Annotated in this window: 44 protein-coding genes and 1 pseudogene; 26 read left to right on the top strand and 19 right to left on the bottom strand. The window is 63.5% G+C overall.

Annotation, left to right across the window (positions count from 1 at the left end):
- Positions 1–338 precede the first annotated feature (338 nt).
- Positions 339–725 carry a hypothetical protein gene (locus tag Q4G20_RS06850; protein ID WP_303342667.1) on the bottom strand — a complete coding sequence of 129 codons (387 nt, stop codon included), beginning with the start codon at positions 723–725 and terminating at the stop codon, positions 339–341.
- Between the two features lie 300 nt (positions 726–1,025).
- On the opposite strand from Q4G20_RS06850, the gene Q4G20_RS06845 reads away from it, so the two are divergent.
- The gene (locus tag Q4G20_RS06845; RefSeq protein ID WP_303342666.1) at positions 1,026–1,943 is read left to right on the top strand and encodes a hypothetical protein; all 918 of its coding nucleotides are present in this window, start codon (positions 1,026–1,028) and stop codon (positions 1,941–1,943) included.
- A 5-nt stretch (positions 1,944–1,948) separates the two neighbouring features.
- On the opposite strand, the gene Q4G20_RS06840 is transcribed toward Q4G20_RS06845, so the two are convergent.
- Positions 1,949–3,103: an ROK family transcriptional regulator gene (locus Q4G20_RS06840; protein ID WP_303342665.1), complete on the bottom strand. Its 1,155-nt coding sequence runs from the start codon at positions 3,101–3,103 to the stop codon at positions 1,949–1,951.
- A 158-nt stretch (positions 3,104–3,261) separates the two neighbouring features.
- On the opposite strand from Q4G20_RS06840, the pseudogene Q4G20_RS06830 reads away from it, so the two are divergent.
- The 10 genes and pseudogenes from Q4G20_RS06830 to Q4G20_RS06785 all read left to right on the top strand — a co-directional run bounded on the left by Q4G20_RS06830 (position 3,262) and on the right by Q4G20_RS06785 (position 13,789).
- Positions 3,262–4,481: pseudogene (locus tag Q4G20_RS06830) on the top strand (extracellular solute-binding protein).
- Positions 4,482–4,816: 335 nt separating this feature from the next.
- Entirely contained in the window at positions 4,817–5,425 is a 609-nt protein-coding gene (locus tag Q4G20_RS06825; protein ID WP_303342662.1) for a carbohydrate ABC transporter permease, read from the top strand.
- Entirely contained in the window at positions 5,415–6,344 is a 930-nt protein-coding gene (locus tag Q4G20_RS06820) for a carbohydrate ABC transporter permease (protein WP_303342661.1), read from the top strand. The genes Q4G20_RS06825 and Q4G20_RS06820 overlap by 11 nt, the downstream gene beginning before the upstream one ends.
- A gap of 76 nt (positions 6,345–6,420) precedes the next feature.
- A complete protein-coding gene (locus tag Q4G20_RS06815) occupies positions 6,421–7,446 on the top strand; it encodes an ABC transporter ATP-binding protein (protein ID WP_303342678.1) in 1,026 nt (341 codons plus the stop codon).
- A gap of 54 nt (positions 7,447–7,500) precedes the next feature.
- Positions 7,501–8,253 carry a DUF1868 domain-containing protein gene (locus tag Q4G20_RS06810; RefSeq protein WP_303342660.1) on the top strand — a complete coding sequence of 251 codons (753 nt, stop codon included), beginning with the start codon at positions 7,501–7,503 and terminating at the stop codon, positions 8,251–8,253.
- Positions 8,250–9,095, top strand: coding sequence for an inositol monophosphatase family protein (locus Q4G20_RS06805; protein WP_303342659.1), 846 nt, complete (start codon positions 8,250–8,252; stop codon positions 9,093–9,095). Before Q4G20_RS06810 ends, Q4G20_RS06805 begins: the two co-directional genes overlap by 4 nt.
- A 137-nt stretch (positions 9,096–9,232) precedes the next feature.
- Positions 9,233–10,744 (top strand): 2,3-bisphosphoglycerate-independent phosphoglycerate mutase, encoded by a 1,512-nt coding sequence (gene gpmI, locus Q4G20_RS06800; protein ID WP_303342658.1) that lies wholly within the window; start codon positions 9,233–9,235, stop codon positions 10,742–10,744.
- On the top strand, positions 10,741–11,904 hold the full coding sequence (locus Q4G20_RS06795; RefSeq protein ID WP_303342657.1) for a murein hydrolase activator EnvC: 1,164 nt from the start codon (positions 10,741–10,743) through the stop codon (positions 11,902–11,904). The genes gpmI and Q4G20_RS06795 overlap by 4 nt, the downstream gene beginning before the upstream one ends.
- A gap of 15 nt (positions 11,905–11,919) precedes the next feature.
- Positions 11,920–13,326 carry a S41 family peptidase gene (locus Q4G20_RS06790; RefSeq protein ID WP_303342656.1) on the top strand — a complete coding sequence of 469 codons (1,407 nt, stop codon included), beginning with the start codon at positions 11,920–11,922 and terminating at the stop codon, positions 13,324–13,326.
- On the top strand, positions 13,319–13,789 hold the full coding sequence (locus Q4G20_RS06785; RefSeq protein ID WP_303342655.1) for an RNA pyrophosphohydrolase: 471 nt from the start codon (positions 13,319–13,321) through the stop codon (positions 13,787–13,789). The genes Q4G20_RS06790 and Q4G20_RS06785 overlap by 8 nt, the downstream gene beginning before the upstream one ends.
- 34 nt (positions 13,790–13,823) lie before the next feature.
- Here the strand turns inward: Q4G20_RS06785 and Q4G20_RS06780 are convergent, their stop codons facing one another.
- Positions 13,824–14,282, bottom strand: a complete 459-nt coding sequence (locus tag Q4G20_RS06780; protein ID WP_303342654.1) for a PACE efflux transporter — start codon at positions 14,280–14,282, stop codon at positions 13,824–13,826.
- A gap of 250 nt (positions 14,283–14,532) precedes the next feature.
- On the opposite strand from Q4G20_RS06780, the gene Q4G20_RS06775 reads away from it, so the two are divergent.
- Positions 14,533–14,925 carry a hypothetical protein gene (locus Q4G20_RS06775; protein ID WP_303342653.1) on the top strand — a complete coding sequence of 131 codons (393 nt, stop codon included), beginning with the start codon at positions 14,533–14,535 and terminating at the stop codon, positions 14,923–14,925.
- A 32-nt stretch (positions 14,926–14,957) separates the two neighbouring features.
- On the opposite strand, the gene Q4G20_RS06770 is transcribed toward Q4G20_RS06775, so the two are convergent.
- Positions 14,958–16,226 carry a lytic murein transglycosylase gene (locus Q4G20_RS06770; protein WP_303342652.1) on the bottom strand — a complete coding sequence of 423 codons (1,269 nt, stop codon included), beginning with the start codon at positions 16,224–16,226 and terminating at the stop codon, positions 14,958–14,960.
- A 147-nt stretch (positions 16,227–16,373) separates the two neighbouring features.
- On the opposite strand from Q4G20_RS06770, the gene Q4G20_RS06765 reads away from it, so the two are divergent.
- Both Q4G20_RS06765 and serB read left to right on the top strand, forming a co-directional pair.
- On the top strand, positions 16,374–17,099 hold the full coding sequence (locus Q4G20_RS06765) for a proteasome-type protease (RefSeq protein ID WP_303342651.1): 726 nt from the start codon (positions 16,374–16,376) through the stop codon (positions 17,097–17,099).
- A gap of 12 nt (positions 17,100–17,111) precedes the next feature.
- Positions 17,112–17,990, top strand: a complete 879-nt coding sequence (gene serB / locus Q4G20_RS06760) for a phosphoserine phosphatase SerB (protein WP_303342650.1) — start codon at positions 17,112–17,114, stop codon at positions 17,988–17,990.
- Here serB and Q4G20_RS06755 read toward each other — a convergent pair.
- Positions 17,980–18,975 carry a nitronate monooxygenase family protein gene (locus tag Q4G20_RS06755; protein ID WP_303342649.1) on the bottom strand — a complete coding sequence of 332 codons (996 nt, stop codon included), beginning with the start codon at positions 18,973–18,975 and terminating at the stop codon, positions 17,980–17,982. The genes serB and Q4G20_RS06755 overlap by 11 nt on opposite strands.
- A 391-nt stretch (positions 18,976–19,366) precedes the next feature.
- Between Q4G20_RS06755 and Q4G20_RS06750 the strand changes: the two genes are divergently transcribed.
- The 3 genes from Q4G20_RS06750 (at position 19,367) to Q4G20_RS06740 (ending at position 21,275) form a co-directional block, all read left to right on the top strand.
- Positions 19,367–20,125, top strand: coding sequence for a TSUP family transporter (locus tag Q4G20_RS06750; RefSeq protein WP_303342677.1), 759 nt, complete (start codon positions 19,367–19,369; stop codon positions 20,123–20,125).
- Positions 20,126–20,187: 62 nt separating this feature from the next.
- Complete coding sequence (locus Q4G20_RS06745; protein ID WP_303342648.1) at positions 20,188–20,340, top strand: hypothetical protein; 153 nt, start codon at positions 20,188–20,190, stop codon at positions 20,338–20,340.
- Between the two features lie 233 nt (positions 20,341–20,573).
- Positions 20,574–21,275 carry a sugar-transfer associated ATP-grasp domain-containing protein gene (locus Q4G20_RS06740; protein ID WP_303342647.1) on the top strand — a complete coding sequence of 234 codons (702 nt, stop codon included), beginning with the start codon at positions 20,574–20,576 and terminating at the stop codon, positions 21,273–21,275.
- A 128-nt stretch (positions 21,276–21,403) separates the two neighbouring features.
- Here Q4G20_RS06740 and rnr read toward each other — a convergent pair whose 3' ends face one another.
- The 3 genes from rnr to dapE are packed head-to-tail and all read right to left on the bottom strand — an operon-like array spanning position 21,404 to position 25,204.
- The gene (gene rnr, locus Q4G20_RS06735) at positions 21,404–23,647 is read right to left on the bottom strand and encodes a ribonuclease R (RefSeq protein ID WP_303342676.1); all 2,244 of its coding nucleotides are present in this window, start codon (positions 23,645–23,647) and stop codon (positions 21,404–21,406) included.
- 10 nt (positions 23,648–23,657) lie between these two features.
- Positions 23,658–24,071: a GNAT family N-acetyltransferase gene (locus Q4G20_RS06730; RefSeq protein WP_303342646.1), complete on the bottom strand. Its 414-nt coding sequence runs from the start codon at positions 24,069–24,071 to the stop codon at positions 23,658–23,660.
- Positions 24,068–25,204: a succinyl-diaminopimelate desuccinylase gene (dapE, locus tag Q4G20_RS06725; protein ID WP_303342645.1), complete on the bottom strand. Its 1,137-nt coding sequence runs from the start codon at positions 25,202–25,204 to the stop codon at positions 24,068–24,070. Before dapE ends, Q4G20_RS06730 begins: the two co-directional genes overlap by 4 nt.
- 202 nt (positions 25,205–25,406) lie before the next feature.
- On the opposite strand from dapE, the gene Q4G20_RS06720 reads away from it, so the two are divergent.
- The 4 genes from Q4G20_RS06720 (at position 25,407) to Q4G20_RS06705 (ending at position 27,982) form a co-directional block, all read left to right on the top strand.
- The gene (locus Q4G20_RS06720; RefSeq protein ID WP_303342644.1) at positions 25,407–27,014 is read left to right on the top strand and encodes an acyl-CoA dehydrogenase family protein; all 1,608 of its coding nucleotides are present in this window, start codon (positions 25,407–25,409) and stop codon (positions 27,012–27,014) included.
- Positions 27,015–27,091: 77 nt separating this feature from the next.
- Complete coding sequence (locus tag Q4G20_RS06715; RefSeq protein WP_303342643.1) at positions 27,092–27,550, top strand: META domain-containing protein; 459 nt, start codon at positions 27,092–27,094, stop codon at positions 27,548–27,550.
- Between the two features lie 16 nt (positions 27,551–27,566).
- The gene (locus tag Q4G20_RS06710) at positions 27,567–27,815 is read left to right on the top strand and encodes a sulfurtransferase TusA family protein (RefSeq protein WP_303342642.1); all 249 of its coding nucleotides are present in this window, start codon (positions 27,567–27,569) and stop codon (positions 27,813–27,815) included.
- Complete coding sequence (locus tag Q4G20_RS06705; protein ID WP_303342641.1) at positions 27,809–27,982, top strand: hypothetical protein; 174 nt, start codon at positions 27,809–27,811, stop codon at positions 27,980–27,982. The genes Q4G20_RS06710 and Q4G20_RS06705 overlap by 7 nt, the downstream gene beginning before the upstream one ends.
- Here Q4G20_RS06705 and Q4G20_RS06700 read toward each other — a convergent pair.
- Positions 27,955–28,851: a rhodanese-related sulfurtransferase gene (locus Q4G20_RS06700; protein WP_303342640.1), complete on the bottom strand. Its 897-nt coding sequence runs from the start codon at positions 28,849–28,851 to the stop codon at positions 27,955–27,957. The two genes, Q4G20_RS06705 and Q4G20_RS06700, sit on opposite strands and share 28 nt — an antisense overlap.
- A gap of 104 nt (positions 28,852–28,955) precedes the next feature.
- Here Q4G20_RS06700 and pncA point away from each other — a divergent pair, with 104 nt between their 5' ends.
- Both pncA and pncB read left to right on the top strand, forming a co-directional pair.
- On the top strand, positions 28,956–29,552 hold the full coding sequence (gene pncA, locus Q4G20_RS06695; protein WP_303342639.1) for a bifunctional nicotinamidase/pyrazinamidase: 597 nt from the start codon (positions 28,956–28,958) through the stop codon (positions 29,550–29,552).
- 59 nt (positions 29,553–29,611) lie between these two features.
- Complete coding sequence (pncB, locus tag Q4G20_RS06690; protein WP_303342638.1) at positions 29,612–30,904, top strand: nicotinate phosphoribosyltransferase; 1,293 nt, start codon at positions 29,612–29,614, stop codon at positions 30,902–30,904.
- Here the strand turns inward: pncB and Q4G20_RS06685 are convergent.
- From Q4G20_RS06685 to arfB, 3 genes are read right to left on the bottom strand one after another with little or no spacing between them, the layout of a single operon-like run.
- Positions 30,901–32,298 carry an inorganic phosphate transporter gene (locus Q4G20_RS06685; protein ID WP_303342637.1) on the bottom strand — a complete coding sequence of 466 codons (1,398 nt, stop codon included), beginning with the start codon at positions 32,296–32,298 and terminating at the stop codon, positions 30,901–30,903. The two genes, pncB and Q4G20_RS06685, sit on opposite strands and share 4 nt — an antisense overlap.
- Positions 32,299–32,344: 46 nt before the next feature.
- The gene (locus tag Q4G20_RS06680; RefSeq protein ID WP_303342636.1) at positions 32,345–32,803 is read right to left on the bottom strand and encodes an NUDIX hydrolase; all 459 of its coding nucleotides are present in this window, start codon (positions 32,801–32,803) and stop codon (positions 32,345–32,347) included.
- Complete coding sequence (gene arfB, locus Q4G20_RS06675) at positions 32,800–33,222, bottom strand: alternative ribosome rescue aminoacyl-tRNA hydrolase ArfB (RefSeq protein ID WP_303342635.1); 423 nt, start codon at positions 33,220–33,222, stop codon at positions 32,800–32,802. The genes Q4G20_RS06680 and arfB overlap by 4 nt, the downstream gene beginning before the upstream one ends.
- Positions 33,223–33,613: 391 nt before the next feature.
- Between arfB and Q4G20_RS06670 the strand changes: the two genes are divergently transcribed.
- On the top strand, positions 33,614–35,002 hold the full coding sequence (locus Q4G20_RS06670) for a phosphomannomutase (protein ID WP_303342634.1): 1,389 nt from the start codon (positions 33,614–33,616) through the stop codon (positions 35,000–35,002).
- A gap of 19 nt (positions 35,003–35,021) precedes the next feature.
- Here the strand turns inward: Q4G20_RS06670 and aroC are convergent, their stop codons facing one another.
- The 7 genes from aroC to Q4G20_RS06635 all read right to left on the bottom strand — a co-directional run bounded on the left by aroC (position 35,022) and on the right by Q4G20_RS06635 (position 43,605).
- Positions 35,022–36,122 carry a chorismate synthase gene (aroC, locus tag Q4G20_RS06665; RefSeq protein ID WP_303342633.1) on the bottom strand — a complete coding sequence of 367 codons (1,101 nt, stop codon included), beginning with the start codon at positions 36,120–36,122 and terminating at the stop codon, positions 35,022–35,024.
- Positions 36,112–38,736 (bottom strand): DNA mismatch repair protein MutS, encoded by a 2,625-nt coding sequence (gene mutS / locus Q4G20_RS06660; protein WP_303342632.1) that lies wholly within the window; start codon positions 38,734–38,736, stop codon positions 36,112–36,114. The genes aroC and mutS overlap by 11 nt, the downstream gene beginning before the upstream one ends.
- Positions 38,737–38,798: 62 nt before the next feature.
- The gene (locus Q4G20_RS06655; protein ID WP_303342631.1) at positions 38,799–39,578 is read right to left on the bottom strand and encodes a calcium-binding protein; all 780 of its coding nucleotides are present in this window, start codon (positions 39,576–39,578) and stop codon (positions 38,799–38,801) included.
- 13 nt (positions 39,579–39,591) lie between these two features.
- Positions 39,592–40,017 (bottom strand): hypothetical protein, encoded by a 426-nt coding sequence (locus Q4G20_RS06650; RefSeq protein WP_303342630.1) that lies wholly within the window; start codon positions 40,015–40,017, stop codon positions 39,592–39,594.
- Between the two features lie 129 nt (positions 40,018–40,146).
- Positions 40,147–41,064, bottom strand: coding sequence for an N-acetyl-gamma-glutamyl-phosphate reductase (gene argC / locus Q4G20_RS06645; RefSeq protein ID WP_303342629.1), 918 nt, complete (start codon positions 41,062–41,064; stop codon positions 40,147–40,149).
- A gap of 82 nt (positions 41,065–41,146) precedes the next feature.
- Positions 41,147–42,175, bottom strand: coding sequence for a LacI family DNA-binding transcriptional regulator (locus Q4G20_RS06640; RefSeq protein WP_303342628.1), 1,029 nt, complete (start codon positions 42,173–42,175; stop codon positions 41,147–41,149).
- Between the two features lie 77 nt (positions 42,176–42,252).
- On the bottom strand, positions 42,253–43,605 hold the full coding sequence (locus Q4G20_RS06635; RefSeq protein WP_303342627.1) for a deoxyribodipyrimidine photo-lyase: 1,353 nt from the start codon (positions 43,603–43,605) through the stop codon (positions 42,253–42,255).
- A 75-nt stretch (positions 43,606–43,680) separates the two neighbouring features.
- Between Q4G20_RS06635 and cobA the strand changes: the two genes are divergently transcribed.
- Positions 43,681–44,424 (top strand): uroporphyrinogen-III C-methyltransferase, encoded by a 744-nt coding sequence (gene cobA, locus Q4G20_RS06630; RefSeq protein WP_303342626.1) that lies wholly within the window; start codon positions 43,681–43,683, stop codon positions 44,422–44,424.
- A 112-nt stretch (positions 44,425–44,536) separates the two neighbouring features.
- Positions 44,537–45,238 (top strand): hypothetical protein (locus tag Q4G20_RS06625; protein WP_303342625.1); only part of this gene is annotated, 702 nt, incomplete at its 3' end.

The raw sequence follows: 45,238 nt of genomic DNA, 5'->3' as shown, positions 1-45,238 counted from the left end.
GAGTGATCTGAATAAGATCGCTTAACGGAAAACCCGCCCATCTGGGCGGGTTTTTCGTTGTGTATGGGGGCCGAGGTGAGGGGGCGAGAGCGCCGGGGGCCAGCCCCCAGCCCGCCCCACGGGGGCGGGCGTTCGACGGGAAAAAGGTCCACCGAACCTTTTCCTGACCCGTCTCACCCCCCGGGATATTTGGGCCAAGATGAAAGAGTGGGGGGCGATTCTTGAGTGGACCAGCCCACCCCACGGGGGTGAGATTTGACGGGAGAAAGGTCCGCTGAAGCTTTTCCTGATCCGTCCCACTCCGGGATATTTGGGCCAAGATGAATGGGGGCGACGGCCTATAAATCGGGCCTTTTCCCGGCGACGGCCCGTTTTTCCTCAAGCAGAGTTGCGAACGGCATCAGGACCGATTCGTTAAACAGCCCCGCCCAGAGCGACAGACCTTGCGGCACGGGCCGCGTCTCTGCCCCGGTCTCATCGCCAGTCACGGGACGTTTGGCAAATCCGGTGCGCAGTTGCAGGCAGGGATGGCCCGTGAAATTCGAGGCAACCAGCATCGGACCGGTCAGCGCAGGGCCGATCAGAATATCCACCTCGCGGAACAGATCATCCATGGCGGTCATCACGCGATAGCGCAGGCGATCCAAATTGACGTGATCCACGGCAGACAGGAACCACGACCGGCGCAGCAGGTTGGGCCACGCCGCGTCATCCTGACGCCGCAACAGGTCGTCGCCGCCATCCAGACTGAGCGCCGCGAAGGTTGCACGTCAGACCTGCAAGCAACTGTGGTTTTCGCGGGGCAGCGGATGGGCCGGTATGGACCGACGGGCCGATTAGCCTGTCGGCAAAGTCGAGCTGTTCAGCGCCGTCGCGTCATCTGTTCCCGACCACGCCCCGCCTGCGTGATGCGGGGGCGGGGCGGGTATTTTATCGAACGCGCGGTTATCTTTCGGCCCCGATGCGGCAAACAGTGTCAGGGGAGCCACCCGCGTTCCGCATACCGCTTGGGGACTATGCCACCGATGGATCACGCCAAAATCGCCGATCTGCTGCGTCATCTGCCTGCGGGCGCAGGGACGCGGCGTGGGTATGTGACGCATTATGTTTATGGACCCGATGCGCGGCTGCGGCGAATGCGCACTAAGATCAAGCGGCGCCATCCCGTCGCGATGTTTGCGTTTGCAAACAAGGGCGCGACGATCACCCTGCCGATACGGTTGGAACCGGACAACCTGATGCAATGCGCCGCTTTCATTGACAACAGCGCGGTTGAGGCCGGGCTGGATTATGACGGGTTCACTATTTCGCTGGGTGAAGCCCCGGATCAGACAGCGCAGGAACCGCTGGAAAACCACGCCCCGCCCGGAACCTATCTGCGGTTTGCGCTTGGCGCGGGGCGGTTTGGTTATGTTCTTTTTCTGGCGGGAAATCAAAAAGATGGGTATATCTTTGATTGTCTGGCACAGATGGATGACGGAACGTCATTCCCGGAACGGCTGGCCGAAGCGCCGCGTTTATACCGCCAGCCGGTGCAGGGGATGATGGACCCGGCAGAGGTTCAGGTCGTGGGTCCGGCTCCGGGGCTGCGCTATCCCATCACGGTTCATTTTCGAATGGCCACCGACCATCCCGCACCCGACGAACTGGCCGCACTGGCCGCGCAATATGGCGTGGCCCCGGACCGCATCGAAGAAGATTGGTTGACGCTGCTGGAACGGCTGGCCGCGGCGGGGCGCAGGATCAGCCGCAGCGATCCGGTCGCCTCGACCCCGCAACTGAAACGCAGCGGGCGTATCGCATGGGCCGACGGGCACGCCCTGCCCCGCAAAAACGCCGCCGAATGGCCCATGCCGTTTGGCAACCTGATCACGCTGGATCGGTTGCGCGCGGCGCTGACCGGGGGCGCCGACATCATCGCGCTGACCGACGCGACCCATTAGCCCCCCTATAACACCATTTCGAACAGCGGCAGCAGGGCCGCGCCGGTCGCGGCGGGGGATTGGGTGACCTGAGCTGTGGCGATGCGGAGCATGGGGCGGGGGCGACCATAGCGCGTGCCTCCGTGCAGGTCGGTGCGTTCGATCAGCATATCGCCCATAAAGCCCGGCAATTCGCCGCCCAGAATGATCAGTTCGGGGTCGCAAATCGCGGAAATCGAATTGATCGCGCGGTTATGGGCGGGGGTCACATCGTCGATCCACTCTATCAGGCCCGGCGTGTCGGGGGTCAGGTCGTGCAGCATCTGGTTCAGCGTCAGATCGGGCCGCGTGCGCCGCATCCGGTCCAGCAGCAGATGCAGCGCCGGGCGGCGGGGCATTTCATCGCGCGAAAACATCCCCGACAATTCGCCGCTGTTGCCAAAGGCCCCACGCATCAGCCGCCCGTCCACGATCAACCCGCCGCCATAACCGTGATTATGCGCGATATAGACAAAGCTGCGGGTGCCGCGACCGTGACCAAAAAACGCCTCGGCCAGGGCGGCGGTGTTGGCGCCGTTATCGACCCAGACCGGCAGGTTCAGCGCATCGCCCAGACTTGGGGCCAGCGGGGTCAGCGACCAATGTTTCAGCGGTTGCGGGGCGTTCAGGGTGCCGTCCTGCACGAAATATCCCGATACGGCCAATCCGACGCCCAGCGTGCGGGCGCGTCCGTCGGGCTGATCGGCCAGCATGTCGTTCACAACAGAGATGATGCGGGTCATGTCATCCGACAGATCATCCGATTGCGGCCCCAGATGGCGCATGGCGATCAATTCGCCAAAGCCCATCAGCGCCACAACGATGGACCCGACATTGACCGCAACGCCCACGGTCAGGCACCAATCGCGGTCGGGCGACAGGTTGGGGCTGCGCGGCCCACGACCCGCCGGTGATTCGGGTTGGTCCAGCCGGATCATCCCGCGCTGTTGCAGGCGTTCGATAATGCGGTGCAGCGATTGTTGGGTCAACTCCATCGGCGCGGTCAAGGCGGCGCGGGAAATGCCGGGGCTGTTCCAGACAAAACGCAGCAATTCCCGTTCGTTACGCGACACAACGACATCAGCGTGGCCTTCGCGCCAGAACGCCGGGGGAATATGATCCTGCGGATTGTAGACTGCCATAATTAATTTACCCTTAATGCGTAAATACGCCTTGCGGGAAGACACCTGCCTGACCCCTTGCTTACACAGACAGGACAAAAAGATGAAAGCCCTTCTTGTTTCGGCGTCGCTGGTCGCACTGGCCGCCCCGGCCTTCGCTGCGGATATTGAATTTTGGTATGGCCTTTGGCGGCACCGGCGAAAAAGCCGTGCAAGCCCATTGCGAAGCGCTCAACGCGTCGCAGGCCGACCACAAAGTGACCTGCATCAACCAAGGTTCCTATGAGGAATCCATGCAAAAGGCGATTGCCGCCGTCCGGTCGAACCAGCACCCGGTTCTGATCCAGTTCTTTGACGCGGGCACGCTGGATCTGATGCTGTCGGGCGTGATGGAACCCGTGCAACAGGCGATGCCGGATGTGGATTGGTCATCCTATATCGCGGGCGCGCGGTCTTATTACGAAACATCCAAGGGCGAACTGTATTCGCAGCCCTACAACGCCTCGACCCTGATTTTTTACGGCAACAAAGAATTGCTGGCCAAAGCGGCGTGGACGCCCTGCCCGAAACCTATGAACAGGCGATCGAGATTGCGCAGAAACTGAAAGACGCGGGCGTGGATTGTCCGCTGGCCACCGACGGCCATCCGTGGCGCGTGCTGGAACAATTCGCCGCCCGTCACAACGCGCCGGTCGCGTCGAATGGCAACGGCTTTGGCGGGCTGAACGCGGAATATGTGTTCAATGACGGCCTGACTGCGCAGCACATGGCCAATCTGGCCCAGTGGCGCACCGATGGTCTGCTGAAACTGGACGCCGACACCCGCGCGGGCAAATACACCGACGCGTTCAACGCCGGTGAATGTGCGATGATGGAAAACTCGACCGGCGGTTACGGCGCGACCTTTGCCGCATTGGGCGACAAGATGATCACCGGTTTGGCCCCGATGTATGCCGGCGTTGACCGTCACAACACGCTGGTCGGCGGTGCGTCCATCTGGCTGATGAAGGGTCACGACGACGCCGACGTCACCGCCGCCAAGGCGTTTCTGGATTTCGTCCGTCAGGCCAATCAGCAGATCGAGATGACCCGCATCACCGGCTATGTCCCCGTCACCACCGACGTTCTGGCGGCGATGCAGGAACAGGGCCTGACCAACGACCCGGCCTTTGGGTCGGCCGAATTGGGAATTTCGTCGATGGAACAGCCCGCCGGTGACAACAGCCGCGGCATCCGTCTGGGCTTTTACGTCCAGTTCCGCGACATCTTCCGCGAAGAAACGCAAAAAGCGTTCACCGGCCAGCAGGACATGCAAACCGCGCTGAACACCGCGAAAAAACGCGGCGATGAATTGCTGCGTCGTTTTGAACAAACCTATCGCGGTGTTGACCTGCCGTAAGTGATGTTGGGCCGTCCCGCACAGGGGCGGCCGCCTTTTTTCCCCGCGCACGAAGGTTCCCATACCCCCGTCCTATCCCAACCGCTGGGCGACATTGCTGTTGTCGCTGCCCATGATCCTGATCGTGGTGATGTTTTTCTACATCCCGATCTATCTGTCGTTCTGGTGGTCACTCACGCTGGAACGTCCCTTTGGCGGCGGGTCCGAATTTGTCGGCCTGCAAAACTATGCCCGCGTGTTGTCCGACCCGATTTTCTGGGACGCGACCTGGCGGACCTTTGTGTTCACGATCTTTGGATCATCGCTGGCGATCATCGTGCCGCTGGTTCTGGCGATTGCGGCGGATCGCGCATGTGCGCCTGTCCACGCCGTCGCGCAACATTCTGATCTGGCCCAAAGGCATTGCGGGCGCGTCCATCAGCGTGGTTTTTGCGTTTCTGTTCAACCCCTTTGTCGGCATCATGGCGCCGCTGAACGATCTGTTCCCCGGCATCTGGAGCCCCGGTCTGGACGGCACCGACGCCTTTGTCATGCTGCTGGTCGCACATATGTGGAACGGGGTTCCGTTCAATTTCGTGATCCTGCTGGCGGGGTTGCAGGCGGTGCCGCAATCCATGCACCAAGCGGCGGCGATTGACGGCGCAAGTCCATGGCGGCGCGTCTGGGATGTGCAAATCCCGATGCTGGCACCGCAATTGTTCCTGACCTTTGTGTTAGAGTTCACCGAATCCGTCGTGTCGGCCTTTGCGCTGATTGACACGATGACGCAGGGCGGACCGGGGGGCGCGACGCGGCTGCTGGTCTATAAAATCTATCAGGACGGGTTCAAAGGTTACGACCTGTCGGGTGCCGCCACACAATCGGCCATCCTGATGGTGTTCGTGCTGATTCTGGCCGCGTTCCAGTTCTTTTATCTTGAAAAAAAGGTGCGCTATGAACGGTGACATTATCGAAGACACCCGCAGCATCGACCGCACCGCCAATATCATTCTGGCCATCGGTCTGATCTTTATTCTGGGGCCGCTGGTGTTCACCTTTATCACCGCCAGCCAGAGTTACGAACAATTCCTGCGCGACGGGCTGACGCTGATCCCCGGCACGGCGCTGTTCGACAATATAGCCAAGCTGCTTGAAACAACCCGCATCCCGGCGCAGGTCGTCAACAGCTTTATCGTGGCGCTGATGGTGGCGGTGCTGAAATGCACGTTTGCGTTCCTGACCGCCTTTGGTCTGGTGTTTTTCCGCGTCCGCTATGCCGGCGTGATTTTCGGGGTCATCATGGCCACGATCATGCTGCCGATGGATTTGCGGATTGTGACCACCTATCAGGTGGTGTCGAACATCTTTATGCCGCTGAACGGGCTTCTGGACATCACCGGGCTGAACGCGGCGATTGCGCATATCTTTGGCAACCCGCTGCAATTGCGGCTGAATCTGCTGGACAGCTATTCGGGGATGGTGCTGCCCGCATTGGCGACCGGAACCGGCGTGTTCATGATGCGTCAGTTTTTCCGCACCTTGCCCGGTGATCTGGTCAAGGCCGCGCAGATGGACGGCGCGAACTGGTTCCGGTTCATGATCGACATTGTTCTGCCGCTGTCGCGCACCAACCTGATTGCGCTGTTCATCCTGATGTTTCTGGGCGGCTGGACGATGTATTTGTGGCCGTTGCTGGCCTCGTCCACGCCCGCGATGCAAACCGCCGTTGTCGGTCTGGCGCGCCTGTCGCCCAGCAACGAAGGCGAAGTCCCCGATTTCCCCCTGATTATGGCCGGCGCGATTATGGTGTCGATCCTGCCGCTGCTGATGATTGCGTTTTTGCAACGCTATATCGTTCGCGGCCTGAACCTGACGGAGAAGTAACCATGTCCCAGATCACCTTGAACGCCGCCGATATTCAGCTGGACCGGCTGACAAAATCCTATGGCGATAATCTGTCATCCCCGGCATTGACGCGACGCTGGCCGCGGGTCAGTTCACCGTTATTCTGGGGCCGTCGGGCTGCGGGAAATCCACGCTCTTGAATATGCTGGCGGGGTTAGAACGCATCAGTTCGGGCCGCATCCTGATGGGCGGGCGCGAAGTTCACGATCTGGCCCCCAAGGATCGCGGCGTGGCCATGGTGTTTCAGAACTATGCGCTTTATCCGCATATGACGGTGGCCGATAATATCGGTTACGCGTTGAAAATCGCAGGCGTGGCGCGCGATGAACGCGCCCGCCGCGTGATGGATGCCGCGCGCACCGTCGCCTTGGGTGATTTTCTGGAACGCCGCCCCGGTCAGTTGTCGGGCGGTCAGCGGCAGCGGGTGGCGATTGCCCGCGCCATTGTGCGCGAACCGCAGGTGCTGCTGTTTGACGAGCCGCTGTCCAACCTTGACGCGCAATTGCGCCACGGCACCCGGATGGAGCTGGCGCAGCTTCACCGCCGCATCGGCGCGACATCGGTGTTCGTGACCCATGATCAGGTCGAGGCGATGACACTGGCCGACCGCATCATGATCCTGAACAAAGGTCGGATCGAACAATATGACACGCCGCACGCGATCTATCACAGCCCGGCCAGCACTTTTGTTGCGGGCTTTATCGGCGCGCCGCCGATGAACCTGATTGACGTGGACGGCGCGGATGGGTCGCTGATGCTGGCGGGAGTGGGTGCGGTCGCGCGCGCCGGTGTTCGCGGGATGCACAGCATGGGCATCCGCCCCGAACAGATCCGCATCACCGGTCGCGGCATCCCCGTGACGGTGCAATATGCCGAAGATCTGGGCAGCCATGCCGTGCTGGTCACGACGCTGCCGGATGGGCAAAGCCTGCACATCTCGGCCCCGCTGTCGCGGCGTGTGCAGGGGGGTGAGGTGTTGCATATTGACCGGCCCAGCACCGCGCTGCATCTGTTCGACACCGCCACCACGAAACGCATCGACACGCCGATCAGCGCCGCCACTGGCGCGGTGATGGCCTGACCCCTTGGCCCTGCTGCGCGTGCAGCGGGGCAACCCTCTGATAAGAAGACTAAAATGGCCCCGAAACGCACCGATTCCCTTGACTACCTGACCGGCCGCCTGTCCGGCCTGCCCCGCCCGCATTGGATCAGCGAACCCGGCGGCGGCGGGAAATTCACCCCCGCAGGCCGCGTGCTGCCCTTTCCCGGCAATACGACCGTGTTTCACATCGACCCCGCCAGCGATGCCCATGCCGCGTTAACGGACATGCAAAACGCGCTGAAGGCGGGGCCGGATGCGGGGCATTTCACCTTTTTGCCGCCCGACAGCTTTCATATGACGCTGTTTCAGGGCGTGTCGGGCAATCCGCTGTCGCGCGATCACTGGCCGGGTGACGTGACCCCGGATGCCAGCCGCGATGCGTTAAGCCGGGTGTTTCAGGACCGCCTGGCCGGTCTGGACGTGCCGCAAGGGCTTCGCGTCCGCGCCACCGATCTGTTCGCGGGTCACAGCGTGACGGTGCAGGGCGCAACCGATGCCGACGAACAGGCGTTGCGCCAAGCGCGCCGTCAGATGCGCGACCAGATGCGCCTGTTCCCGCCGCATTTTGACGATTATGTGTTTCATATCTCATTGTCTTATGTCACGCATTGGCTGGATGATGCGGCCGCGCGCCGGGTCATCGCGCTGTCGGACGATCTGCACGCCCATTTTGGCGCGCGCCTGTCGGATATCCGGCTGCGCACGGCCGAGTTCTGCACATTCGACGATATGTATCACTTTGCGCCGCTGATGCCGCTGCGCCAGACCGAAAAGGCCGCCCGATGACCCTGTCTGATACCGAACGCAGCGCCCTGATTGCCGCCGTGCGCGATGCCGCCCGCACGCATATCCTGCCGCGCTTTCGGTCGCTGTCGCCATCTGACATTGCGTCGAAATCCGCGCCCGATGATCTGGTGACCGCCGCCGATCTGGCATCGGAAGCGGCACTGACCGACGCCGCCCGCACCATCCTGCCCGGCTGCGTCGTGGTGGGCGAAGAAGCCGCCGCCGCCGACCCTGCTTTGCCGTCGCGTCTGATGTATGCGGACACGGCGGTCATCATCGATCCGGTGGATGGAACATGGAATTTCGCGCAGGGTCTGTCCACGTTTGGCGTGATTTTGTCGGTGATGCGCGGCGGTCAGACGGTGTTCGGCCTGCATTACGACCCGCTGAATGATGACTGGATTTGGGCCGGCCTTGGTCAGGGGGCATGGCTGGACCGCAGCACCCAAGGCGGCGGCACCCACCGCCTGACCCTGCCCCAAGCCGCGCCACGTCCGGCCTCGGCCCTGTTCGGGATGCTGTCGCCATGGCTGTTTGATGCGAGCAAACGCAGCGCCGCCATTGCGGCGCAAACCCAGTTCGCCCGCACCGCCGCGCTGCGCTGTTCCTGCCACGAATACCGCCTGTTGGTTCAGGGCAGCGTGGATTTTCTGCTGTCGGCCACGGCAAAGCCCTGGGACCATGTGGCGGGCGTGCTGCTGACCGCCGAGGCCGGGGGCGTATCGGCCATGCTGGACGGGTCGGATTATATCCCCGGCATCAGCGAAGGCACCCTGATCAACGCGCGCAATGCGGGCGAGCTGGAAACCATCCGCAAGACGTGGTGGCAGGCTATGGGGTGAGCGCCGGGGGCCAGCCCCCGGACCCCCGGGATATTTAGGCCAAGATGAAAGAGTGGGGGCGGTTCTGATTCTGCGAGGGGCTGGTTGCCCCTGCGCCGTCGCGAGCTTAGATAGATGCAAAACCGATGAGGCCCGCGATGACCAAACCTGTTGTGCTGTGTATCCTTGACGGCTGGGGCCTGTCCGAGACACCCGAACACAGCGCGCCGGCCTGTGCCGATACCCCCAACTTTGACCGGCTGATGGCGGAATGTCCGAATGGGCGGCTGATCACCTATGGTCCCGATGTGGGGTTGCCGACCGGCCAGATGGGCAATTCCGAGGTGGGCCACACCAATATCGGCGCGGGGCGCGTGGTCGCCATGGATTTGGGGCAGATTGATCTGGCGGTTGAGGATGGCAGCTTTGCCAATCATCCGGCGCTGTTGGATTTTGCCGCGCGGTTGCGCGACACGGGCGGGGCGGCGCATCTGATGGGCGTGGTGTCGGATGGCGGCGTTCACGGGCATCTGTCGCATGTCTTGGCGGCGGCGCGGGCTGTGGCGGATCAGGGCGTTCCCGTCATCATTCACGCCATCACCGACGGGCGCGATGTGGCCCCCGACAGCGCCGTTGGGTTCATGGCCGCGTTGCAGGATGGCCTGCCGGTCGGGGCGCGGATTGGCACGGTGATCGGGCGGTATTACGCCATGGATCGCGACAATCGCTGGGAACGGGTCGAACGCGCCTATCGCGCGATTGTGGACGGGATCGGCGAGGATGTGACAGAGCCGCGTCTGGCGATTTCGACCGCCTATGGCCGCGATCAGCTGGACGAATTCATCCCGCCCTTTATCATCGACGGCTATAACGGCGCGCAGGATGGCGACGGGTTTTTCTGTCTCAATTTCCGCGCCGACCGTGCGCGGGAAATTCTGTCGGCGGTCGCGGATCCTGATTTCGCCGCTTTTGATGTCAGCGACCGGCCCGAATGGGCGGGCGTTTTGGGCATGGTCGATTACAGCGCGCGGCACACCGAATTCATGCAGACGGTTTACCCCAAACAGCAGGTCGCCAACACGCTGGGCGCATGGGTCGCGGCCAAGGGCCTGCGTCAATTCCGGCTGGCGGAAACCGAAAAATACCCGCATGTCACGTTTTTCCTGAACGGCGGCAAGGAAACGCCCGAACCCGGCGAGGATCGGTTTATGCCCGCCAGCCCCAAGGTGGCGACCTATGATCTGGCCCCCGAAATGGCCGCGGATGAGGTCAGCGATCAGTTGGTTGCGGCGATCCATGGCGGCTATGACCTGATTGTGGTGAATTACGCCAATCCCGATATGGTCGGCCATACCGGCAGTCTGACGGCGGCCATGGCGGCCTGTCAGGCCGTGGACCGGGGTCTGGGCCGCATGATCGACGCCTTGGATCAGGTCGGCGGCGCGGCGGTGATTTGCGCCGATCACGGCAATTGCGAACAGATGGTTGATCCCGACACCGGCGGGCCGCACACCGCGCACACGCTGAACCCGGTGCCGGTCATCGTTTATCGCGGGCCTGCGGGTGCGTCGGTTCGTGACGGGCGGCTGGCCGATCTGGCGCCCACGGTTCTGGCGCTGATGGGGCTGGATCAACCCGTTGAAATGACGGGGAAATCGCTGCTGTCATGATCCGCCGCCTGTCTCTGACCCTGCTCTTGGCGCTGTCCGCGCCCGTCCACGCCCAGACCGCCAACCAAGCCGTGGCCGAGGCGCAGGACGCCGCCGCCCAATTGCGCGCGGCCTTGGATCAACTGGCCGTGGCGGTCAGCGCCGATGATCAGGTCGTGGCCCTGACCGGCGTTATTCAGGGATACGAAGCGGGGCTGTCCGCTCTGCGCGACGGGCTGCGTCAGGCCACGGCGCGCGAAGACGAATTGCGCGCCCGGTTTCAGGCGCAGCGCGATCAGTTGGCGCGGGTCTTGGGCGCGATGACCGCGCTGCGGCAAAGCCCGGAAACCACGATGCTGCTGCATCCGTCGGGCGCTTTGGCGAATGCGCGGTCGGGGATGATCCTGTCCGCCATCACCCCCGGCCTGCGCGCCGAGGCCGAGGCGTTGCAGGCCGATCTGGACGAAATCGCCACCGTCCGCGCGTTGCAGGCCGATGCGTCGGGGATGCTGGGCAGCGGGCTGGCTTCGGTCCAAGAGGCGCGGCGGTTGTTAACCAGTGCCGTGGCCGATCGCAGCAGCCTGCCCGTGCGTTACGGCGACGAACCGGCCGAGATTCAGACCCTGCGCAATGCCGCCACCAGCATGGATGAATTCGCCCGTGGCATCGCCCGCATGGAAAAAGACGTCGGCCCCCCGATGGAGGATTTCGAAGGCGCGCAGGGCGGCCTGCCTTTGCCGGTGATTGGCACCGTGCTGCGCCCCTATAACGAACCCGATGCGGCGGGGATCCGGCGGCCCGGCTGGGTGATTGGCACCGCGCCCGCGGCCTTGGTGTCAACGCCGTGGCCCGCGACGATCCGGTATCGGGGGCCGCTGTTGGATTACGGCAATGTGATGATTTTGGAACCCGCACGCGGTTATTTGATCATCCTGTCGGGGCTCAATCAGGTATTCGGAGAGGTGGGCGATGTCATCGGGCGCGGCGATCCGGTCGGCCTGATGGGCGGGGCCGAGGTGACGGCCCAGGAATTTGGCGCGCAGTTCGTGATGGACGCGGCGCGCGGCGGTGCGGCAGGTCGGGGCGAAAGCCTGTATCTGGAATTGCGGCGCGGCAATGATACACTGGACCCGGCGGATTGGTTCATGCTGAACCCGATCATCGGGGCCACAGGGAATTAGGCGGAAGGGGCCTTTATGAAACATTATCTGATTGCAGGTATCGGGGGCGTTCTGGCCGGGCTGTTGGCCACAACCCAGATTGCCGGGCCGCTGATTGCGCAGGAAACCGGCCGCAACGCCGCGATTTACGAACAACTGGACCTGTTCGGGAATATCTTTGAACGCATCCGTTCCGATTATGTCGAAGCCCCCGACGACAAAAAACTGATCGAGGCGGCGATCAACGGCATGTTGACCTCGCTTGATCCCCATAGCGGTTTTCTGTCGGCGGATGCCTATTCCGATATGCAGACGCAGACGCGCGGCAGCTTTGGCGGGCTGGGGATCGAGGTCAGTCAGGAAGACGGCTTGGTTAAGGTCGTGTCCCCCATCGACGACACTCCGGCGGCGAATGCCGGGGTCGAGGCGGGCGACATCATCAGCCATGTGAACGGCGAATCGCTGCTGGGGCTGCAACTGGATCAGGCGGTTGACATGATGCGCGGGCCGGTCGGGTCCGAAATCACCATCACCATTCTGCGTCAGGGCGAACCCGAACCCTTTGATCTGACCATGACGCGCGACACCATCAAAATCACCGTGGTGCGCAGCCGCGTGGTGGGCGACGCCATCGTTCTGCGCGTGTCCACGTTCAACGATGAAACCTATGACGCGCTGAAAAAAGAACTGGAAAAAGCCGTGGCCGAGATCGGCGGCATCGACAAAGTCACCGGCTTTGTTCTGGACCTGCGCAACAATCCGGGCGGGTTGCTGAATCAGGCGATCAGCGTGTCGGATGCGTTCCTTGATGCGGGCGAAATCGTCAGCACGCGCGGGCGCAACCCCGAAGAAAGCGAACGCTGGAACGCGGAACCCGGCGATTTGGCCAATGGGTTGCCGATGGTGGTTCTGATCAATGGCGGGTCGGCCAGTGCGTCGGAAATTGTCACCGGCGCGTTGCAGGATCACCGCCGCGCGATTGTGGTGGGTGAGAAATCCTTTGGCAAAGGCTCGGTCCAGACGGTGATGCGGGTCACATCCGACAGCGCCATTCGTCTGACCACAGCGCGGTATTACACGCCGTCGGGGCGGTCGATTCAGGCCATGGGGATTCAGCCCGATATTCTGGTCGCCCAACCCCGCCGCAGCGCCACGACGGACGACGAAACCAGCCCCCGCAGCCAGTCCAGCTTTAGCCGGTCCGAGGCTGACCTGCGCGGCGCATTGGGCAGCGAATTGTCCGACGAAGAACGCAAACTGATCGAAGACGAAGCCGCCGAGGTTCAGGCGACCGCCAAACTGCGCGAAGAAGATTATCAACTGGCCTATGCCGTTGATATTCTGAAAGGTTTGTCGGCGGTCAATTACCGCGCCGATCAGGTGCCTGCGGATGCGACCCCGGCTGTGACCGGCGAAACCGCAGCGGGGGGCAGCAATGGCTAAGCCCCTGCCCTATCGCGATTGCGCGGGCGTGGTGTTGATTAACGCGCAGGGGCTGATCTGGGCCGGGCAGCGGCTGGACCGCCCCGGCGCGTGGCAGATGCCACAGGGCGGCATTGATGCGGGCGAAACCCCGCATCAGGCCGCGTTACGCGAACTGACCGAGGAAACCGGCATCGACCCCGCCCATGTGCAGGTGTTGGACGACACCGGGGCGTGGGTCTTCTACGACCTGCCGCCCAGCCTGTTGGGCAAGGTGTGGAACGGGAAATATCGCGGCCAGCGGCAGAAATGGCTGTTGCTGCGGTTTCTGGGCGATGACGGGATGGTGCGCATTGACACCGACCACCCCGAATTTGACCGCTGGCAGTGGATGACGGCGGATGCGCTGCTGGACAGCATCGTGCCGTTCAAACGCGATGTGTATGAACAGGTCTTTGCCGAATTTCGCGCGCATCTGGCCTGATGCGCGCCTGCGCTGATGGAACGGGCGGGCCGGATCAACCGGCCTGCTGCATCCCCTGACGCTGCGCCTGACCGGGCCGGACCAGCGGGAAAATCTGGTCGAACGCCCATGTGAACACATAGGTATAGCCCAGGAAAAAGGTCAGAATCGCGGCTTCGACCCGCAGGGCCTCGATCAGGGTCAGATTGTGCCAGATCATGATTAACGGGATGGTGAACAGAACCAGCCCGCCTTCAAACCCGATGCTGTGCAGGATCCGCGTCCAAACCGTGCGTTTGGTGCGGCCCAGCCGAACCTCGGCCGCCTCGAACATCGTGTTGAAAACCCAGTTCCACGTCACCGCCGCAATCGACACCACAACGGCGATTGCAAAGGACGTCGCGGCTTCGCCCTGCGCCAGCACGGACAGCAGGATCGTGGACAGGATAATGGCAAGCGTTTCATAGCTGGCGACATAGACCAGCCGGCGCGGACGCGCGTTCAGAAAATACATTCGTGGCCCCTTTGAGATTGCCCGAAAACGATGCACCGGTCCGTCCCGCTGCGGTTTCACACATTCTGCGATGGGCCACGTTTTCCGCCCATGGCGCGGCTTAAACCCGATTCGCGCGCGGGGTTCAACCCCTGTGGGTTGGGGTGTGACGGTTGGGTGACGGGGGATTGTTGCTTTACGGCGGGAAAATAATTAACCTAAGGATCCCTAACCCCGATTTCGTCATTCATGTCCTACAAGAGGTAGCACGATGAAACTTCGATGCTTTTTTGCTGTGATTGCGGTTGTTGCCTCGGCCGGGGCTGCGTCGGCTTATTGCCCGATGGCCGTTGGCTACATGATGTTCAAGGCCGCATGGCCGACAGAGATTTACAATTCCTGTGAATATGAACGGATTGAGCCGAAAGCGGACGGGTCAACGTCCTATCTGATTAAGGTCTACGGCATGTCCCGGCCGAGCGACCTTGACGACATCGACCTCAACGACGGATACATCTGGTTCCGCACCGATATTAACGTCCGTGATGGCCACCCCATCACATACGAACACCTTGATCACCACTTTGAAACTCCGCCGGGAACCTTGGTTGATATTCTAACCGACCCCGATTTTCAGCGCGGCTTCCAAACCGCCGCCAAATAAAAAAGCCCGCCTTTCGGCGGGCTTTCAAATCCTTACCGCGACCCGCGCCGCAATTGGTCCAGCAGGGTGGATGTGGGGTAACCGTCCGGGGTCACGCCAATGGATCGCTGGAATGCCGACACGGCTTCCATCGTGGCGCTGCCGAACAGACCGTCGATTTCCCCCTGATAGAACCCGCGTTGCGCCATAAGACGTTGAATTTCGTGGCGTTCATTGGTGGACAGGGGGCGGTCGCTGCGCGGCCACGCGCCCTGAATCCCCGGACGCCCCGCGATGCGTTCACCCAAGAACGCCACACCCAAAGCATAGTTATCGCTGTTGTTATAGCGCAGGATCGACCGGAAATTGTCCATGATCAGGAAGGCCGGGCCGCGCGCGCCTGCGGGCATGATGATCGACCCGGACCCGGCGGGCAACGCGCCGCCACCGATGCGGCGCACGCCTTGGGCGGACCAATCGGACCGGCGGGTGCCTTTGCCGACCAGGCTCATGTTAAAGCCTGCGGGCAGTTGCACCTCGGCCCCCCAGGTCTGGCCGCGATTCCAACCGTTACGGGCCAGATAGGCCGCGGTTGATGCCAGTGAATCGGTCGGGTCGTCCGACCAGATGTCGCGCCGCCCGTCGCCAGTGAAATCAACGGCATATTCCAGATAGGATGTCGGCATGAACTGCGTGTGACCCATGGCCCCGGCCCATGATCCCAGCATCGCGGACGGGTCCACATCGCCCGCCTGAATGATCTTCAGCGCGGCGATCAGCTGGTTCTGGAACATCTGACCGCGCCGCCCGTCATAGGCCAGCGTCGCCAGAGACGGGATAATCTGCATCCGGCCCCGGTTCGCGCCGTAATTCGATTCCATCCCCCAGACGGCCAGCACGATTTCGCGCGGCACGCCCCAGCGGGCTTCGATCTGGGCCAGCGTGTTGCCGTGGCGCGCCAGCATCTGACGGCCGGTGGTGATGCGCACATCCGACACGGCGCTGTCCAGATACAGCCAGACCGGGCGCGAAAATTCGGCCTGACGGCGGTCAAGGCGGATCACCTCGGGGTTGTAACGCGCGATCGCCATGGCCCGGTCATAGGTGGCGGGCGTGATCCCGGCGGCCAAGGCGCGCGGGCGGAAATCGCGGACGAACCGTTGCAGGCCAGCCTCATCCCCCGGTTGGGCGGCGGGGATGGCGGCGGGGGTCACGGATGACTGCGCCGGATGCGCCGCAATGGGCGTGCGCGCAACGGGCATGGCACAGGATGCCATCGCGCCAATCAGCGCAGTGGACATAAAGAAACGGGTGATGGTCATGGTCTCGCCTGTTTGAACTGCTGTTATTGCCGCTCAGGTTAATGCGGTTCGGCTCGTTTGAACAGGCCGCAAAATCAGGCGATGTGATTGCGGCCCGCGCGCCCGCGCATTAGGATGCGCGACAAACAAAAGTGAAAGACGGCGAACGTGACCTATTGCGTGGGACTGAAACTGAATGCGGGGCTGGTGCTGTTGTCGGACACACGCACCAATGCGGGGCTGGACAACATTTCCTGCTATCGCAAGATGTTTTTCTTTGAAAACCCCGGCGAACGGGTGATCGCGGTGATGACCGCCGGGTCGCTGTCGGTGACGCAAACCACCCTTGCCCGACTGGACGAGGCGATCAACGACCCGCAGGCCGATGAACGCACATCCATCCTGCTGGCGCCCACGCTGTTGCAGGTGGCCACGATCATCGGGGATACGCTGTGCCGCACGCGCCGCCAGATCGCCGATCAATGCCGCGATCTGCAACAACAGGCATCCGCCAGTATGATCGTGGCGGGCCAGCGTCAGGGCGGCGAGATGCGCATGTTCCTGATCTATCCCGAAGGCAATTTCATCGAAGCGACCGAGGACACGCCCTTTCTGCAAATCGGTGAACATAAATACGGCAAGCCCATTCTGGACCGCGTTGTGACCCCCGCAACCGGGCTGGCCGATGCGCAAAAAGCGGTGCTGCTGTCGATGGATTCCACGCTGCGGTCGAACCTGTCCGTGGGGATGCCGCTGGATCTGGCGGTGATTGAACGCGACGCTTGCGCTGTGACCTTGCGCCGCCGTATTCAGGACGGCGACCCCGATTTCATGCACATGAGCACGGAATGGTCAAACGCCCTGCGCGACAGCTTTGTCAAAGTGTCGATCTGAAAAGGACCGCCGATGTTCACCGTGACTCTGATCGCTGCGACGGATGCCGCCAATCTGACGCCCGACCTGTTCGATGGGGTGCGCGACGCTTGGGCGGGGCAGCCGGGCCGTTGGCTGAACCCCGGCATTGCCGCCGAATTTGACATGCCCGCGCGGCCCGGTGACGCCGAACAGGTCTGGTCGGATTTGCAACAGATCGGCATTGATCTGGTGATTCAACCGGCCACGGGGCGGCGCAAACGCATCCTGCTGGCTGATATGGATTCGACCATGATCGAACAGGAATGTATCGACGAATTGGCCGATATGGCGGGCGTCGGCGCGCGCGTGGCCGACATCACCGCCCGCGCCATGAACGGAGAGCTGGATTTTCACCAAGCCCTGACCGAACGCGTCAGCCTGTTGGCCGGTCTGGACGAAGGCGTCATCGCGCAGGTGCTGGCCGAACGGATCACTCTGGCCGCTGGCGGGCGGGAATTGCTGGCGACGATGCGCGCGCATGGCGGCTATGCGGCGCTTGTGTCGGGGGGCTTTACCGCGTTCACGCAGGCGGTCGCAGCGGAATTGGGGTTTGATGAACATCGCGCGAATACGCTGCTGGCCGATGGCGGGGTGCTGACCGGGCAGGTCGCGCGGCCCATTCTGGGGCAGCAGGCCAAGGTGGACGCCCTGCACGACATTGCCGCCGCGCGCGGGCTGACGCCGGCGGATGTGATTGCGGTCGGCGACGGGGCGAATGATCTGGGCATGATCCGGCTGGCGGGAACGGGCGTCGCGCTGCACGCCAAACCCGTGGTGGCGGCGCAGGCCCCGGTGCGGATCAATCACGGCGATCTGACGGCGCTGTTGTATATTCAGGGTTACAGCGCCGATCAGTTCGTCACGGCGTAATCGCGGCCACCGTGTCGGCGGCGGGCCGCGCCACGGCCTGCGCGCCTCCGGTGCCGGACCAGAACGCGCCGTAATCCGTATTCCCCGCCGCAATCGCCGCCGCGTTCAGCGCCTTGCCCGCGTCATAGGCGCGGGGATAGGCCGCCGCCCGCCCGTCGCCAAGCCGGGTCAGCGCATTGGCCACGCCCCGCGCGGGACGCCCCGAAATCGCCCGAGTCATCACCGTGTCCTGACCCAAAGCCGCGCGATGCGCCGGTGATGTGGCCGATTCCGGCGCGCGCAAAAACGCCGTGCCGCATTGCACCGCCACAGCGCCCGCATCCAAGGCACCCCGCGCATCGGCCCGCGTCATAATCCCCCCCGCCGCAATCAGCGGCAGCCCGACCGGGGCCAGTTCCGCCAGCAAATCCAATGTGTTCAGCCTCGGGTCAGGGGCTGATGGATCAAACATCCCGCGATGTCCGCCCGCCTGCCACCCCTGCGCCACAATCGCGTGGAAACCGGCGGCGCGGATGGCCTCGGCCTCGGCCCGGTGCGTCGCGGTCGCCCATAACAGGCACCCGGCACCCCGCAGCGCGGTGATCTGATCGGGACGAGGCAGGCCGAAATGGCAACTGACGACCGCAGGCGGCGCGGCCAAGATCACACGCAGCACATCATCGCCCGCGCAAAAACTGGGATAGATATTGCGCAACGCAGCGGGCGGCGCGGCATCAAAGCGCGCGAACTCTGGCGCAAGCTGGGTGATCCACGCCGCGTCGCCCTCGGCGTCGGGTGCGGCGGTGCCGTGACAAAACAGGTTCACCCCAAACGCGCCGCCCCACATGCCGCGCAGATCCGCCATAGCCCGCGCCGCCCCGTCCGCGTCTAATGCGCCGAACGCCAGAAACCCAAACCCCCCGGCCCCGGCCACAGCCGCCGTCAGCGCGGGCGTCGAAGTCCCCGCCATCGGCGCCTGCACCACCTTGCCCCTGAACTGATCCATAACGCCCCCGATATTTGGTTCAGCTTAACGCGGCCAGCCGTTGCGTCCACTCTGGATCGGGGGATGCACAACAGTTCGCCCCAACCGCGGCTGCCAGGCCCGCAACCACTGCCTTGCACTATCCACAACGCCCCGTTCAGACGGGTGCGGATCGACGCATCCATATCGCGCGGTTCGCCGCCGCCCCTGTGGGAGGGAACGACGGCCCACCGCAAACCCATCCGCCCGCATGACGAGCAAGGTTCCCACCGTCCAAGCCGAACCATCCGTCCAACCACAGCCTTCGCGCCCAAGGCAAGCCGCCGTATCCACACCAGCCACCCGCAATATCCATTGCGCGCCCGCTGCAGTTCGGATTTAGATGAACGCCACCCAGCACGGTTGCCCATCCATGATTGACCTGTCCTTTGACCTGATCCTGCTGTTGATCGCAGCCGCCTTTGCGGCGGGGTTTGTCGATTCCATTGCCGGAGGCGGAGGGCTGATTACCCTGCCCGCACTGATGCTGGCGGGGGTGCCTCCGGCGCAGGCTTTGGCCACGAACAAAGTTCAGGGCGCGTTCGGGTCGGCCACAGCCGCGATCAGCTATGCCCGCGCGGGGCTGGTCGATCTGCGCACGCAATGGAAATCGGCGGTCATCGCCGGAGTGGCCTCGGCCGTGGGGGCGGCGCTGATTACGCGCATCCCGACCGACGGGCTGCGCCTGATCCTGCCGGTGATCCTGATCGGCATCGCGGTGTTTTTCGCCGTCAAACCGGGGCTGAGCGACATTGACCGCACCCAGCGAATGACGCCCGCGCTGTTTGCCGCGACCGCCGTTCCGGCATTGGGCTTCTATGACGGGCTGATCGGGCCGGGGGCGGGGTCGTTTTACATGATCGCGTTCGTGTCGCTGGCCGGATACGGCGTTCTGCGCGCAACTGCGCATACCAAGCTGTTGAATTTCGGATCCAATATCGGCGGGTTGATCGCGTTTGCCATATTCGGATCGCCCCTGTGGATGATCGGCATTGTGATGGGGCTGGCGCAGATGGGCGGCGCGAGCTTAGGCGCGCGTCTGGCATCCCGCATCGGCGCGCGCCTGATCAAACCGCTGCTGGTCATCACATCGACCGCGCTTGCGCTGCGGCTGATCTGGCAGATGCTGTGATAAGGCTTGACTCAACCCGGCGCGATGACGGATCACCTACCCGTGTTCCCAAGGGGGTTCATATGTTCAGTAAAGTTAAAGATGCCATCACCGGCCGCGCCGTCCGCCATCTTGGCCCCGCTCTGAAACAAGGCCGCAAACGGCTGAGCGATCAGGCCCATTATCGCAAAATCGCCGCATCCCTGCCGGGGGTCGAGGCCCGAACCACGCCCTGACCCCGGCCATTCGCAACACATGCCGCGATTATGCCGTGACCGTCTTGGGGGACGAAAAATATCAGCACGAATTGCAGGTCTATGCCGCAATTCAGGGTCAGTGGTAGGATGGGTGGATCCCCGAAAGCTATTTCCATTATCAGATCGTTCAGCCGCGCTATGACGCGCTGGGGCGGCTGACCTTTGCCAAGACGCTGACAAACCTTATTTTCCGGTCCGAGCTGATCCCGGATGTGGCCTATTTCGCGTCAGGACAGTTTTTTGATCAGGACTGGCAGCCGGTCGCGCCCGACGCGCTGCGCGATCACCTGTTCGCCGATACCGACCAGGTGGTGTTCAAATCCGATGGCGGGATGCGCGGGGTCGGGGTTCATGTGCTGACGCCGCACAATCTGGATGTGGCGCGGATTCTGGGGATGGGCGACGGGTGTTTTCAACGCTTTATCCGGCAGCATGATGATCTGGCCGCTTTTGGCAGCGATGCCGTGGCCACGCTACGGCTGATCACCTGCGCTGCGGGCGGCGAGGTGCGGGCTCTGTGCGGCAATCTGCGGCTGGGCTTTGCGGGTCAGGATCACATCGTATCCGATCACGGTTTGCGTATTCCGGTCGATATGGCCAGCGGCGCGCTGCATGACACCGGCTGGCTGACGGATTGGAGCCGCGTTCACGCCCATCCCGACAGCGGCGTGGTGTTCGCCGGTCAGCACATGCCCCAGATGCAGGACTGCGTCAATGCCTGCGTGACGCTGCACCGCAAGGTGCCGATGGTCCAAACGATCGGCTGGGATGTAACCATCGACCAGAGCAACCGCGCCCAGATCATGGAATGGAACGTCTGGCACGGTGTCAAAGTGTTAGAGGCGACAACCGGCCCCCATTTCGCGGGCTTGGGCTGGGAAACCGCGTGGCGCGACCGCCCCGCGCGGAGGTAAGGGGCGGCGGGGCCGGGCGCTGTGGGTTTTGGTGGGATGCGGCCTGTCTGACAGTCGCATCCGCCGCCGGGCCGCGCGCATCACCACCTCGACCCCAAAGGCGGCGGGGCATGCGACGCACGCCCCCCTCACCGTTTGCGGCGGCGTTTGGTGGCGCGTTTCACCTCGGCCAGACGGGCTTTGGTGGACATGCGGCCGGGGGTGCGGCCGCGGCGGCCCTTGGACGGACCGCGCGGCAGGGCCTGGCCGTCCAGTTCCAAGAGTTCCAGCGTCAGGCCACCGGTCATCGGCACCGCTTCGGCCAGACGGACGGTGACGCGCTGACCGATGCCGATTTCCAGCCCGGTTTCGCTGCCCACCAGCAATTGCGCGTCGGGGTCGAACACGAAATATTCCTGACCAATCGCGCGGATCGGCAGTAATCCATCCGCGCCGCTGTCATCCAGCCGCACAAAGGCGCCGAATTTCTGCACGCCATTGATGCGCCCGGTCATTTCGCTGCCCACCCGTTCCGACAGATAAGCCGCCAGATAGCGGTCGGTCGTGTCGCGTTCGGCGGCCATGCTGCGACGTTCGGTTTCGCTGATATGGGTCGCGGTTTCGGGCAGGCGTTCGGCTTCGTCCGGTCCCAGCCCGTCTTTGCCCCAGCCATGCGCCGCAATCAGCGCCCGATGCACGATCAGATCGGAATACCGCCGGATGGGCGACGTAAAATGCGCATAGCTTTTCAGCGCCAGCCCAAAATGGCCAAAGTTTTCAGGATGGTAATAGGCCTGAGTCATCGACCGCAGCGTGGTGACATTGATCAGTTCGTCAAAATCGGTCCCCTGCGCCTGCGCCAGAAGACGGTTCAGATGGCTGGTATGCAGCACCTGCCCCTTGGCCAGATTGAACCCCGATGCCTGCGCCACCTCGCGCAGGGCGTCGATTTTGTCCAGACTGGGTTCTTCGTGGACGCGGAACAACAAAGGCCGCTGGCGGCGCTGCAATTCCTCGGCGGCGGCGACATTGGCCAGCACCATGAATTCCTCGATCAACCGATGCGCGTCGAAACGGTCGCGGAAATTGACCGATTTCACACGCCCGTCCGGGGTCAGTTCAATGCGCCGTTCCGGCAGGTCCAGATCCAGCGGCTGCCGCCGCGCCCGCGCCTGTTTCAACAGGTCATAGGCGTGCCACAACGGCCGGATCACGCTGTCCATCAGCGGTTCGGCCTGCGCATCCGGCGCGCCATCCGCCGCCTGTTGTGCCTGTTCATAGGACAGGCTGGCATGGCTGTTCATCATCGCGCGACAAAAATCATGCGCGATCTTATTTCCCTGCGAATCCAGACGCATACGCACCGCAATCACAGGCCGGTCCACGCCCTGATGCAGGGAACACAAATCCGCCGACAGGGCTTCGGGCAACATCGGCACCACGCGGTCGGGGAAATAGGTCGAATTGCCGCGGGTCCATGCCTCGCGATCAAGGGCAGACCCCGGACGGACGTAATGCGCCACATCGGCAATCGCGACCCAGATCGTCGCGCCGCCATCATCGTTGATTTCCGCCGCGACGGCATCATCGTGATCGCGCGCATCCACCGGGTCGATGGTGACCAAGGGCAAGGCGCGCAAATCGTCGCGCGCGGCCATGGGGGCGGGTTTTGCGCCTTCGGCCTCGGCCAGAACGGCGTCGGGGAAATCATCGGGGATGCCGTGTTGATGAATCGCAATCAGGCTGACCGCGCGCGGGGCCGACGGATCGCCCAGCCGTTCGATAATCCGCGCCTGCGGCATCCCCAGCCGGTTTTTCGGCCCGATCTGTTCGGCCTGCACCAGTTCGCCATTCTGCGCGCCCTGCGTCGCATCGGCGCGCACCCGCCATTCGCGGTCCTGCCCCTTATCAATCGGCAGGATGCGCCCGCCTTCGGATTCCTTGCGGAAAATGCCGGTAATGCGATGCGGCGCGTGTGTGATGCGGCGGATCAGGCGGGCCTGATAATGGTGATCTTCGCCCATGACGGGCAGCAGACGGCCCAGAAACCGATCGCCGCGCCCCAGTGCCGGGTCCGATTCGCGCGGCAGATACAGGATGCGCGGCGCGGGACCGTCGCCCTGCCATTCCAAGGGACGCGCGAACAGATCGCCCGACCCGTCGGGGGCCAGCAGCTCCAGCACGGTGACCGGCGGCAACGTATCCGTGTCGCGGTAATGGCGGCGGCGGCGTTCCAGATGGCCGTCGGCCTCAAGCTCTTTCAGCAGGCGTTTCAGTTCGATCCGGGCCGCGCCCTTGATGCCGAACGCCTTGGCGATGTCGCGTTTGGAATTGGCGTCGGGGTTGTCCGACACCCAGTCGATAATCTGTTGTTTGCTGGGGATTTGGTCCATCATCGCCCCCTTACAGATCGCGGATCATGTCACGATGGGGGATGCCCGCATCGTCGTAAACCGGGCCATAGGCGGCAAAGCCCAGACCCTGATAAAACCCAATCGCATGAGTCTGCGCGCCCAGCTTGGCCCGCGTCATGCCGCGCGCGCGCAGCACCTCCATCGACGCGCGGATCAGCGCCGCACCCAAGCCCGTGCCGCGCGCCGATGCCAGCACGCAGACGCGCCCGATCTTGCCCAGATCGCCGTCAAACAGCAGCCGCGCGGTGCCGACCGCCTGCCCGTCCTGCCACGCCAGCAGGTGAATGGCCTGATCGTCCAGATCGTCCATTTCCTCGGCCTCGGGGACGTTTTGTTCGTTGATAAAGACCGCACGGCGCAGCGCATGGCACGTCGCCAGATCATTCGTTTCGGTGATGTTCATTCAAACCAGCTTTCCAGAATCCGTTGGTAAATCGTCTGCAACTGACGGACCTGTTCGGCTGGCACGCGTTCATCGACCTGATGCATGAAGTGACCAACCAGCCCAAATTCAACCACCGGACAGTGATTTTTCACGAAACGCGCATCGGATGTCCCGCCGGATGTGGACAAAACCGGCACCCGCCCGGTTTCGCGCGCCACCACATCGCGCACCAGATCGACAAACGGCCCCGGCGCGGTGACAAAGGATTCACCGCTGACCTGCGCGGTCAGGTCCAGCGACACGCCGGTATCGGCGCTGATCCGGGCGGCGCGCGCGGTCAGATCTTCGGTCAGGGATGCCGACGTATGCCGGTCGTTGAACCGGATATTCACCACGGCCCGCGCCTGTTCGGGAATGACATTGGATGCGGGATTGCCGCAATCAATCGTGGTGATCTGCAACCCGGACGGGTCGAAATGGTCGGTCCCGTCATCCAGCGGCTGCGCCGTCAGATCGGCCAGAAACCGCACCAAAGCATGCAGCGGGTTGTTCGCACGATGCGGATAGGCGGCGTGGCCCTGAACCCCCTTGGCCACGACGTCAAAGGTGATCGACCCGCGGCGGCCAATCTTCATCATCTCGCCCATATGGTCGGGGTTTGACGGCTCGCCCACGATGCAGACATCCATGCGTTCGCCATTGGCCTCCATCCAGTCCAGCAGAGCAGCGGTGCCGTCGCGGCCCGGACCTTCTTCGTCGCCGGTAATGGTCAGGATGACCGCGCCATCGGGGGGCGTGTCGCGGACAAAATCAATCGCCGCCGCGACAAATGCGGCGACCCCCGACTTCATATCCGTGGCGCCGCGCCCCCAGATCACGCCGTCCTCAACATGCCCGGAAAAGGGCGGATGCGTCCACGACCCCAGATCACCGGGCGGCACAACATCGGTATGGCCGTTAAACCCGAATGTCCGCACGCCCTTATCGCCCCAGCGGGCAAACAGGTTCGACACGCCGCCGCGATCGACGCGAACGACCGTAAACCCCGCATCGCGCAGCAGATCGGCCAGCAAAATCAACGCGCCGCCTTCTTCGGGCGTCACAGATGGGCATTGGATCAGTCGGGCGGTCAGATCGGCGGCGTCGGTCATGGCGGTTCCTTTTCGTCTTTGGCTGAACCTGCACGGATCGGAGGGGCGCTGCAATGCCGCTTCTTCTGTGTCCAAATACTCACGGCGTGACCGCGCCACCGGGCGCGACATATTAAATCACACACAGCGCTCCTTGCGCATTATTGTTGCGCTGCGGCTGCAAAGGTTTTACGATGCTGCAATGCCGCGAAAGGACGAATCGATGAAAGACCTGCCCGACCACACCGCCGCCGTTCTGTCCGAACTGTCTGACCTGCAAACGCGCGCGACCGATGCGCTGCGCGCCATGGTTGCGCCCGATGGCCGCGTCGATGCCCAAGCCTTGGAACAGCACCAGCACGCGGCCCATGCGCTGTCATGGCTGGCGACCTATGTCGAATCGCTGCAACAGGTGGCGGCGTGGTCAGGGCGCGTGTCGGGCCGGATGGAATCGCTGATCGCGCAGATCGCCTTTGGTGAATATCTGACCCAGATCGCCGGCGGCATCCCGATGAGCCAGACCGAATTCGCCCGCCTGTCCGATCTGGGCGTGGATTGGCAGCCCTCCGACGCCGCACGCGCGCTGATGGGCGGCAACACGGCGGCGGCGCGCGCCGAACTGGCCGCGCTGATTGCTGACAACACCAGCGCGGCGACCTTCGGCGCCACGGGGCTGGACGAGGATCTGGAGATGATCCGCGACCAATTCCGCCGCTGGACCACTGAAAAGGTCGTGCCGCACGCCCATGACTGGCACATGAAAGACGACCTGATCCCGATGACCATCATTCAGGAACTGGCCGAACTGGGCGTGTTCGGCCTGACCATCCCCGAAGAATTTGGCGGTCTGGGCATGTCCAAAGCCGCCATGGTCGTCGTGTCCGAAGAACTGTCGCGCGGCTATATCGGGGTGGGCAGTCTGGGGACACGCAGCGAAATCGCCGCCGAACTGATCATCTGCGGCGGCACCGATGCGCAAAAGGCGCATTGGCTGCCGAAACTGGCCAGCGGGGAAACGCTGCCAACGGCGGTCTTTACCGAACCAAATACCGGGTCGGATCTGGGCAGCTTGCGCACCCGCGCGGTGCAAGATGGCGATGACTGGGTGGTGACCGGCAACAAAACCTGGATCACCCATGCCGCGCGCACCCATATCATGACGCTGCTGGCGCGCACCGATCCCGCGACCGATGATTATCGCGGGCTGTCGATGTTCATCGCGGAAAAGACCCCCGGCACGGATGCCGACCCCTTCCCGACGCCCGGCATGACGGGGGGCGAAATTCACGTTCTGGGCTATCGCGGGATGAAGGAATACGAGCTGGGCTTTGACGGGTTCCGGGTGGCAGGTGATAATCTGTTGGGCGGCGTCACGGGTCAGGGGTTCAAACAGTTGATGCAGACCTTTGAATCGGCGCGCATCCAGACGGCGGCGCGCGCGATTGGCGTGGCGCAAAACGCATTGGAACTGGGCCTGCACTACGCCCTGGACCGCACACAATTCGGCAAGGCGCTGATCCATTTCCCCCGCGTGGCTGACAAAATCGCGATGATGGCTGTCGAGATTATGATCGCGCGGCAGCTCACCTATTTCAGTGCGTGGGAAAAAGATCACGGTCATCGCTGCGATCTTCAGGCGGGGATGGCGAAGCTGCTGGGCGCGCGGGTGGCGTGGTCGGCGGCGGATAATGCCCTGCAAATCCATGGCGGTAACGGTTTTGCACTGGAATATCAGATCAGCCGGGTGCTGTGCGATGCGCGGATTCTGAACATCTTTGAAGGTGCCGCCGAAATTCAGGCGCAGGTCATCGCCCGGCGGTTGTTGGGATAATTGACGCCGGGGCTGGAACGAAGGCGGGGTTTTGGGTATTTCCTGATCAAATGGCCCCGCGCTTTAGGAGATTTGCGATGTTCACCGCCCTTTTGTCCCGCCCTGCCCTGACCGCGACCTGTGCCGCGCTGACGCTGGCCGCCTGTGCCTCGACCCCTGCGGGCGATCCGATGGGCGGCGTCCCCGCGACCAGCTATGTTCTGGTGGGGATCGCCAACGACACCGTGCCGCTGCGCAACATCACCCTGACCGCCACGCCCGAAGGGGTGCAGGGTCGCGGCCCCTGCAACGGCTATGCCGCGCGCAACACCGCGCAATGGCCCGCCGTCGCCTTAGAGCCGATCCGCACCACCGGCGTGACCGGATGCAAAGATCTGGCGATTGAACAGCGGTTCCTGAACGCGCTGCAACAGGCCAATGTCGCGGAATATTACGGCGGCGTGCTGCGGTTCAAGGGCCCGACCTGGCTGATCATGGAAACCGGCGTTCCGGCAGATCAGGCGCAGGACGCGCTGACCGTCGCGCGCGGCAACTGATCGCGGCGCGGGCGTCATGGCGACCGATATTGACGCCCGCGGGCTGTTATGCCCCCTGCCCGTGCTGCGGCTGCGCAAAACGCTGCTGTCGGTCGCGCCGGGCGATGTCGTGCGCATGATCGCGACCGACGCCATGGCCCAGATCGATGTGCCGCATTTTTGCGCCGAACAGGGGCATGAGGTGCAGGCAATCACGGATTTAGGCAACGGCGTGACGGAATTTCGCGTCGCGCGCGGTTTCAACCCCACAGGTGACCCATGCTGAACCCCGATTCCCCTATTCTGCGCCCTCTGGCCGTGCGGCTGATTCTGGTGGCGCTGCCGTTCTGCGCGGCGGCTTATGGGTTTCGTTCAGGATCGATGCTGTGGGGCATCATCGCGGGCGCCGTTGCCGCGTTTCTGTTTCACCGGCTGTTCTTGTCGCGCATCTGATCGCGTTCGAACTGCTGCTGGCGGTCGCGGAACCGGGCGCGGTCGGCGTCCGTGTATTCACCCGCGCAGCGATGACAGCACACGCCCGGTTCATATTCCGGGCGCGTTTTGTCAGCCGGGGCCAAGGGCCTGCGGCAGGCATGGCACAATTCGTAATCGCCCTGCACCAGCCCATGTCCCAGACTGACGCGGCGGTCGAACACGAAACATTCGCCCTGCCACAGACTGTCCTGTTCGGGGACGTCCTCAAGATATTTCAGGATGCCGCCTTTCAGGTGGAACACCTGATCCACCCCTTGCGAGATCAGATAATTCGTTGATTTTTCACACCGAATCCCGCCGGTGCAGAACATCGCGATGCGTTTGTTGTGGAACCTGTGTGCGTTGTCTTGCCACCATGCGGGAAAATCGCGGAATGTGCGCGTGCGGGGATCAACCGCGCCCTGAAACGTGCCGATGTCCACTTCGTAATCGTTGCGGGTGTCGATCACGACCACATCGGGGGCCGAAATCAGTTCGTTCCAATCCGCCGCATCGACGTAATGCCCGACCGAGGCCGTCGGGTCCACATCCGGTTGCCCCATGGTCACGATTTCGCGCTTCAGCCGCACCTTCATCCGGCCAAAGGGCTGATCGGTTGCGGTGCTTTCCTTCCATTCCAGCCCCGCGAATCCCGGCAGCGCGCGGATATGGGCCAGCACCGCATCCAGCCCGGCGCGGCTGCCCGCAATGGTGCCGTTGATGCCTTCGGGCGCGACCAGCAGCGTGCCGCAGATGTCCTTCGCGTTGCACAGGTCCAGCAACGGTCCCTGCACCGCCACCGGGTCAGGAACGCGCGCAAAATGATAAAGAGCCGCGACAATATACATGCGCGCGCCATACCCACAGCCGCGCCGCTTTACAAGCCTGTCACAATGTCGCAACCAGCATTGGGGCGGCGGCGTTATCATGCGGGGCCAGAAAAGGGGGCGACATGGCAAATGCGTTGATTGTGGTGGATGTGCAGAATGATTTCTGCCCCGGCGGAGCCTTGGCCGTGGCGGGGGGCGATCAGATCGTGGCGCCCATCAACGCGATGATGGCGGATGCGGGCGCGGTTATTCTGACGCAGGACTGGCACCCGGCGGGTCACGCCAGCTTTGCCGATAACCACGCGGGCGCGGACCCGTTCAGCGTGATCACCATGCCATATGGCCCACAGGTGTTATGGCCGCGCCATTGCGTCATCGGCAGCACGGGCGCGGATTTTCACCCTGATCTGGACCAGAACCGCGCCGATCTGATCATCCGCAAAGGCTTTCGCCCGCAGATCGACAGCTATTCCGCGTTTTTCGAAAACGACCGCAGCACGCCCACCGGGCTGGCGGGCTATTTGCGCGACCGGGGGCTGACGGAACTGACGCTGGTCGGGCTGGCCTTGGATTTCTGCGTGGCCTTCAGCGCGGTTGACGCGGCGCGGCTGGGGTTTGACGTGACGGTCATCACATCGGCCACGCGCGCGATTGATCTGGACGGTTCCGCCGACCGCGCGCGGGCCGATATGCAGGCGGCCGGGGTGCGGCTGGTCTGACACTTGCACCGGGCGGCATTTACAGGCACCAATGCTGCGTTCATCGACAGGGGGCGAACATGGCCGATATTGCCACGCGCGTGTATAACCACAAATGGAAGATTGATCCGATTGTGCGGTCCCTGATCGACACGGATTTTTATAAGCTGTTGATGTGTCAGTCGGTTTTCCGCAACCGGCCCGACACGAATGTCACCTTCAGCCTGATCAATCGCAGCAAGAACATCCGTCTGGCCGACCTGATCGACGAAGGCGAATTGCGCGAACAGCTGGACCATGTGCGCGGCCTGTCCCTGACGCGGGGCGAAAGCACATGGCTGCGCGGCAACACATTCTATGGCAAACGCCAGATGTTCCGCCCGGATTTCATGGCGTTTTTGGAAAATCTGCGCCTGCCGGAATATCATCTGGAAAAACGCGACGGGCAGTATGAGCTGACCTTTGAAGGCAGCTGGCCGCAGGTGATGCTGTGGGAAATTCCGGCGCTGTCCATCCTGATGGAATTGCGGTCGCGCGCGGTTCTGAAAGACATGGGCCGGTTTGAATTGCAGGTGCTGTATGCGCGCGCGATGACGCGGCTGTGGGAAAAAATCGGCGCGCTGCGCGACCTGCCCGGCCTCCGCATCGCCGATTTCGGCACCCGGCGGCGGCACAGTTTCCTGTGGCAGGATTGGGCCGTTCAGGCCATGATCGAAGGCTTGGGCAACAGCTTTACCGGCACGTCAAACTGCCTGATCGCCATGCGCCGCGACATCGAGGCGATCGGCACGAACGCCCATGAATTGCCCATGGTTTACGCGGCCTTGGCCGAAAATGACGATGCGCTGCGTCAGGCGCCCTATGACGTTCTGGCCGATTGGCACGAAGAACATGACGGCAATCTGCGCATCATTTTGCCCGACACCTATGGCACGGCGGGGTTTCTGAATGACGCGCCGGATTGGCTGGCGGGCTGGACCGGCGTTCGCATCGACAGCGGCGATCCCGCGACCGGCGCAGAAACCGCGATCCGCTGGTGGCAGGACCGGGGCGAAGATCCGACGAAAAAGCTGATCATCTTTTCAGACGGGCTGGACGTGGCGCGGATTCGCGAACTGCATCAGCAATTCCACGGCCGGGTCAAGGTCAGCTTTGGCTGGGGAACGTTGTTGACCAATGATTTCAGGGGCCTGGTCCCGGATGATGGGCTGGCTCCGTTCAGTCTGGTGTGCAAGGCGGTTGCGGCGAATGGCCGGCCTACGGTCAAACTGTCGGACAATCCGGCCAAGGCGACGGGACCAGCGGATGAAATCGACCGCTATAAACGGGTCTTTGGCGTGGGCGATCAGACGGCGCAGGCGGTCGTCGTCTAACCCGCGATCATCAGCAACAGCGCGCAGACCGCTGCGCCAAAACCCGCCGTGATCGGCAGGGTCACTGTCCAGGCGGCGGTGATCGTGGCCACATGGCTGCGCCGGATCAGGCGGCGGCGACAGCGTTCTTCGACCGGAAAGGGCGCATGACGGCGGCGGTCGCGGGCGTCCATCCATTCGCGGGCAAAGCCCACGCCGAACACGCCGCCGACCGCGATATGCGTGGTGGACACCGGCCAGCCGAAACTGGACGCCGCCAGAACCGTGCAGGCCGTGGCCAGAGCCACACAAAAGGCGCGACTGGCGTTCAGCCGGGTGATGCCGCGCCCCACCATGCGCACCAGACGCCGCCCGAAAATCAGCGTTCCGGCGGCGATCGCCACCCCCGCCCCCAACAGCGCCAGAGCCGATGCGCCCCCCAGCGTGCCGTCCAGAATGACCGATAACGGCCCCGCCACATTGGCCACGTCATTGGCGCCATGGGCAAATCCCATCATGACAACCGCCACGATCAGCGCCGGGCGCAACAACCCGCGCATCGCCGGTTTGCCGGTCTGCACCCGCTGCTGCATCACGCTGCGCCGGGTTACGGCAAAGCCCGCCGCGCCCACGACCATCCCGATCAGCGCCGCGATCCCCGGCACCATGACAGGCCGCGCAATCAGCACCACCAGATAGGCCGAAAACAGCGCGCACATCACGCCGACCAACCCTGGCAGCCAGAACAACGCCGCCGCCCATCGGTCGGGCGCGCGGATCACGCGGCTGCGCAGGAAAATCACCAAAAGCCCGGCAAGGCCCCCCGCGACAATCGGCGTCGCCACCCAAACCAGTGCAATACGCGCGACGGTCGCCCATGCCACCCCGGACAGGCCGACCGCAACCGCGCCCGCCCCGGCAATGCCGCCGACGATGGAATGGGACGTGCTGACCGGCAGGCCGATCCCCGTGGCCAGCGTGATCCAACTGGCCGCGCCGATCAGCGCCGCCAGCATCACGATCTGCGCCTGTTCACCCGAAACCAGCCGGGCGGCGTCAAACAACCCCGTCAGCCGCAGCGTCACCGACTGCCCCGCCAGAACCGCGCCCGCGATTTCGGCCACGGCCACCAGCACCAGCCCGACGCCCAAGCCGACCGCGCGCGCACCAAAGGCCGGACCCAGCGAATTGGCCACGTCATTGGCGCCAATCGACACGCCCAGCCACGCCGCAACCAAGATCCCCGCGCCCAGCATCACCGCCTGCGTCTGCCCGCCCAGCAGCCCGACCGTCAGGATCAGCACGCCGACGATCGCCAGCATCCCCAGACCCAGCCGCCCCACCGGGCGAAAGGCCGAACGCTGCGCCGATTCGGCCCATGTGATGCGACCCAGATCTTTGTCCAGAATATGCACGGATCAGCGCCCCCGCCGATGGGACGCGCGGGAAACAGCGGTCATATCAGGCCGCCGCGCCCTTTTGCGCCAATCGCAGGAACAACGCGCGCAAGCCCGGTTCCGCAACCAGACCCGCCGCCTGTTCCAGCGGGAACCATTGACGGCGGCGCTGATGCATTTCGGGGAACTGATCGGCCGTATCACGCACCTGCAACAGATAGACCTGCGCTGTGACCGGAATCGCAAAACCGCGATTCTGATCCTTTTTATAGCTGTAGCTGCCGATGGCAGCGGTTGAGACTTCGCCCCGGACGCCCGCCTCTTCCCATGCTTCGATTTCGGCGGCCTGCGCCAGCGTTTTGCCCGACATCGGCCAGCCTTTCGGAATGACCCACCGGCCCGTGCCGCGGCTGGTGATCAGCAGCACGTTCTGACCGCTGGTATCCAGACATATCGCCGCCACCTGCATCGCAGGGGGGCGTTTTCCGACCAACATTTCAATCGACTGCCGAAACGAGTTCACTCTTCTAATTCCACCTTGCCCCGCAGGGATTTGACCTGCCCGCGCTCTGTCTTTGTTTTCAGTCGCCGCCGCTGGCTGCCCAGTGTCGGTTTCGTTGCGATGCGCCGTTTGGGCGCAACCAGTGCCTGACGAATAAGTTCCGCCAGACGGCCCCGCGCCAGTTCCCGGTTGCGTGCCTGACTGCGCGTTTCCTGCGCCAGAATCAGAATCGCCCCATCCTGCGTCCAACGACGCCCCGCCAATCGTTTCAAACGACGCTTGACGGGATCGGACAAATGCGGCGAACGCTCGGCCTCGAACCGTAATTCGACTGCGGTTTCCACTTTATTCACGTTCTGCCCACCCGGCCCCTGGGCGCGGGTAAACTGTTCAGACAGCTCCCATTCAGCGATGGTTATGTTATCGGTCACGTGAAGCATGACCGCCCTTATTTCATGCGCACAGATAGTTCAAACCACGAATATGTTAATATTTCGTAAAATATCGACCTGTTGCATTAAATCTATACGAAAAAACAGGCCTCCGGTGCGGGTCAAAAGGGCGCAGGGCAGCGCCGCGACCGTGGTTATATCAAAACGGCTGCGGACACGGTGACGGCGTTAACCGGATCTTCACACTGATCGGGCTATAGGTTGCGCATCCGGTTAGTATGACCGGGGCGAATCGGTCATCAGGGTATGGGGTCATGGGGTTGTTTTGTAACCATTTTGCGACATTTCGGGCGCGCGTCATGCCTGGTCAGACAGGCAGATGCGGCTTGAAAATCCGCGCGAACCTGTTAGCGCAGGGAAAACCAAAGGGGACTTGCACATGACCGGACACGATCAGATGGGCCACCGCGACATTACCTGTTTCAAGGCGTATGACGTGCGCGGCGAATTGGGCAAAAATCTGGATGCGGACGTGGCTTATCGCATCGGGCGGGCCTTTGCGCAGGCGCGGGACGCCAAACGGGTGGTTGTGGGGCGCGACAGCCGCGAATCCTCGCCCGAATTGGCGGCGGCGTTGATTGCGGGACTGACCGATGGCGGCGCGGATGTGCTGGATCTGGGGCTGGCCGGGACCGAGGAAGTGTATTTCCACACCGGCAACCAAGACAGCGACGGCGGGATCGAGGTGACCGCATCGCACAATCCCATCAGCTATAACGGGATGAAGATCGTGGGGCGCGGCTCGGCGCCCTTGGACCCGGCGACGGAATTGCCGCCAATTGTCGAACTGGCGCAATCGGGCGATTTCGCCCCTGCGACCAAGGGCCGCGTCACCGATTTCAGTCCTGCCCGCGCTGATTACGCCCGCGCTATGGCGGATTTCGTCGATGTGAACGCGTTGAAACCGATGAAGATTCTGGTCAATGCGGGCAACGGCACCGCTGGCCCGACCTTTGACGCGATCGCGGCCGAGCTGGACCGCCGGGGCGCGCCGCTGACCTTTGTGCGGATGCATCACGACGTGGATTGCCGCTTTCCGAACGGGATTCCGAACCCTCTGCTGCCGGAAAATCAGCCGGTGACCTCGGATGCGGTGCGCGAACACGGTGCCGATCTGGGTGTCGCATGGGATGGCGATTTCGACCGCTGTTTCTTTTTCGATGACAGCGGCACTTTCATCCCCGGCGAATACATCGTCGGGCTGTTGGGCGCTGCGTTTTTGGAAAAATCGCCCGGCGAACAGGTGGTGCATGACCCCCGCGTCATCATGAACACCCGCGCGATGATTTCGGATGCGGGCGGTCAGGCCGTGGTCAGCAAAACCGGCCACGCCTTTATCAAACGCAAAATGCGCGATGTGGGCGCGATTTACGGCGGCGAGATGTCGGCGCATCATTATTTCCGCGACTTTTATTATTGTGACAGCGGCATGATCCCGTGGCTCTTGGTCATCGAATTGCTGTCGCGCAAAGGCAAAACGCTGGCCGATCTGCTGTCGGAACGGATGCGGCTTTATCCGTCATCGGGTGAAACGAATTACCACATCGACAACGCCGATGCCGCGATTGCGCGCGTGATCGACCGCTTTGGCCCGCAGGCGCAGGGGCGCGATGATCTGGATGGCGTGTCGCTGGATTTCGGCAACTGGCGGTTCAACCTGCGCAAATCGAACACCGAACCGGTGGTGCGGCTGAATGTCGAATCCGATGGCGATGCAGGCTTGGTTGCGGAAAAACAGGCGGAATTGGCGGCGGCCCTTCAGGGCTGAGCCGCCAGAAGGCGCGGGCTTACCCGATCCGCCCGCGCACCCCGCCCGTCTGGGCGCGGTCCATCAGCAGATGGTCCAGAATCACGCAGGCGGCCATAGCCTCGGCCACGGGGACGGCGCGGATGCCCACGCAGGGATCGTGACGGCCCTTGGTGATCACGTCAATATTCTGACCCAAGGCGTTGATCGACCGGCGCGGCGTCGTGATCGAACTGGTCGGCTTGATCGAAAACCGCACGACAATATCCTGACCCGTTGAAATGCCGCCCAGAATCCCGCCGGCATGGTTCGACAGGAATTGCGGCCCGTCCGGCGTCATGCGGATTTCGTCGGCGTTTTCCACACCGGTCAGGGCGGCGGCGGCCATGCCTTCGCCGATTTCCACGCCCTTGACCGCGTTAATCGACATCATCGCAGCGGCCAGATCGGTGTCCAGCTTCGCATAAACCGGCGCGCCCAGACCGGGGGGACAGTTCTGAATTAACACCTCGATCGCGGCGCCGACGCTGTTCTGATCGCGGCGGATGCCGTCCAGATAATCGGACCATTCGCCCACAGCACCCGCATCGGGCAGGAAAAACGGGTTTTCCGAAATCGCGGATGCGTCGAACCGCGACCGGTCCAGATGCAGCGCGCCCATCTGCACCATATACCCCGTGATCCGCAGATCGGGGACCAATGCGCCCAGCACCGCCTGCGCCACGCCGCCCGCCGCGACCCGCGCCGCGGTTTCGCGCGCGCTCGACCGCCCGCCGCCGCGATAATCGCGCACGCCATATTTCAGGTGATAGGTGATGTCGGCATGGCCGGGGCGAAAGCTGGTGGCGATGTCGCCGTAATCTTTCGACCGCTGATCGGTGTTGTCGATCATCAGTTGCAGCGCGGTGCCGGTGGTGACGCCGTCGAACACGCCCGACAGGATGCGCACCTGATCGGGTTCGCGGCGCTGCGTGGTGTGTTTGCTGGTGCCGGGGCGGCGGCGGTCCAGAAATTGCTGAATGAATTCAGGCGTCAGCGGCACCCCCGGCGGCACGCCGTCCACGGTTGCGCCCAAAGCAGGCCCATGGCTTTCGCCCCATGTCGTAAACCGAAACTCGCGGCCAAAGGTGTTATAGCTCATCCTGCAATGCCTTTAATTCATAGACCAGATCCAAGGCCTGACGCGCGGTCAGACTGTCGGGATGCACGTCTTTCAGGCGCGCGTCCAGTGCGTTCGTGGTTTTCGGCGCGGGCGGAGGTGCGGCGCGGAACAACGGCAGATCGTCGATCAGCGCCGCCGGACGCGCGGCCCCGTCGCGTTCGCCCGATTCCAATGCGTCCAGCACCTGACGCGCGCGGTCCACCACGGCGGCGGGCAACCCGGCCAGCCGCGCGACCTGCACGCCATAGCTGCGATCGGCGGCTCCGCGCCGGACTTGATGCAGGAAAATCACCTCACCCTGCCATTCGCGCACCGTCACGGTGGCGTTTTCGACGCCATCCAACCGCGCCGACAGCGCCGTCATTTCGTGGTAATGCGTCGCAAACAGCGCGCGACAGCGGTTGACGCCGTGCAAATGCTCCATCACGGCCCAGGCGATTGACAGGCCATCCCAGGTCGCCGTGCCGCGCCCGATTTCGTCCAGAATGACCAGAGCATGATCATCCGCCTGGTTCAAAATCGCTGCGGTTTCAACCATTTCCACCATAAAGGTGGACCGCCCCCGCGCCAGATCATCCGCCGCCCCCACGCGGGAAAACAACTGGCTGACCATGCCGATATGGGCGTCGGTCGCCGGGACAAAGGCCCCCGCCTGCGCCAGCACCGCGACCAGTGCGTTCTGGCGCAGGAATGTGGATTTCCCCGCCATATTCGGCCCGGTCAACAGCCAGATCGCGGGCGTCGCCGCCGCCGTCAGGTCGCAATCATTGGCGACAAAGGCCTGCGATTTGCGTTTCAGCGCGCGTTCGACGACCGGATGCCGCCCGCCGGTGATCTGAAATGCGCGGCTGTCATCAACGCGGGGGCGGGTCCAGCCTTCGCCCGCGGCCAGATCGGCAAAGGCGGCGGTCAGGTCAATCTCGGCCAGCCCTCGCGCGGCCTGCCCGATCTGCGGCGCACGGGCCAGAACGGCGGCGCGCAGACGGTCGAACACGGTGCGTTCGATGTCCTGCGCGCGGTCTCGGGCGTTGAGGATGCGCGTTTCCAATTCCGACAGCGCCACGGTGGTGAACCGGATTTGGTTCGCCGTGGTCTGCCGGTGGATAAAGGTGTCGTTCAGAGGCGCGGCCAGCATTTTATCGGCATGGGTCGCGGTTGTTTCGATGAAATAGCCCAAGACGTTGTTATGTTTGATCTTCAGGCTGCTGATCCCGGCCAGTTCGGCGTAATCGGCCTGCATCCCGGCGATGACGGCGCGGCCTTCGTCGCGCAGGCGGCGGGTGTCGTCCAGATCGGCGTCATGGCCGGGGGCCACAAAGCCGCCATCCCGCACCAACAGCGGCGGTTCCGCAATCAGCGCGTCATCCAGCAGGTCGATCAGATCGTCATGCCCGCGCAGATCGCGCGCGGCATCCGCCAGCACCTGCGGCGCGGCGTCCGGCAGGCGTCCGGCAATGGCGGCCCCTTGGGTCAGGCCTGCGCGGATCGCGGCCAGATCGCGCGGCCCGCCCCGGTCCAAGGCCAGCCGCGACAGCGCCCGGTCCATATCCGGCACGCGGGCCAGTGCGTCGCGCAGATCCGCCGACAGACGCGGATCATCGACCAAAGCCGCCACGCCGTCATGGCGGGCATGGATCACCGCCAGATCGCGCGACGGCGCGCTGATGCGGCGTTCCAGCAGCCGCGCGCCCGCCGCCGTCACGGTGCGGTCAATCGCGGCCAACAGCGACCCATCCCGCCCCCCGGACAGCGCCTGAGTCAGTTCCAGATTGCGCCGGGTCGCGGCGTCAATCTGCATCACGCCGCCCGCCTGTTCGCGCACCGGCGGACGCAGCAGCGGCAGTTTGCCTTTTTGCGTCAGGTCCAGATAATCGACGATGGCCCCCATGGCGGCCAGCTCGGCCCGGTCAAACGCGCCGAACCCGTCCAGCGTATCGACGTTATACAGCGCGCATAACCGCCGCGCGCCCGCCGCCGAATCAAACGCGCCGGCATGTCGTTCGGTCAGCGCCGCCCCGGCATCCGCGGCCAGATCCTCCAGCCCCGACCCATCGGCGGCCAGCACTTCGCGCGGGGCCAGACGCGCCAGTTCCGGGGCCAGACGCGACACAGGGCAGGTCATCACCTGAAACGCGCCCGTGGAAATATCGACCCAAGCCAGCGCCGAGCCATCCCGCACCACAGCAAACGCCGCCAGATAATTGTGGCGCCGCGCTTCGAGCAGCGATTCTTCGGTCAGGGTGCCGGGCGTGACCAGACGCACCACATCGCGGGCGACGACGGATTTCGAGCCGCGTTTCTTTGCCTCGGCCGGGTCTTCCATCTGTTCGGCAATGGCGACGCGAAATCCTTTGCGGATCAGGGTTAACAGATAGCTTTCGGCGGCATGAACCGGCACGCCGCACATCGGGATCGGTTCGCCCTGATGCGTGCCGCGTTTGGTCAGCGCAATGTCCAGTGCCGCCGCCGCCTGCACCGCGTCGTCAAAGAACATCTCATAGAAATCGCCCATGCGATAAAACAGCAGCGCGCCGGGATTGGCGTCCCGGATCGCCAGATACTGCGCCATCATCGGGGTGGGCTGGTCAGACATAGGGGCCTTTCGGGTCAGCGAACGGCCCCTTTTACGCGGGCAGGCGGGCGGATGCAAAGCCGTTACAGGATGAAATCCGCCGCCGTCAGATGCAGGTCGCCGCGCAGGGTGAACGACGCATCCGCGTCCAGATCGGCGTCGGTGTTCAGAAACACCGTGGTCACGCCGTCGGTGACGCTGTAACGTGCCTGCCCGGCGGCGGTGAAGTCATCCTGCCCGATCCAGTGAAAGGCATCATCGCCGCGCCCAACACGCGCATCCACCCCCGACAGATCAATCCGGTCCACGCCGCGTTGAAAATCGACGATCCGGTCACGCCCGGTCATATCGGACAGGGCCGTGAACACGAAATGATCTGCGCCGCTGCCGCCGGTCATCGTGTCCGACCCCGACCCGCCGATCAGCGTATCATTGCCCGATCCGCCGGTCAGGTAATCACGCCCCGTCCCCCCGCGAAGCTGATCATTGCCGGAACCGCCCTCTAACCGGTCATTGCCGCGCAGATCCCACAGAACATCGTCCCCGGCCCCGCCGATCAGAATGTTGCGCACCGAACTGCCGGTCAGCCGATCCGCGCCCGCGCCGCCGCTGATATGTTCAATCGGATCAAAGCGATCCACGCCGTAACCCGTCAACTGCGCGTCCGTCCGCGACAGGTCGATGGTCGCGGCGCGCGCGCCCACCATCACCCAATCACGCCCCGCGCCGCCGAACAGGATGTCGTTGCCGTCATCCATCCACAGCCGGTCATGGCCCGTCCCGCCATACAGAACATCGCTGCCGTCACCGCCGAACAGACGGTCGTCGCCCGCCATCCCGAACAGCGTGTCATTCCCGCCCATGCCGCGCGCGTAATCATGGCCCGGGGGTCAGGCGGATCTGATCCGGCCCCGACAGCAGTTGCGCGATGACGGCGCGGTCATCATCAAGCGACGGGCTGCGCGCCGCGCGGTCCAGATCGCGGGCTTCGATGAATAACCCGGTCATTTCCCACAGTGGGGTGGCGGTGCCCTTGATGACCTGCAACTGCGAAAACGTGGTGACGGTGCCGCCGGTCATATGGCCGTTGCTGACGGTGATCTGCGGGCCAGCAAAGCCCCCGGCCATCATCGCGCCGTCATCCTTCCAACAGGTGAAAAACACATCGCGATAGGACGGATTGCCCATCAGCATGGTGCCGGGGCGATACGAGGTTTCCAGCGGCGCGTTCAGAATGTGGCGCAGGTCAAAGGCCCGCTGGTCAAAGGATGACAGGTCGGGACAGGTGAACAGACGGGCCATCGGCCACACTCCACAAGGCCGCGTCGGGCCGAACCAGCGCAACAATCCTGCGCCTTGGCCGCAATGTGCGACACAATCAGCCCGCCGAACAGGGGCGCGCGCGACCAATCACCACAGCGTGATCGCGCCTTACAGCCCGGTTGTTTCGTCCAGACCCAGCATAATGTTCAGGTTCTGCACCGCAGCCCCCGACGCGCCTTTGCCCAGATTGTCCAGAACGGCAACGACGGTCGCGCAGCCGGTGTTGTCATCGCCCTGAACGCTGATATTCAGCATATTCGTGCCGTTCAGCGACGTGGGGACAATGCGCGCGCCCCAGTGATCCATCGGCAGCACGCGGACGAAATGCGCGCCCACATAGTGATCCGACAACGCGTCATGCAGCGCCGACACGGTGCGCTCTTCGTCCAGATGCAAGGGCAGTTGCACCGCCATGCCTTGCGCGAAATTCCCGACCGAGGGCGCAAAGACCGGCTGCACCCGCAGCCCCGTTAACCCCATGATTTCCGGGATATGTTTGTGATGCTGATTCAGCGCATAGATGAAATGATCGGGCGCGTCGCCGTCTTCGTATTCGGCGACCAAGGCTTTGCCGCCGCCGGTATATCCGCTGATGGCGTTGATGGTCAGGGGTTCTTCGTCGTCGATCAGCCCGGCATCCAACAAAGGCGCAATCATCGCAATCGCACCCGTGGCGTAACAGCCGGGATTGGACACCAGTTGCGCATCCGCAATCGCCGCGCGCAAATCGGCATCCAGTTCGGGAAACCCATAGGCCCAGCGTTCATCGACCCGATGCGCACTGGACGCATCAATCAGCCGCACATCCAGATCGCGGGTCAGGGCCACGGCTTCGCGCGCGGCATCATCGGGCAGGCACAAAATCGCCACATCGGCGGCGGCAAAGGCATCACGCCGCGCGGCGGTATCTTTGCGCAGGGCAGGGTCCAGTTGGATCAGGCGAATATCATCGCGCAATTGCAGGCGGTCGCGGATGCGCAGCCCGGTTGTTCCTGCCTCGCCGTCGATGAATACGCTGTAAGCCATGGCCACCCCCTGTTTGGTCGCCCCGTCCTAACAAATGTCGCGGCCCGCGACAACGCTGTGATGTGCGCCGCGATGCGCCGCCTCAGCCGCGTGCGGGCGGGGCCGTGGACTGGCCGACGACCAGCTCGGCCTCGAACAGTTTCGACACGGGGGCGTCGTCGCCGGTGGTGACTTTGGTCAGCAGCACATCCGCGATGCATTGGCCATGCGCGCGCACCGGCGACCGCATGGCGGTAAAGACCGGTTCGGTTTCGGGGTTGCTGTAATATGACAGGTCATCGTCAAAGGTCAGCACCGACAGATCGCGGCCCAGTTGCAGCCCCGCCTGCTGCGCGGCCTGCTGCACGCCAATCGCAATCATTGTCGCCGCGCAGAGAATCGCCGTCGGCGGGCGGTCTTGCGCCAACAGCTTGCGCGCATGGCTATAGCCATAGGCGACCGTCATATCGCCCGAAAACATCCGCGCGGGGTCCGGCGACAGCCCGCTGTCGCGCAGCGCCGCGACCACGCCGTCCCGCCGCCGATGCGCAAAATCCAGCGTTTCATCCCCGTTCAGCAGCGCAATATCGCGATGCCCCAGCTGGATCAGAAACCCCGCCGCCCGTTCAAAGGCCCGACGGTTGTTCACATCCACCCAGGAATAGGGCGTGTCGCATTGACTGACCCGGCCATGCACCACAAAGGGCAGCCCGATCTGCGACAAGAGCGCCGGGCGCGGGTCATTCACGCGCGGAAACTGCACGATAACGCCGCCGACCATGCCTTTGGATTTCAGCCCGCGATAGGTTTCGGGGTCGTCCAGATCGGGGACCACCGACAGGTTGATATCAAAGCGGCGCTGCGCGCAGACCGCGCCCACCCCCGCCAGAAAATCCGCGTAAATCGGGTTCACGATTTCATCGCGTCCGTGCGCCGGGATCATGCAGCCGATCACCTGCCCATGCCCCATGGCCAGCGACCGGGCATAGGTGTTGGGGCTGTAACCCAGCCGCCGCGCCTCGGCCAGAATACGGGCGCGGGTGCGCTCGCTCACCTCGGGGTGGCCGTTCAGGGCGCGGCTGACGGTGGTTTGCGACATGCCCACGATCTGGGCAAATTCCTTAAGATTCATGGTCTTTCGGTCATGTATATGCACGGATCATCCGCATATGAATGGGACATCGCGGGTCGCTTGGCAACCGCGCCAGGTTAGTCTTTCAGCCGGGCATAGGCCGCAAGGGCGCGTTCCCGCCCATCGGCCAGCGTCAGCGACGGTTTCGGGCGATGCGCCAGATTGATGCGCCATGACAGCGGCGCGGCCTGTTCAAATTGCAGCGCGCCCGCAGCCATGGGGCGCAACCAATGGTTGCGATAGGCCGATTTCGGGTCGAATTTGTCCCCCTGCGTGTCGGGGTTGAAAATGCGGAAATAGGGCGCGGCATCCGGCCCGCATCCGGCGACCCATTGCCAGTTCATCGCATTCGATGCGGGATCCCAATCGGTTAATGTCTGCGCAAACCAATCCAGCCCCACCCGCCAATCGGTCAGCAGATGTTTGGTCAGATAACTGGCGGCGATCATGCGCACGCGGTTGTGCATCCGTCCGGTTGCGAACAATTCCCGCATCCCGGCATCGACCATATCCACCCCGGTTTGCCCGCGCCGCCATGCACAGGCATCGTCATTATCGCTGCGCCACGGAAAGTCGTTCCATTCCGGGCGCCAGTTCTGACGGTCCATGGCGGGCATGTCGTGAAACAATTCGCGCGCAAATTCGCGCCATGCCAATTCGGACAGGAAATGATCCACCCCCGGCACGCCGTCCTGCATCAGCGGCTGGCAGCGATGCCAGATCCGCCGCGCGCTGATTTCCCCCACGGCCAGCGAATCCGACAGATTTGATGTGGCCCCGTCGCGCCATGGATCGTTGCGGTTGTCTTTATACGCGGTCACGGCATCGTCCAGAAACGTGTCCAGCCGGGACAGGGCCGCATCCTCGCCCGCTGTGATGTGTTCGGCCACCACATCCCAGCCCCGGCGCATGGCAGAGCGGGCCTCGGGCCAGTCGGGGGCGTCGCTGTCGGGCCACTGATCGGGCGCGGTCAGGCGCGGCGCGGGCAAAGGCGGGGCGATGTCGTGCTGGCGCAGCGCCTTCCAGAACGGGGAAAACACGCGGAAAATGCCTCCGGTTTTGGTTAACACCGTTCCACGTGAAACAAGATCGCCCAGCGGGTGATAACTCACCGGCAGGTCCAGATCATCGGCGGCAAAGGGAAACCCGGTCGTGGTGTGAATATGGTCCGCGCCGCTGTCGCGCATCAGATCGGCCAGAACGGTGGCCGGATCGCCGCGCCGCACGATCAACCGGCTGCCCTGACGGCGCAGGGCCGCGTCCAGTGCGGGCAGCGCCATGGCCTGACGCTGGGCCGATGCGGGGGTGGCGGTTGCCTCAGGCCCGGACAGGATGACGACGGGGATCACCGCCCCCGACTGCGCGGCGGCAATCAGCGCGGGATGATCATCCAGCCGCAGCACCCGGCGAAACCAGCAAATCACGGTCATCAACGCACCCTTATATTGTCACACAGCTTTGCGATGGTATAGCAAGGCTTTACGCATCCCATAAAGGCCAGCATCGTGACCAGCCCAGCAGATCAACCCGGTTTTGTGTCTTTGGTTTCGGCGGGGCCGGGGGATCCCGAATTATTGACGCTGAAGGCGGTTGATCGTCTGGCGCGGGCGGATGTGGTGCTGTTTGACGATCTGGCATCGGGTCCGGTGCTGGACCACGCCGGCCCGCAGGCGGAACGCATCGCCGTAGGCAAACGCGCCGGCCGGCCATCGGCGAAACAGGAAACGGTGAACGACCTGATCGTGCAGCACGCCCGCGCGGGGCGGCGGGTGGTGCGGCTGAAATCCGGCGATTCCGGGATTTTCGGCCGGTTAGAGGAAGAACTGATCGCCATCACCGCCGCCGGTATCCCGTTCGAGATCATCCCCGGCGTCTCATCCGCCAGTGCGGCGGCGGCGGCGGCGGGGATTCCCCTGACGCGGCGCCTGACCGCGCGGCGGGTGCAATTTGTGACCGGCGCCGATGTGACCGGGAAACTGCCGCAGGATGTGAACTGGCCCGCGCTTGCCGACCCGTTGGCGACGACCGTGGTGTTCATGGGGCAGCGCAGCTTTCCCGAACTGGCGCGCGGTCTGGCCGATCACGGCCTGCCCGGCGACACGCCCGCTTTGTTCGCGGAATCGGTGGGCCATCCCCATCAGCGCCTGATCCGCAGCACGCTTGGCGGGTTGGTGGATATGCTGACCGATGCCGCGCCCGATCAGCCTGCGCTGATCCTCTATGGTCCGCTGGCGCATTCATATCTGTAAAATACCGTTAAAATTCAAACTATTTAAGATTTGCCAGAATCGGCGGATTCGGTCTTTCTAAAGCGGACCTATTCCCGATTTGTGGCCCCGTGCGGCCATGCTGGCAGGACCCATGCTGACCTTTCGCCATGTGGACACATTCACGTCCGCATCACATCGCTGGCTGGCTCGTATCACCGATCTGCTGATTGTGCCGAACGGTGATGCGCCGATTTTGATGGTGGCAACGCATATCGGCGGCGGGATCAGCAGCTATCGCATAACGGCGACGGCGGGGCTGGAAATGATGCGCAGCCGCCCCTGGCCCGATGAATTTGGCTATCAACGCGAACCGGCGATGATGCTGCATCAGGTCAATGGGCGGAATTATGTCCATATGGCCGGATTTTCCGACGCGACCCACCAACCGGTCGAGGTGCGGGCGCATAACGGCGCGCTTGCCCCCTTTGGCGCAACATTTCCGGCAAACGCACTGGGCCGGAATATCACCAGCATGGGCGTGGTGAATGACCTGATCTGGTCGGCGGGCGCGAATGGGCTGACTGTGGCGATGTTTCGCGCGGATGGGGCGGCGGTGACGCGGCTGTCATCCGCCCGGCTTGCGGTGGCCGAGGCCGCGCCCGGCGCCCAAATCGACACCGTCGCCCCGGCCATGGTCGAAGGCCGCCAGTTTCTGATCGCGGCATCCGGTCTGGGCAACAGCATCGGCAGCTTTCGCCTGACCGATGCGGGAAAACTGATCGCTGCGGCGGTGCATGACGGGCGGCAGGAACTGGGCTATGACCTGCCCAACCAGATCGGCACCGCCCAGATT

The sequence above is a fragment of the Paracoccus sp. (in: a-proteobacteria) genome (genome assembly GCF_030538495.1).
Lineage (GTDB): Bacteria > Pseudomonadota > Alphaproteobacteria > Rhodobacterales > Rhodobacteraceae > Paracoccus.
The sequence above is the reverse complement of the archived record's forward strand: the minus strand, read 5'-3'. Positions and strand labels throughout refer to the sequence as shown.

What these genes read in the sequence shown, in the direction of transcription:
- Q4G20_RS06845 (WP_303342666.1), top strand. Translation starts at nt 1,026, where the DNA reads ATGGATCACGCCAAAATCGCCGATCTGCTGCGTCATCTGCCTGCGGGC.
- Q4G20_RS06840 (WP_303342665.1), bottom strand. Translation starts at nt 3,103, where the DNA reads ATGGCAGTCTACAATCCGCAGGATCATATTCCCCCGGCGTTCTGGCGC.
- Q4G20_RS06820 (WP_303342661.1), top strand. Translation starts at nt 5,415, where the DNA reads ATGAACGGTGACATTATCGAAGACACCCGCAGCATCGACCGCACCGCC.
- Q4G20_RS06810 (WP_303342660.1), top strand. Translation starts at nt 7,501, where the DNA reads ATGGCCCCGAAACGCACCGATTCCCTTGACTACCTGACCGGCCGCCTG.
- Q4G20_RS06805 (WP_303342659.1), top strand. Translation starts at nt 8,250, where the DNA reads ATGACCCTGTCTGATACCGAACGCAGCGCCCTGATTGCCGCCGTGCGC.
- gpmI (WP_303342658.1), top strand. Translation starts at nt 9,233, where the DNA reads ATGACCAAACCTGTTGTGCTGTGTATCCTTGACGGCTGGGGCCTGTCC.
- Q4G20_RS06795 (WP_303342657.1), top strand. Translation starts at nt 10,741, where the DNA reads ATGATCCGCCGCCTGTCTCTGACCCTGCTCTTGGCGCTGTCCGCGCCC.
- Q4G20_RS06790 (WP_303342656.1), top strand. Translation starts at nt 11,920, where the DNA reads ATGAAACATTATCTGATTGCAGGTATCGGGGGCGTTCTGGCCGGGCTG.
- Q4G20_RS06785 (WP_303342655.1), top strand. Translation starts at nt 13,319, where the DNA reads ATGGCTAAGCCCCTGCCCTATCGCGATTGCGCGGGCGTGGTGTTGATT.
- Q4G20_RS06780 (WP_303342654.1), bottom strand. Translation starts at nt 14,282, where the DNA reads ATGTATTTTCTGAACGCGCGTCCGCGCCGGCTGGTCTATGTCGCCAGC.
- Q4G20_RS06775 (WP_303342653.1), top strand. Translation starts at nt 14,533, where the DNA reads ATGAAACTTCGATGCTTTTTTGCTGTGATTGCGGTTGTTGCCTCGGCC.
- Q4G20_RS06770 (WP_303342652.1), bottom strand. Translation starts at nt 16,226, where the DNA reads ATGACCATCACCCGTTTCTTTATGTCCACTGCGCTGATTGGCGCGATG.
- serB (WP_303342650.1), top strand. Translation starts at nt 17,112, where the DNA reads ATGTTCACCGTGACTCTGATCGCTGCGACGGATGCCGCCAATCTGACG.
- Q4G20_RS06755 (WP_303342649.1), bottom strand. Translation starts at nt 18,975, where the DNA reads ATGGATCAGTTCAGGGGCAAGGTGGTGCAGGCGCCGATGGCGGGGACT.
- Q4G20_RS06750 (WP_303342677.1), top strand. Translation starts at nt 19,367, where the DNA reads ATGATTGACCTGTCCTTTGACCTGATCCTGCTGTTGATCGCAGCCGCC.
- Q4G20_RS06745 (WP_303342648.1), top strand. Translation starts at nt 20,188, where the DNA reads ATGTTCAGTAAAGTTAAAGATGCCATCACCGGCCGCGCCGTCCGCCAT.
- rnr (WP_303342676.1), bottom strand. Translation starts at nt 23,647, where the DNA reads ATGGACCAAATCCCCAGCAAACAACAGATTATCGACTGGGTGTCGGAC.
- Q4G20_RS06730 (WP_303342646.1), bottom strand. Translation starts at nt 24,071, where the DNA reads ATGAACATCACCGAAACGAATGATCTGGCGACGTGCCATGCGCTGCGC.
- dapE (WP_303342645.1), bottom strand. Translation starts at nt 25,204, where the DNA reads ATGACCGACGCCGCCGATCTGACCGCCCGACTGATCCAATGCCCATCT.
- Q4G20_RS06720 (WP_303342644.1), top strand. Translation starts at nt 25,407, where the DNA reads ATGAAAGACCTGCCCGACCACACCGCCGCCGTTCTGTCCGAACTGTCT.
- Q4G20_RS06715 (WP_303342643.1), top strand. Translation starts at nt 27,092, where the DNA reads ATGTTCACCGCCCTTTTGTCCCGCCCTGCCCTGACCGCGACCTGTGCC.
- Q4G20_RS06710 (WP_303342642.1), top strand. Translation starts at nt 27,567, where the DNA reads ATGGCGACCGATATTGACGCCCGCGGGCTGTTATGCCCCCTGCCCGTG.
- Q4G20_RS06705 (WP_303342641.1), top strand. Translation starts at nt 27,809, where the DNA reads ATGCTGAACCCCGATTCCCCTATTCTGCGCCCTCTGGCCGTGCGGCTG.
- Q4G20_RS06700 (WP_303342640.1), bottom strand. Translation starts at nt 28,851, where the DNA reads ATGTATATTGTCGCGGCTCTTTATCATTTTGCGCGCGTTCCTGACCCG.
- pncA (WP_303342639.1), top strand. Translation starts at nt 28,956, where the DNA reads ATGGCAAATGCGTTGATTGTGGTGGATGTGCAGAATGATTTCTGCCCC.
- pncB (WP_303342638.1), top strand. Translation starts at nt 29,612, where the DNA reads ATGGCCGATATTGCCACGCGCGTGTATAACCACAAATGGAAGATTGAT.
- arfB (WP_303342635.1), bottom strand. Translation starts at nt 33,222, where the DNA reads ATGCTTCACGTGACCGATAACATAACCATCGCTGAATGGGAGCTGTCT.
- Q4G20_RS06670 (WP_303342634.1), top strand. Translation starts at nt 33,614, where the DNA reads ATGACCGGACACGATCAGATGGGCCACCGCGACATTACCTGTTTCAAG.
- aroC (WP_303342633.1), bottom strand. Translation starts at nt 36,122, where the DNA reads ATGAGCTATAACACCTTTGGCCGCGAGTTTCGGTTTACGACATGGGGC.
- mutS (WP_303342632.1), bottom strand. Translation starts at nt 38,736, where the DNA reads ATGTCTGACCAGCCCACCCCGATGATGGCGCAGTATCTGGCGATCCGG.
- Q4G20_RS06655 (WP_303342631.1), bottom strand. Translation starts at nt 39,578, where the DNA reads ATGGGCGGGAATGACACGCTGTTCGGGATGGCGGGCGACGACCGTCTG.
- Q4G20_RS06650 (WP_303342630.1), bottom strand. Translation starts at nt 40,017, where the DNA reads ATGGCCCGTCTGTTCACCTGTCCCGACCTGTCATCCTTTGACCAGCGG.
- argC (WP_303342629.1), bottom strand. Translation starts at nt 41,064, where the DNA reads ATGGCTTACAGCGTATTCATCGACGGCGAGGCAGGAACAACCGGGCTG.
- Q4G20_RS06640 (WP_303342628.1), bottom strand. Translation starts at nt 42,175, where the DNA reads ATGAATCTTAAGGAATTTGCCCAGATCGTGGGCATGTCGCAAACCACC.
- Q4G20_RS06635 (WP_303342627.1), bottom strand. Translation starts at nt 43,605, where the DNA reads ATGACCGTGATTTGCTGGTTTCGCCGGGTGCTGCGGCTGGATGATCAT.